Source organism: Haemophilus parainfluenzae (genome assembly GCF_014931375.1).
GTDB lineage: Bacteria > Pseudomonadota > Gammaproteobacteria > Enterobacterales > Pasteurellaceae > Haemophilus_D.
The window spans coordinates 1475514-1533184 of the sequence record NZ_CP063117.1; the positions used below are offsets into that span (position 1 = coordinate 1475514).

General features: G+C 38.9%; 50 protein-coding genes and 1 riboswitch (1 of these 51 only partly in view). Of the genes, 28 read left to right on the forward strand and 22 right to left on the reverse strand.

Annotated features, from left to right (window positions below; genetic code table 11):
- The 3 genes in view from pheT to INP95_RS07190 are tightly spaced (at most 47 nt apart) and all read left to right on the forward strand, a layout consistent with a single transcriptional unit that may run on beyond the window.
- Positions 1-2354, forward strand: the 3' portion of a protein-coding gene (gene pheT / locus INP95_RS07180; RefSeq protein WP_197560419.1) for a phenylalanine--tRNA ligase subunit beta. The gene continues 37 nt to the left of window position 1, outside the view; only the last 2354 of its 2391 coding nucleotides appear in the window; its start codon lies off the left edge, out of view; it ends in the stop codon at positions 2352-2354.
- A gap of 13 nt (positions 2355-2367) precedes the next feature.
- On the forward strand, positions 2368-2667 hold the full coding sequence (locus INP95_RS07185; protein WP_005697518.1) for an integration host factor subunit alpha: 300 nt from the start codon (positions 2368-2370) through the stop codon (positions 2665-2667).
- 47 nt (positions 2668-2714) lie between these two features.
- Entirely contained in the window at positions 2715-3200 is a 486-nt protein-coding gene (locus INP95_RS07190) for a C40 family peptidase (protein WP_049368724.1), read from the forward strand.
- A 43-nt stretch (positions 3201-3243) separates the two neighbouring features.
- Here the strand turns inward: INP95_RS07190 and metF are convergent, their stop codons facing one another.
- Entirely contained in the window at positions 3244-4134 is an 891-nt protein-coding gene (metF, locus tag INP95_RS07195; protein WP_005697527.1) for a methylenetetrahydrofolate reductase, read from the reverse strand.
- A gap of 325 nt (positions 4135-4459) precedes the next feature.
- Between metF and rplM the strand changes: the two genes are divergently transcribed.
- From rplM to INP95_RS07215, 4 genes are all read left to right on the forward strand, one after another.
- Positions 4460-4888 carry a 50S ribosomal protein L13 gene (rplM, locus tag INP95_RS07200; protein ID WP_005628896.1) on the forward strand — a complete coding sequence of 143 codons (429 nt, stop codon included), beginning with the start codon at positions 4460-4462 and terminating at the stop codon, positions 4886-4888.
- A gap of 16 nt (positions 4889-4904) precedes the next feature.
- Positions 4905-5297: a 30S ribosomal protein S9 gene (gene rpsI, locus INP95_RS07205; protein ID WP_005696173.1), complete on the forward strand. Its 393-nt coding sequence runs from the start codon at positions 4905-4907 to the stop codon at positions 5295-5297.
- A gap of 230 nt (positions 5298-5527) precedes the next feature.
- Entirely contained in the window at positions 5528-6166 is a 639-nt protein-coding gene (gene sspA / locus INP95_RS07210; RefSeq protein WP_005696172.1) for a stringent starvation protein SspA, read from the forward strand.
- On the forward strand, positions 6166-6612 hold the full coding sequence (locus INP95_RS07215) for a ClpXP protease specificity-enhancing factor (protein ID WP_049368725.1): 447 nt from the start codon (positions 6166-6168) through the stop codon (positions 6610-6612). Before sspA ends, INP95_RS07215 begins: the two co-directional genes overlap by 1 nt.
- A 50-nt stretch (positions 6613-6662) precedes the next feature.
- Here the strand turns inward: INP95_RS07215 and trpA are convergent, their stop codons facing one another.
- The 9 genes from trpA to INP95_RS07260 form a co-directional block, all read right to left on the reverse strand.
- Positions 6663-7469 (reverse strand): tryptophan synthase subunit alpha, encoded by an 807-nt coding sequence (gene trpA / locus INP95_RS07220; RefSeq protein ID WP_197560420.1) that lies wholly within the window; start codon positions 7467-7469, stop codon positions 6663-6665.
- Positions 7469-8665, reverse strand: coding sequence for a tryptophan synthase subunit beta (gene trpB / locus INP95_RS07225; protein WP_197545535.1), 1197 nt, complete (start codon positions 8663-8665; stop codon positions 7469-7471). The genes trpA and trpB overlap by 1 nt, the downstream gene beginning before the upstream one ends.
- A 12-nt stretch (positions 8666-8677) precedes the next feature.
- The gene (locus INP95_RS07230) at positions 8678-9436 is read right to left on the reverse strand and encodes an SDR family oxidoreductase (protein WP_197545536.1); all 759 of its coding nucleotides are present in this window, start codon (positions 9434-9436) and stop codon (positions 8678-8680) included.
- A 23-nt stretch (positions 9437-9459) separates the two neighbouring features.
- Entirely contained in the window at positions 9460-10896 is a 1437-nt protein-coding gene (gene trpCF / locus INP95_RS07235; RefSeq protein ID WP_197560421.1) for a bifunctional indole-3-glycerol-phosphate synthase TrpC/phosphoribosylanthranilate isomerase TrpF, read from the reverse strand.
- 41 nt (positions 10897-10937) lie between these two features.
- Positions 10938-11939, reverse strand: a complete 1002-nt coding sequence (gene trpD / locus INP95_RS07240; protein ID WP_197545538.1) for an anthranilate phosphoribosyltransferase — start codon at positions 11937-11939, stop codon at positions 10938-10940.
- 12 nt (positions 11940-11951) lie between these two features.
- On the reverse strand, positions 11952-12338 hold the full coding sequence (locus INP95_RS07245; RefSeq protein WP_049380813.1) for a tautomerase family protein: 387 nt from the start codon (positions 12336-12338) through the stop codon (positions 11952-11954).
- 10 nt (positions 12339-12348) lie between these two features.
- Positions 12349-12933: an aminodeoxychorismate/anthranilate synthase component II gene (locus INP95_RS07250; RefSeq protein ID WP_111327241.1), complete on the reverse strand. Its 585-nt coding sequence runs from the start codon at positions 12931-12933 to the stop codon at positions 12349-12351.
- 12 nt (positions 12934-12945) lie between these two features.
- Positions 12946-14496: an anthranilate synthase component I gene (trpE, locus tag INP95_RS07255; RefSeq protein ID WP_197560422.1), complete on the reverse strand. Its 1551-nt coding sequence runs from the start codon at positions 14494-14496 to the stop codon at positions 12946-12948.
- A 196-nt stretch (positions 14497-14692) separates the two neighbouring features.
- Positions 14693-15274, reverse strand: coding sequence for an FMN-dependent NADH-azoreductase (locus INP95_RS07260; protein ID WP_197560423.1), 582 nt, complete (start codon positions 15272-15274; stop codon positions 14693-14695).
- A 260-nt stretch (positions 15275-15534) separates the two neighbouring features.
- Between INP95_RS07260 and thrS the strand changes: the two genes are divergently transcribed.
- The 5 genes from thrS to rplT all read left to right on the forward strand — a co-directional run bounded on the left by thrS (position 15535) and on the right by rplT (position 19913).
- Positions 15535-17466 carry a threonine--tRNA ligase gene (thrS, locus tag INP95_RS07265; protein WP_197560424.1) on the forward strand — a complete coding sequence of 644 codons (1932 nt, stop codon included), beginning with the start codon at positions 15535-15537 and terminating at the stop codon, positions 17464-17466.
- 126 nt (positions 17467-17592) lie between these two features.
- Positions 17593-18411: a D-hexose-6-phosphate mutarotase gene (locus INP95_RS07270; protein ID WP_197560425.1), complete on the forward strand. Its 819-nt coding sequence runs from the start codon at positions 17593-17595 to the stop codon at positions 18409-18411.
- 144 nt (positions 18412-18555) lie between these two features.
- A complete protein-coding gene (gene infC / locus INP95_RS07275) occupies positions 18556-19098 on the forward strand; it encodes a translation initiation factor IF-3 (RefSeq protein ID WP_075875453.1) in 543 nt (180 codons plus the stop codon).
- A 197-nt stretch (positions 19099-19295) separates the two neighbouring features.
- The gene (gene rpmI / locus INP95_RS07280) at positions 19296-19493 is read left to right on the forward strand and encodes a 50S ribosomal protein L35 (RefSeq protein WP_005596065.1); all 198 of its coding nucleotides are present in this window, start codon (positions 19296-19298) and stop codon (positions 19491-19493) included.
- 66 nt (positions 19494-19559) lie between these two features.
- Entirely contained in the window at positions 19560-19913 is a 354-nt protein-coding gene (gene rplT, locus INP95_RS07285) for a 50S ribosomal protein L20 (RefSeq protein WP_005596075.1), read from the forward strand.
- A gap of 244 nt (positions 19914-20157) precedes the next feature.
- Here the strand turns inward: rplT and dxs are convergent, their stop codons facing one another.
- The 3 genes from dxs to xseB form a co-directional block, all read right to left on the reverse strand.
- Positions 20158-22011, reverse strand: coding sequence for a 1-deoxy-D-xylulose-5-phosphate synthase (dxs, locus tag INP95_RS07290; protein WP_197560426.1), 1854 nt, complete (start codon positions 22009-22011; stop codon positions 20158-20160).
- 69 nt (positions 22012-22080) lie between these two features.
- Positions 22081-22974, reverse strand: a complete 894-nt coding sequence (ispA, locus tag INP95_RS07295) for a (2E,6E)-farnesyl diphosphate synthase (protein ID WP_197560427.1) — start codon at positions 22972-22974, stop codon at positions 22081-22083.
- Between the two features lie 3 nt (positions 22975-22977).
- Positions 22978-23220, reverse strand: coding sequence for an exodeoxyribonuclease VII small subunit (gene xseB, locus INP95_RS07300; RefSeq protein ID WP_005696153.1), 243 nt, complete (start codon positions 23218-23220; stop codon positions 22978-22980).
- A 167-nt stretch (positions 23221-23387) separates the two neighbouring features.
- Here xseB and thiI point away from each other — a divergent pair, with 167 nt between their 5' ends.
- The gene (gene thiI / locus INP95_RS07305; RefSeq protein WP_197560428.1) at positions 23388-24839 is read left to right on the forward strand and encodes a tRNA uracil 4-sulfurtransferase ThiI; all 1452 of its coding nucleotides are present in this window, start codon (positions 23388-23390) and stop codon (positions 24837-24839) included.
- 34 nt (positions 24840-24873) lie between these two features.
- Here the strand turns inward: thiI and INP95_RS07310 are convergent, their stop codons facing one another.
- Positions 24874-25818 carry a gluconeogenesis factor YvcK family protein gene (locus INP95_RS07310; protein WP_197560429.1) on the reverse strand — a complete coding sequence of 315 codons (945 nt, stop codon included), beginning with the start codon at positions 25816-25818 and terminating at the stop codon, positions 24874-24876.
- A 157-nt stretch (positions 25819-25975) separates the two neighbouring features.
- Positions 25976-26117: riboswitch (molybdenum cofactor riboswitch) on the forward strand.
- Here INP95_RS07310 and moaA point away from each other — a divergent pair.
- The 5 genes from moaA to INP95_RS07335 all read left to right on the forward strand — a co-directional run bounded on the left by moaA (position 26106) and on the right by INP95_RS07335 (position 30934).
- Entirely contained in the window at positions 26106-27119 is a 1014-nt protein-coding gene (gene moaA / locus INP95_RS07315) for a GTP 3',8-cyclase MoaA (protein ID WP_049355725.1), read from the forward strand. (Overlaps the previous riboswitch by 12 nt.)
- An 88-nt stretch (positions 27120-27207) precedes the next feature.
- Positions 27208-27690 (forward strand): cyclic pyranopterin monophosphate synthase MoaC, encoded by a 483-nt coding sequence (gene moaC / locus INP95_RS07320; RefSeq protein WP_197561037.1) that lies wholly within the window; start codon positions 27208-27210, stop codon positions 27688-27690.
- A 1-nt stretch (position 27691) separates the two neighbouring features.
- Positions 27692-27937: a molybdopterin synthase sulfur carrier subunit gene (moaD, locus tag INP95_RS07325; RefSeq protein WP_197560430.1), complete on the forward strand. Its 246-nt coding sequence runs from the start codon at positions 27692-27694 to the stop codon at positions 27935-27937.
- Positions 27938-28390, forward strand: coding sequence for a molybdopterin synthase catalytic subunit MoaE (moaE, locus tag INP95_RS07330; RefSeq protein WP_197560431.1), 453 nt, complete (start codon positions 27938-27940; stop codon positions 28388-28390). It abuts the gene before it with no gap.
- Positions 28391-28642: 252 nt separating this feature from the next.
- Complete coding sequence (locus tag INP95_RS07335; protein WP_197560432.1) at positions 28643-30934, forward strand: YadA family autotransporter adhesin; 2292 nt, start codon at positions 28643-28645, stop codon at positions 30932-30934.
- Between the two features lie 99 nt (positions 30935-31033).
- Here the strand turns inward: INP95_RS07335 and INP95_RS07340 are convergent, their stop codons facing one another.
- From INP95_RS07340 to purE, 3 genes are all read right to left on the reverse strand, one after another.
- A complete protein-coding gene (locus tag INP95_RS07340; RefSeq protein WP_197560433.1) occupies positions 31034-32224 on the reverse strand; it encodes an amino acid aminotransferase in 1191 nt (396 codons plus the stop codon).
- Positions 32225-32362: 138 nt separating this feature from the next.
- Positions 32363-33451, reverse strand: a complete 1089-nt coding sequence (purK, locus tag INP95_RS07345) for a 5-(carboxyamino)imidazole ribonucleotide synthase (RefSeq protein ID WP_197560434.1) — start codon at positions 33449-33451, stop codon at positions 32363-32365.
- Positions 33452-33521: 70 nt separating this feature from the next.
- Positions 33522-34016, reverse strand: a complete 495-nt coding sequence (purE, locus tag INP95_RS07350; protein WP_197560435.1) for a 5-(carboxyamino)imidazole ribonucleotide mutase — start codon at positions 34014-34016, stop codon at positions 33522-33524.
- Positions 34017-34177: 161 nt separating this feature from the next.
- Between purE and pepN the strand changes: the two genes are divergently transcribed.
- The 3 genes from pepN (at position 34178) to rnm (ending at position 38704) form a co-directional block, all read left to right on the forward strand.
- Positions 34178-36787 carry an aminopeptidase N gene (gene pepN, locus INP95_RS07355; RefSeq protein WP_197560436.1) on the forward strand — a complete coding sequence of 870 codons (2610 nt, stop codon included), beginning with the start codon at positions 34178-34180 and terminating at the stop codon, positions 36785-36787.
- A 69-nt stretch (positions 36788-36856) separates the two neighbouring features.
- A complete protein-coding gene (gene pyrD / locus INP95_RS07360; RefSeq protein WP_197553756.1) occupies positions 36857-37876 on the forward strand; it encodes a quinone-dependent dihydroorotate dehydrogenase in 1020 nt (339 codons plus the stop codon).
- The gene (rnm, locus tag INP95_RS07365; protein ID WP_197560437.1) at positions 37877-38704 is read left to right on the forward strand and encodes an RNase RNM; all 828 of its coding nucleotides are present in this window, start codon (positions 37877-37879) and stop codon (positions 38702-38704) included.
- Between the two features lie 29 nt (positions 38705-38733).
- Here the strand turns inward: rnm and INP95_RS07370 are convergent, their stop codons facing one another.
- On the reverse strand, positions 38734-39633 hold the full coding sequence (locus INP95_RS07370; protein ID WP_197560438.1) for a LysR family transcriptional regulator: 900 nt from the start codon (positions 39631-39633) through the stop codon (positions 38734-38736).
- Between the two features lie 97 nt (positions 39634-39730).
- Here INP95_RS07370 and topA point away from each other — a divergent pair, with 97 nt between their 5' ends.
- Both topA and INP95_RS07380 read left to right on the forward strand, forming a co-directional pair.
- Positions 39731-42337, forward strand: coding sequence for a type I DNA topoisomerase (gene topA, locus INP95_RS07375; RefSeq protein ID WP_197560439.1), 2607 nt, complete (start codon positions 39731-39733; stop codon positions 42335-42337).
- 1 nt (position 42338) lies between these two features.
- Positions 42339-42899, forward strand: coding sequence for an LOG family protein (locus INP95_RS07380; RefSeq protein ID WP_178163292.1), 561 nt, complete (start codon positions 42339-42341; stop codon positions 42897-42899).
- A 37-nt stretch (positions 42900-42936) separates the two neighbouring features.
- On the opposite strand, the gene INP95_RS07385 is transcribed toward INP95_RS07380, so the two are convergent.
- The 4 genes from INP95_RS07385 to INP95_RS07400 form a co-directional block, all read right to left on the reverse strand.
- The gene (locus INP95_RS07385) at positions 42937-43773 is read right to left on the reverse strand and encodes a DUF4198 domain-containing protein (RefSeq protein ID WP_178163291.1); all 837 of its coding nucleotides are present in this window, start codon (positions 43771-43773) and stop codon (positions 42937-42939) included.
- A gap of 199 nt (positions 43774-43972) precedes the next feature.
- Positions 43973-44896: a universal stress protein UspE gene (gene uspE, locus INP95_RS07390; protein WP_111386090.1), complete on the reverse strand. Its 924-nt coding sequence runs from the start codon at positions 44894-44896 to the stop codon at positions 43973-43975.
- A 136-nt stretch (positions 44897-45032) separates the two neighbouring features.
- Entirely contained in the window at positions 45033-45806 is a 774-nt protein-coding gene (fnr, locus tag INP95_RS07395) for a fumarate/nitrate reduction transcriptional regulator Fnr (protein WP_049365484.1), read from the reverse strand.
- A 278-nt stretch (positions 45807-46084) separates the two neighbouring features.
- Complete coding sequence (locus INP95_RS07400) at positions 46085-47821, reverse strand: YadA-like family protein (protein ID WP_197544550.1); 1737 nt, start codon at positions 47819-47821, stop codon at positions 46085-46087.
- A gap of 426 nt (positions 47822-48247) precedes the next feature.
- On the opposite strand from INP95_RS07400, the gene mukF reads away from it, so the two are divergent.
- From mukF to sbcB, 5 genes are all read left to right on the forward strand, one after another.
- The gene (gene mukF / locus INP95_RS07405) at positions 48248-49582 is read left to right on the forward strand and encodes a chromosome partition protein MukF (RefSeq protein WP_197544551.1); all 1335 of its coding nucleotides are present in this window, start codon (positions 48248-48250) and stop codon (positions 49580-49582) included.
- A gap of 46 nt (positions 49583-49628) precedes the next feature.
- A complete protein-coding gene (gene mukE / locus INP95_RS07410) occupies positions 49629-50381 on the forward strand; it encodes a chromosome partition protein MukE (protein ID WP_049374517.1) in 753 nt (250 codons plus the stop codon).
- Positions 50381-54898, forward strand: a complete 4518-nt coding sequence (mukB, locus tag INP95_RS07415; protein ID WP_197560440.1) for a chromosome partition protein MukB — start codon at positions 50381-50383, stop codon at positions 54896-54898. The genes mukE and mukB overlap by 1 nt, the downstream gene beginning before the upstream one ends.
- A 68-nt stretch (positions 54899-54966) precedes the next feature.
- Complete coding sequence (locus INP95_RS07420) at positions 54967-55839, forward strand: DMT family transporter (RefSeq protein ID WP_007243099.1); 873 nt, start codon at positions 54967-54969, stop codon at positions 55837-55839.
- A gap of 2 nt (positions 55840-55841) precedes the next feature.
- Positions 55842-57263: an exodeoxyribonuclease I gene (gene sbcB, locus INP95_RS07425; RefSeq protein WP_197560441.1), complete on the forward strand. Its 1422-nt coding sequence runs from the start codon at positions 55842-55844 to the stop codon at positions 57261-57263.
- Positions 57264-57671 lie beyond the last annotated feature (408 nt).

A 57671-nucleotide genomic window follows, 5' to 3' on the forward strand; every position in this document is an offset into this window, starting at 1 on the left:
ATCCATCAATTTCAACAGAGCAGTTATGTGATCAAATCACGATGCTTGGTTTAGAAGTTGATGGCGTTGAAAAAGTAGCAGGCGACTTTACTGGAGTGGTTGTAGGTGAAGTTGTTGAATGTGCTCAACACCCAGATGCAGACAAATTACGTGTCACTAAAGTAAATGTTGGTGGCGACCGTTTATTGGATATCGTTTGTGGTGCACCAAATTGCCGTCAAGGTTTAAAAGTGGCATGTGCAACTGAAGGTGCGATATTACCTGGTGATTTTAAAATTAAGAAGACTAAATTACGTGGCCAACCTTCAGAAGGGATGCTTTGCTCATTCTCTGAATTAGGCATTGATGTAGATGCAGATGGTATTATTGAGCTACCGTTAGATGCACCAGTGGGTAAAAATCTACGTGAATATTTAGATTTAGATGATAAAGCAATTGAAATCAGCTTAACGCCAAACCGTGCAGATTGTTTAAGTATTGCAGGTGTTGCACGTGAAGTTGGTGTGGTGAATAAACAAGTTGTTAATCAACCACACTTTGATGCCGTACCTGCAACGATTTCAGATAAAGTTCAAATTGAATTAAAAGCGCCAGAAGCATGCCCTCGTTATTTATTGCGCGTGATGAAAAATGTGAATGTTAAAGCGCAATCACCAATTTGGTTACAAGAAAAATTACGTCGTTGTGGTATTCGTTCTATCGATCCTATTGTGGATATTACCAACTATGTTTTACTTGAATTAGGTCAACCAATGCATGCTTTTGATGCATCAAAAGTGTCTCAACCTGTTCAAGTACGTTTAGCCAATAACGGCGAAGAACTTGTTTTATTAGATGGTACAACTGCAAAATTACAGCCTAATACTTTAGTGATTGCAGACCAAACTGGTCCATTAGCAATGGCAGGTATCTTTGGTGGTCAAGCTAGCGGTGTTGATGCTGAAACAACAAAAGATGTAATTTTAGAAGCAGCATTCTTTGCACCATTAGCGATTGCGGGACGTGCAAGACAATACGGTTTACACACTGATTCTTCACATCGTTTTGAACGCGGTGTTGATTTTACGCTACAACGTCACGCAATGGAACGTGCAACAGCATTGTTACTTGAAATTTGTGGTGGTGAAGCAGGCGAAATTTGTGAAGTGGTGAGTGAGCAATATTTACCAAAAGTCAATGAAGTCACTTTACGTCGTGAAAAATTAGATAGCTTATTAGGTCATCATATCGAAACTGAAACCGTGACCGAGATTTTTGAGCGTTTAGGTTTTGCGGTGAAATATGCTAATGATGTTTGGACCGTGACTTCAGCAAGCTGGCGTTTTGATATTGAAATCGAAGAAGATCTCATTGAAGAAGTAGCACGTATTTATGGCTATAACAGCATTCCAAATAATGCACCATTAGCACATCTTCGTATGCGTGAGCATAAAGAGTCTGATTTAGATTTAAGCCGAATTAAGACCGCACTTGTTGACGCAGATTATCAAGAGGCGATTACTTATAGCTTCGTTGATCCAAAAGTACAAACTTTACTTCATCCAGAAATTGAAGCACTTGTATTACCAAATCCAATTTCAGTTGAAATGTCAGCAATGCGCGTTTCATTGTTAAGTGGATTACTCGGTGCAGTACTATACAACCAAAATCGTCAACAAAACCGCGTGCGTTTATTTGAAACGGGATTACGTTTTGTTCCTGATACCAATGCAGAATTAGGTATGCGCCAAGAATTTGTTCTTGCAGGTGTGATTACCGGTACACCAAAATCAGAATGTTGGACAGGTAAAGCAGAAACGGTTGATTTCTTTGATCTTAAAGGTGATTTAGAAAGTATTCTTTCTCTCACCGAAGTGGGTAATCGAGTTAAATTCGTGGCAAAAGCATACAGTGCATTACACCCAGGTCAATCTGCTGCAATTGAATTAGATGGAAAAGAAATTGGTTTTATTGGAACTATTCATCCACTTATTGCTCAAAAACTAGGATTAAATGGCAAAGCGGTTGTTTTTGAAATTTTATGGGATGCCATTGCAAATCGTCGAGTGGTTCAAGCCAAAGAGATTTCAAAATTCCCAGCGAACCGTCGTGACTTAGCTTTAGTTGTTGCAGATAATGTCCCTGCAGGCGATATTATCGAAGCATGTAAACAAGCCGGCGGAGAAAAATTAACACAAGTCAATTTATTCGACGTATATCAAGGCATTGGCGTTGCTAGCGGACATAAGAGCTTAGCAATCAGTTTAACCATTCAAGATAATGAAAAAACGCTTGAAGATGATGAGATTAATGCGGTAATCTCTGCTGTATTAAACGAAGTTAAACAACGCTTTAATTCGGAGCTTAGAGACTAAACAGGAGACTAACATGGCAACGATTACAAAAATTGATATTACTGAATACTTATTAGATAAGTATCAATTACAAAAAGCGGAAGCTAAAGCATTAGTGGAAGACTTTTTTGAGGAAATTCGTTTATCGTTAGAATCTGGTGGCGAAGTGAAATTATCAGGTTTTGGTAATTTTGAACTTCGTAATAAAGCTTCCCGTCCAGGGCGTAATCCAAAAACAGGTGAAAGTATTCCTGTTTCTGCGCGCCGTGTAGTGGCATTCAAGCCTGGGCAAAAATTACGTGCTCGCGTGGAAAATACCAAGCCAAAACAATAGTAAGAAAAGTGCGGTCGTTTTTGACCGCACTTTTGTCAGGGTAGAACATGAATAAGATTAAATGTGCTTTTTTAGTCGCAGGAAGTTTTTTGCTTTTTGCTTGTTCAAGTGGTGTTCGCGAAGAATATGCGATGAACTATAAAGGTCAGATTGGTGATCCGATTATAGCCATTGCCATGTTAAGCGAACAACAATATGAATGGGCGGGGACACCTTATATTTTAGGTGGGCAATCTCGAGATGGTATTGATTGTTCTGGTTTTGTGCAAAAGACCTTTATTGATCGTTTTAATATCAACCTTCCTCGAACTACGAAAGATCAAGCGGGTTACGGAAAACTTGTTCGTAAAGAAGATATCCAAACAGGCGATTTAATTTTCTTTAAAACAGGACGTGGACCAAATGGCTATCATGTTGGGATTTATGTGAAAGAAGATAAATTTTTACATGCTTCAACCAAAGGTGGCGTGATTTATTCTTCGATGAATAGCCCTTATTGGAAAAAAGCTTTTTGGCAAGTTAGACGAGTATAGTAGAAATAAAAAAAGTGCGGTTAATTTTAACCGCACTTTTTCTTTATGGATTTGTTGTAGGGCGAATGCCTAATGTGTGGCAAATCGCATAAGTGAGTTCACTACGATTTAATGTGTAGAAGTGGAAGTCATTCACGCCTTCACGAGAAAGGATTTTTACCATATCCATTGCCACACTCGCCGCGACGAGATTACGAGTAGTAGGATCATCATCTAATCCTTCATATGCTTTAGCCAACCATGCTGGAATTTTTACATTCGTAAATGATGCCATTTTTTGAAGTTGTTTGAAGTTAGTGACAGGTAGAATACCCGGAACAATTTCAGCCTCAATACCAATGGATGCACAGCGATCACGGAAGCGAAGATAACTGTCAATATCAAAGAAGAATTGAGTAATGACATGATTCGCACCTGCATCAATTTTACGTTTCAAATTGATTAAATCTGCTTGTGCTGATTTTGCTTCAGGATGAACTTCAGGGTATGCTGCAACGGAGATATCAAAGTCAGCTACGGAGCGGAGTAGTTCAACTAAATCAGCCGCATAGAAAGGTTTTTTTGCATAGCCTTTTGGCTCATCACCGCGTAATGCCACAATGCGACGAATACCGCTATCCCAATAATCTTTTGCAATTTCTTTTAATTCTTCAGGTGTTGCATCAATACCTGTTAAATGTGGTGCGGCTTCTATGCCTGTTTCTGCTTTAATGGCTTTCACGATGCTATGTGTACGATCACGTTCGCCAGAGTTTGCACCATAGGTGACGGAAACAAATTTAGGATTTAATACTTTTAAGCGATGGATGGAATCCCAAAGCATGCTTTCCATTTTTTCATTTTTAGGCGGAAAGAATTCAAAGGAGACATTAATTTTTTTGTTAGTATCAGCAAGATGTTGATTTAATGTGTTAATTTCGTTTGCGTAGCTCATAGCATGCCTTCTTACGTTTTTTATTAGAATGTACTTATCATAAGATAAGAACTAATATGCGTCAATTTCAATGATTTCATAAAAATAATGAATAAAATTAATGATTGTTTATTGTGCGTTGTATTTTAAAAGAAAATCAATTTATTTGCACAAAAAGTTAGCATTTTTTCTAAAAATAGGTATAATACGCCGACCCTGTAAATGCACGGATTCCCACCGTGCATTATTTTATCGAGATCACACTCGAAGGGGTGTAGATTAAGATCAATGGTTGTGTTTCGATATGAAACACTGGGTATCAAACTTATATTTTGGTAATTAATTAATGAAAACTTTTGTAGCAAAACCGGAAACAGTAAAACGTGACTGGTATGTGGTAGATGCGACAGGTAAAACTTTAGGTCGTTTAGCTACTGAATTAGCACGCCGTCTTCGTGGTAAACACAAGGCTGAGTACACTCCACACGTAGATACTGGTGATTACATCATCGTTATCAACGCAGACAAAGTGGCAGTAACTGGTCGTAAAGAAACAGATAAACTTTACTACTGGCACACTGGCTATGTAGGTGGTATTAAACAAGCGACTTTCAAAGAAATGATCGCTCGCCGTCCTGAAGCGGTGATTGAAATTGCGGTTAAAGGTATGTTGCCAAAAGGTCCATTAGGCCGTGCAATGTTCCGTAAATTAAAAGTGTATGCAGGTGCAGAACACCAACACGCAGCACAACAACCACAAGTATTAGACATTTAATCACGAGGTTTAGGAAATGGCAGAGAATCAAAACTACGGCACTGGTCGCCGCAAAAGCTCTTCAGCTCGTGTATTTATCAAACCGGGCAGTGGTAAAATCACTATCAACCAACGTGAATTAGACGTATATTTCGGTCGCGAAACAGCTCGTATGATCGTACGTCAACCGTTAGAATTAGTGGAATTAACTGATAAATTAGACCTATACATCACTGTTAAAGGTGGTGGTATTTCTGGTCAAGCGGGTGCAATCCGTCATGGTATCACTCGTGCATTAATGGAATATGATGAGACTTTACGTCCTGCTCTTCGTGCAGCTGGCTTCGTTACTCGTGACGCACGTCGCGTTGAACGTAAAAAAGTTGGTTTACACAAAGCACGTCGTCGTCCACAATACTCCAAACGTTAATTTTTTATTATCGTTTCAAGAAAGCAGAGAGCAATCTCTGCTTTTTTTGTGTCTGTAAAAAATAAATTAATTAAAAATTACCATTCTTTGATTTCTTGTTATGTATTTGTAATTGATTGATTTTAAAACAAAAACAAGAAAATATTGGCAATTTGGCTCTCGGTTATGTTAAAATAATCGCCCACTTTTAGTAGAAGTATATAGATTATTTTGGATCTTCGGAGGAATAAATGTCCAATGCATCAAGTAAACGTTCAGTAATGACTCTTTTTTCAAATAAAAATGACATTTACTGCCATCAGGTAAAAATTGTCTTAGCTGAAAAAGGTGTCGCTTACGAAAACGAAGAAGTTGATTTGCAAGCATTATCAGAAGATTTAATGGAATTAAATCCTTACGGCACATTACCAACATTGGTGGATCGTGATTTAGTATTATTTAGCTCACGCATTATTATGGAATATCTTGATGAGCGTTTTCCACATCCTCCACTTATGCCAGTTTATCCCGTTTCTCGTGCGAAAAGCCGTCTTTTAATGTTACGTATCGAACAAGATTGGTATCCAACATTAGAAATTGCTGAAAAAGGCACAGAAGTTGAACGTGAAGAAGCATTAAAACAGTTAAAAGAAGAATTGCTAGCGGTATCGGTTATCTTCCAACAAACTCCTTATTTTATGAGCGAAGAGTTTGGCTTGGTTGATTGCTATGTTGCACCATTATTATGGAAACTACGTAATATGGGCGTTGAATTTAGCGGTACAGGAAGCAAAGCAATCAAAGGCTATATGGATCGAGTATTTAGCCGTGATTCATTCTTACAATCTGTAGGTGAAGCTGCACCTAAAAATTTAATGGATGATAAATAATGACCCATACACCTTCTCCAAAACGCCCTTATTTACTAAGAGCCTATTATGATTGGTTAGTGGATAACGATTTCACCCCATATTTAGTGGTGGATGCTAATTATTATGGTACCAATGTGCCTGTGGAATACGTGAAAGATGGGCAAATCGTCTTAAATCTTTCTGCTGGGGCGACAGGGAATTTGCAATTAACGAATGATTTTATTCAGTTTAATGCGCGTTTTAAAGGTGTTGCTCGTGAGTTATATATTCCGATGGGCGCAGCTTTAGCTATTTATGCACGTGAAAATGGTGATGGCGTGATGTTTGAGCCAGAAGAAATTTACGATGAATTAAATCGTGAGCCAACATCAGAACAGCCATTAAGCTTTGCAGAAGCGGTAGATAAGCCTAAAACTGAAAAGAAACCACAGAAATCAGCATCTCATTTACGAATTGTGGATTAATGAAAGAAAAATAAAAGTGCGGTTAATTTTAACCGCACTTTTTTTATTTATTATTTGGTTGCAGCTTTCATATTGCGAACAAATTCGGCTAGTTCAGATAAGCACTGAGCCTGATTATCTAAGTTTCGCTCAATAATTTTTACAGTTGCAGAACCAGAAATCGCGCCTGCTGCACCTAGTTGAAGGGCTTCTTTCACTTGAGCAGGTTGAGCAATACCAAAACCTTGTAGAATTGGTGGAGCCTTGTGGGCTTTAAGTTGTTCTACAAGCGTATCTAAGTTTGCGGCATGAGCTTGATTCTCTGCGCTTGTTACACCCGCACGAGAAACTAAATAGGTATAGCCTTCGCTGTTTTCAGCAACGCCTTGTACCGTTTTAGCATCAGCATTTGGTGGGCAAATAAAGACAGGTTGAATGCCATGCTTTTTAGCTGCTTGAACATAGTCTTCTTTTGCCAATAGTGGAATATCTGCTACTAAAACCGCATCTACGCCTACCTCTGCACAACGTTGATAGAAATTATCTAATCCTTTCGCAAACATTAAATTCGCACAAAGAAGTAAGCTAATCGGAATCTCGGGATATTTTGACCGCACTTTAGCGAGTAATTTAAAGCTGTCTTCAGTGCTATGGCCCGCATTGAGCGCACGGTTATTAGCCGCCTGGATAACGGGACCGTCTAATAGTGGATCAGAAAATGGAAAGCCTAATTCCAACGCATCTGCGCCATTTTCGACTAACGTGCAAATGATCTCAAAAGAGCGATCAAATGTTGGATCGCATAATGTCACGAAAGGTACAAAAGCCCCTTCTTTTTTTGCTGCAAGTTCTGCAAATTTAGTTTCAAAACGGCTCATTATTGCATTCCTTTTTCTTTTAAAACTTTATCAACGGTGAAAATATCTTTATCTCCACGACCAGAGAGATTCACCACTAAAATTTGTTCTTTATTCGGTTCTTGATGAATCATTTTTAATGCGTGTGCTAATGCATGCGAACTTTCCAATGCAGGAATAATCCCTTCATGTTTTGCTAATTCTTGGAAAGCGTTTAACGCTTCATCATCTGTAATGCTTGGGTATTCTGCACGACCAATACTTTGCAAGTAAGCATGTTGAGGTCCTACAGAAGGGAAGTCTAATCCCGCAGAAATGGAGTAGGATTCTTCCACTTGGCCATCTTCAGTTTGCATTAAAGGTGATTTCATACCGAAATAAATACCTACTTTTGCATGACCTAATGGTGCACCATGTTCACCGCTTTCGATGCCATGACCTGCAGGTTCCACACCAATTAAGCGTACACTTTTTTCATCAATAAAATCGGCAAACATACCAATCGCATTCGAACCACCACCGACTGCCGCAATGACAGCATCCGGTAAGCGACCTTCTTTTTCTAAGATTTGACGTTTGGTTTCTTCCCCAATCATTTTTTGGAATTCACGTACAATCGTCGGGAATGGATGAGGACCTGCCGCTGTACCCAATAAATAATGGGTGTTTTCATAGTTGGCTGACCAATCACGCATGGCTTCACAGCATGCATCTTTCAATGAGCAAGAACCTTTTTGTACAGGAATCACTTCTGCGCCCATTAAACGCATACGGAATACGTTTGGTGATTGGCGTTCCACGTCTTTTGCCCCCATGTAAACACGACAAGGCATATCTAACATTGCACAAGCAAGGGCTGTTGCCACGCCATGTTGGCCCGCACCAGTTTCTGCGATAATACGTGTTTTACCCATGCGTTTTGCTAATAAAATTTGACCTAACACTTGGTTGGTTTTATGGGCACCACCGTGAAGTAAATCTTCACGTTTTAAATAAATTTTTGCTTTTGTGCCTTTGGTTAAATTACGGCAAAGGGTAAGTGCGGTTGGTCTGCCCGCATAATTTTTAAGTAAATCTTGAAATTCACGTTGGAATTCAGGATCGTCTTTTGCTTCAACAAAGGCTTTTTCTAGCTGTTGTAGTACCGGTACGAGAATTTCCGGTACATACATTCCGCCAAATTCACCGAAATAAGGATTTAAAAGGGTTGCTGACATAATATTTCCTTGTTATTTTTGAATTCTTGCGACATTAAGTGGTGCAAAGGTTTGTGCAGTAGGCATCACTTCAATGCGATTAATATTGACATGTTCAGGTTGTTGATTGAGCCATAACACAATATTAGCAATATCTTGTGGGCTGACATATTCTACATTTTCATAGAGTTTTTTAGCTCGGGCATCATCACCTTTAAAGCGGATATTAGAAAATTCAGTTCCACCACAAAGACCGGGTTCAACATTGGACACGCGAATTTGTGTACCAGCAAGATCGGCTCGAAGATTTAAACTAAATTGTTTTATAAAAGCTTTAGTGCCACCGTATACATTGCCACCTGGATAAGGATAAGTACCTGCAATTGAGCCTAAATTAATAATATGACCTGAATTGCGTTCAACCATTTGTGGTAACACAAGACGAGTGATGGTGACGAGACCTTTAATATTGGTATCAATCATTTGCATCCAATCGTCTAAACTCGCTTTATCTGCACTTTCTAAGCCTAATCCTAAACCTGCATTATTCACCAATAAATCAATGGATTGCCAATTAGAGGGAAGGGAATGGAACGCATCTTCTGTTGCTTGGCGATCTGAAATATCAAAGGCAAGAAAGTGGAAGTTTTCACCTAATTCTTGTTGTAATTGTTCTAAACGAGCTACGCGGCGCCCTGTGCCAATTACACGATAACCATTTTCAATAAGTGTGCGACAAATTGCCGCACCAAATCCGGCAGTTGCGCCGGTTACTAACGCTGTTCTTTGCATAATGCTTCCCCTTAGCAATCAGATTAATTTGATAAAATCTTATTAAAAACTGACCGCACTTTTTCGCTATCTTTCACGCCAGCGGCAGTTTCTACACCAGAATTGAGATCAACCCCTAAGCAACCTTGCTTAATGGCTTGTTCAATATTGTCAGGTGAAATTCCACCAGCCAAAATAATTTTGTGTTTCAAGTTTTCAGGAATGACGGACCAATTAAAGGTTTTTCCTGTGCCACCTTGTTGATTAGCAGATTGGCTATCGAAAATATAGCGAGTGATATTTAAATCATCAGTAAAATCAACCATACTTTGCGCTTCAGTATTCACCGAAATGGCTTTCCAAATTTGTATTTCTTCAGGCAGTTGGTGACGAAGTGCGGTAATAAATTCAGCGGTTTCTGAACCGTGTAGCTGAACGGCATAAAGCTGCAATTGTTTAGCGATTTTTACAATAAAATCAATTTCTTGATTCTGGAATACGCCCACAAAACGAAGTGGTGATGCTGTCACTAATTCTTGGGCTTGACGTAGGCTCACACAGCGTTTTGAATGTTCGACGAAAATTAAGCCGCCGTATAATGCTCCGTTTGCGTAAACCTCTTTGACATCTTGTGTGCGAGTTAAACCGCATACTTTATTTTCGCCAAAAATCACTTCACGCACAGCATTGTTTAAATCAGCACTGCCCATTAGGCTACTGCCGATTAAAAAACCATGTGCCACTTTTTGCAAATCACGAATTTGGCTGTGATTATAAATCCCTGATTCGCTGATAATACGTGCATCAGCAGGAATGCGATTGGCATATTTTTGTGTAAGTTCTACCACGCGGTTTAAATCAACAGTGAGATCGTGAAGATTACGATTGTTAACACCGATAATTTTCGCACCTAATGCAAGGGCACGCTCAAACTCTTCCTCGTTACTGGTTTCTGTCAATACGCCCATGCCGAGAGAATGTGCAAGATCAGACAATACGCGATAGGTTTCATCATTTACCACTGAAAGCATCAATAAAATAGCATCAGCTTGATAGTAGCGTGCAAGATAAACCTGGTATTCGCTGATCATAAAATCTTTGCACAATACAGGTTGTGAGACAACGTCACGTACTTGAGGCAAATAGTCAAATTTACCTTGGAAGTATTTCTCATCCGTTAGTACAGAAACAGCTGATGCATAATGTTTATACACATTGGCGATTTCATCTAAATTAAATTCACCACGAATTAATCCTTTAGAAGGTGAAGCTTTCTTGCATTCTAAAATATAAGCCGGTTTTTGATGGGTGCCTTTAGCCAACGCATCATAAAAAGAGCGGTCAGATTTTTGAATGTTTTCTTTAAATTGTGAAAGCGGAAATTCAGCTTCCTTTGCCTTAACCCATTGTGCTTTGTCTAAGACGATTTTTTGCAGCACCGTCGCAGAGTCAATTGGTTTAGTGAAATCTTGCGTGATCATAATCTTTCTTCTTATTGTGGCTTATCAAATCAGCCTTTATCTTAATATTTTGTTAAATGTTGTAGTGTCTCAAGCGCTTTGCCTGATGCAAGATGAGCCAATACATTTTGAACATTTTGTTTTAAGTCATCATGACCAAATAATTTCAGTAATAATGCCACATTTGCGGCTACCGCATTAGCATGTTCCGCTTTGCCTTTACCTTGTAAAAGTGCGGTCAGATATTGGGCATTTTCTTGCGGTTCGCCACCACGTAAACTTTCTAAAGATTGTGTTTTTAAACCAAAATCTTCAGGTGTTAAGGTGAAGTAGTCAATTTTGCCGTTTTTAATTTCTGCCACTTGCGTTTCACCATGTACGGCGACTTCATCTAGACCTGCACCATGAACCACAAAAGTATGTTGATGGCCTAATGCAACAGCGGTTTCAGCATAGGTTTTCACTAATTCAGGGGCATACACGCCAAGCAAATGATAAGTTGGGCGAGCAGGGTTAATTAATGGACCTAAAATATTAAAAAGTGTACGCGTTTTTAATGCCGCGCGAACAGGGGCAACATGTTTAAAACCACTGTGATATTGTTGAGCAAATAAGAAACATACCCCAATATCATCAAGCGCTTGACGAGCTTGTTCTGGCGCGACATTCACATTTACACCGAGAGCGGTTAATACATCACTGGCACCGGATTTACTTGATACGCTACGGTTACCGTGTTTTGCTACTTTTGCACCCATAGAGGCTGCAACAATGGCACTCGCAGTAGAAATATTAATTGTATTTTGACCATCGCCACCCGTTCCTACAATATCCGCAAAAGGGTAACCAGGTCGAGGGAATGATTTGGCATTTTGCAAGGATGCAGATACCGCACCACTTAATTCCTCAATAGTGGCACCACGTACTTTTAACGCAATCAGCATGGCAGCGATTTGTTCGTTATTCAGTTCGCCTTGCATAATGGCATTAAAAGTGACCGCACTTTCTTCTTTATTAAGTGTTTTTCCGTTGTAAAGTTGTTCTAATAATTGAGCCGTTTGCATAATCAATCTTCCTTATACGTTAAGATCATAGACTAAGTCTCGCGCTTCATCACCGGTCATACCACGGAAGCCCCAACAATGAGCAGGCTGTTCCTTAATGGTGATTTCTACATCATAGGATTTAATACCGATTTTGTATTCTAATTCGCTAAATAGCATTTTGATCAGACGTTTTTTAGTCCCTTCTAAACGTCCCTGCATAAGATTAATTTCGATTGCGATATAGTTTTCGCTACGATCTTCTGGATAGAAAAAATCTTCTTTATCCAAACACTCGAATCGAATGGTATGCTTGCCATGCGGAATATCCAAGCCTAAATTAAGACTGTCATAAATAGCCTTGGCAATAGCTTTACGACGTGGGGTAAGGGTTTCTTTTAATCCATATACGGTAATCATTTTTTCTTCCTTAATCTCTGTTTAATAACCATTCCACAGATTGTTGTAATAATTTGGAACCTTGCACAGTAAGGATGCTTTCTGGGTGGAATTGGAAAGCACAAATTGGCAAGGTTTTATGACGAATTGCCATCACGATACCATTGTAATCGGCATTGACAATAAATTCGTCAGGCAGATTTTTACCCATCAAAGAGTGATAACGAGCCACAGGCATTGGGTTGGCAATATCTTTAAACATGGCTTGGTTATCGTGTTGAATGCGCGATACTTTACCATGTAATACTTCGCCTGCATGTACAACCTCTCCACCAAAGGCTTGAATAAGCGCTTGATGGCCTAAGCAAATACCAATAATTGGCACATCATTTTTTAAACGTTCAATGAGCGGGAGTAAGATACCTGCTTCAGCCGGAGTACCTGGTCCCGGTGAGAGCGCAAGAATCGTATCCGGTGTATTTGATGCCTCTTGTACCACTTGTTCTAAATTAGTGTCATTGCGATAAATTTTTACGTTATGCCCAAGCACACGGAATTGATCCACTAAGTTATAAGTGAATGAATCAAAATTATCTAAAAAGAGAATATTAGCCATAATTTATCGTCCTTATTTTGCTTGGGTATTGATTTGTTTGATTGCTTTAAGCACTGCAGCCGCTTTATGGCGAGTTTCATCCGCTTCCATTTGAGGATCAGAATCCAACACTTCACCACAACCCGCTTGAATATGGGCAATGCCATTTTGTACAAAAGCAGAACGAATCACGATACAGGTATCAAAATGACCATCAGAGGTGAGATAGCCGACAGCACCACCGTAACTGTGACGTTTTTGCTGTTCAAATTGATAAATTAACTGCATCGCTTTGATTTTAGGCGCACCAGTTAACGTTCCCATATTCATGCAAGCTTGATAAGCATGTAAGGCATCAAGTTCAGGACGAAGTTTACCCACTACGCGAGAAACTAAATGCATAATATGAGAATAGCGATCCACTTGCATTAATTCGGCAACTTTACGTGTACCGCTTTGACACACGCGAGCAATGTCATTACGGGCTAAATCCACTAACATTAAATGTTCAGCTTGCTCTTTATGATCAAGACGTAATTCTAATTCCAAACGCGCATCCAATTCAGGGTCAATATTGCCATGCGCATCAAAACCACGCGGGCGAGAACCTGCAATTGGATAGATTTCTAATTGACGATTATCTGGCGCATATTTCAGCGCACTTTCTGGTGACGCACCGAATAAAATGAAATCTTCATCGTTCATGTAGAACATGTAAGGGCTTGGATTGTTATGTTTTAATTGCGCATAGCTCGCAAGGGTATTCGGGCATGCTAATGAAAAACGGCGAGATGGCACGATTTGGAACACATCACCAATATTAATATGATGTTTTAATGCTTTGACAATACCGATAAATTCAGGATCTTCAAAGTTGGTGCAGACCTCATCACTTGCTGCTTTAATGGAAAATACGCCATCAATATTTTTTAATTTTTGGGCAATAGAAAGTGCTGTTTTTGCGACTTCCACTTGTTCTTCTTGGCTAAAGCAAAAGCTTTTTAAGGTCGCTTGTTGGCTTTGGTGATCGATGGTAATTAAGTTTTCTGCGAGATAGAAGCTGTAATCTGGGCAGTGAATACCATCATCTTTTAATTCAACACCTTGCATTGGAATAAAATTTGCCACCAAATCATAAGCAAATAAACCACCTAAAAAGACTGGCGTGCTGCTATGTTGGTAATGGTTAGAGATTACACGAAGACCATCAAAGATTGTTGCAGCTTGTAATTTACTGTCTTCATCTAATTGATTATCGAGCGGTGCAAATTGAACAGAAAATTCATTATCAAAATTGACCGCACTTACAGTGCCGAGTTGGCTTAATACGGGATGAATTTCTTTTAACACTTGTTTACCGTTCGCATTTAGCGCTCTAAATGTCACTTGATTGCCGAAGCAAGTAATTTTAACGGCCGCATTAATTAGAATAAGACTTTGTAAGCTATTTTTACTACCAATTTCAGCAGAGTCGAGGAGGAGAGAATTTGAGTTCTGTTGGCATAATGTATTAAAAATTGCGGTGGTGTCGGCATGATAGGGGACCGGTTGAGAGGTCACCGCAATAAAAGGGGTATTTTTCATAATCAATCCTTTATTCTGAACTTTTGTACTATTAAACTAGTGCATAATGCATAAGTCAAGAGAATAATCAAAAAATTGGCGTAATTTTACAATATTTTTTTAATTTTTAACCAAAGATATAAAAATAGAGGAAGTTGATTAGAAAAAAGCCATTTCGAGGCATATCTCAAAATGGCTTATCTGGGGATTTTAGTGATTAGAGAGAGGCAACGATTTCATCAATTTTATTTCTTGCTGAACGTTGTGCTTTTTCAATCGCTTCAGCACCTAATCCGATACCTTTTGCATAAGCAAACTGAACATCGGTGATGCCAACAAAACCTAAAATCGCTTTTAAGTAATTCGTCACATTGTTGTTTTCATCATACATGCCACCAAAGCTTGCTAATACAATCGCTTTTTTATCTTTAAGTAAACCTTCAGGACCATTTGCAGTGTATTGGAATGTCACACGAGGGCGAGCGATAAAATCAAAGTAAGATTTAAGTTGTGTTGGGATGCCTAAGTTATACATTGGCGCACCAATTACAATAATATCCGCAGCCTTTAATTCAGTGACTAATTCATCTGATAGCGCTAAAAGTGCATTTTCTTCCGCTGTTTTAGGTTCGCCACGTACCGCAGTTGCCGCCGTTGCATCAAAATGGGGTAGTTGTTGCGCCGCTAAATCACGTACCACAATGTGGTGGCCATTTAATTTTTCAATAGTGTAATCGGCTAATTTATTGCTTTGAGAGTTACCAGCAAGGATGCTTGATTTTAATACTAATACGTTCATAGAGTTTCCTTTAATTTGTGTTTATCAAAAGTGCGGTCATTTTATCGGAAATTTTGAATAGATAAAGTAGCTATCAGGAAAATCATTGTTTACTAATTGGAAATAATTCAGCGAGATATTAACAAGTGTGGTGGAAAGTGCTAAAATTCTCCGCCGCACTTGGTTTGCTCGATAGTGGGAGTGAATGAAAGTGCGGTTTGTTTTTAATCATTATTTGCATGTTGCCTTTCGTATGGGCGACCACTGTATAAGGAAAAATTATGCCTATTATTACTTTACCGGACGGTTCTAAACGTGAATTTGATCGTCCAGTTTCTGTGTTAGAAGTGGCTCAAGATATCGGAGCCGGTCTTGCCAAAGCAACCATCGCTGGCCGTGTAAACGGTGAACGTCGTGATGCCTGTGACATCATCAATGAAGATGCTAACCTTGAAATTATTACAGCAAAAGATGAAGACGGTTTAGAAATTATTCGTCACTCTTGCGCACACTTGCTCGGTCACGCAATCAAACAATTATTCCCAGATGTCAAAATGGCAATCGGTCCAACGATTGAAAACGGCTTCTATTATGACGTGGATTTAGACCGTTCTTTAACGCAAGAAGACATTGATGCGATTGAAAAACGTATGCTTGAATTAGCGAAAACCAATTATGACGTCATCAAAACTCCGGTAAGCTGGCAAGAAGCAAGAGATACTTTTGAAAAACGCGGCGAGCCATACAAAATGGCTATTTTAGATGAAAACATCGAACGTACCGCAACGCCTGCGCTTTATCATCATGAAGAATACATTGATATGTGTCGTGGGCCACATGTACCGAATATGCGTTTCTGCCACAATTTCAAATTAATGAAGGTTGCAGGTGCGTACTGGCGTGGTGATAGCAAAAATAAAATGTTACAACGTATCTACGGTACGGCTTGGGCAGATAAAAAACAATTAGCAGAATACTTAACTCGCTTAGAAGAAGCGGCAAAACGTGACCACCGTAAAATCGGTAAAGCGTTAGATTTATATCATATGCAAGAAGAAGCACCAGGTATGGTCTTCTGGCATAACGATGGTTGGACAATTTTCCGTGAATTGGAAACCTTCGTACGTACAAAATTAAAAGAATACGATTATCAAGAAGTGAAAGGTCCGTTCATGATGGACCGTGTGTTATGGGAAAAAACAGGTCACTGGCAAAACTACGGCGATTTGATGTTTACTACACAATCAGAAAACCGTGAATATGCGATTAAACCAATGAACTGTCCAGGACACGTTCAAATCTTTAACCAAGGTTTAAAATCTTACCGTGATTTACCAATCCGTATGGCGGAATTTGGTTCTTGCCATCGTAACGAACCATCTGGTTCTTTACACGGTTTAATGCGTGTACGTGGCTTCACTCAAGATGATGCCCACATTTTCTGTACTGAAGACCAAATTGAAAGTGAAGTAACCAGCTGTATTAAAATGGTTTACGACATTTACAGCACGTTCGGTTTCCAAAATATTCAGGTGAAATTATCTACTCGTCCTGAAAAACGTATTGGTGCAGATGATATGTGGGATCGTGCAGAAGCGGGTCTTGCGGCAGCATTAGCGCATAACGGTCTTGAATATGAAATTCAAGAAGGCGAAGGTGCATTCTACGGCCCGAAAATTGAGTTTGCATTACGTGACTGTTTAGATCGTGAATGGCAATGCGGTACTATCCAATTAGACTTTGCATTACCTGGTCGTTTAAATGCGTCTTATGTGGCAGAAGACAATGACCGTCGTACACCGGTTATGATTCACCGTGCGATTTTAGGTTCGATTGAACGCTTCATCGGTATCATTACTGAAGAGTATGCAGGTTTCTTCCCTGCATGGTTAGCACCAGTTCAAGCGGTTGTGATGAATATTACTGATAGTCAAGCTGATTACGTGCAAAAAGTCGTGAAACAACTATCTGATGCTGGATTACGTGTTAAAGCAGATTTACGTAATGAGAAAGTCGGCTTTAAGATCCGTGAACACACCTTACGTCGCGTACCTTATATGCTCGTTTGCGGTGATAAAGAAATCGCTGAAGGCAAAGTGGCTGTACGTACCCGTAAAGGTGCAGATTTAGGCACTTTCACGATTGAAGAGTTTGCTGAAATCTTAAAATCCCAAGTAAGACAACGTGAGTTGAAATTGTTGGGTGAAGAGTAATTAATTCTTTAAAATCTTAATTAAAAATGACCGCACTTTGATGTGCGGTTTTTTATATTCACGGTATAAAAATAAACTCAAGTATCTCTTTCTTCTATATAATAGCCTTATCACAAGGAGGCGAATATGACAGCTCAAACTCAACAATTAATACCAGAATTAACGTTAGAACATATCAATGAAATTCCTGTTTTAATTTTAAATCACCCAGTAGGATTGGCTCGAATTGCACTACAAGGGGCACAGCTATTAAATTGGCAGCCTAAAGGGGCAGAGCAGGATATCTTTTGGTTAAGTGAGATTGAATCTTTTACACAAGGTGTCGCGATTCGTGGTGGTGTACCGATTTGTTACCCTTGGTTTGGAGGTGTTAAACAACCTTCACACGGTACAGCGCGTTTACGTTTGTGGCAATTGAGTGATTATGATCTCCAAGCGAATAAAGTGCGGTTAGAATTTTCACTGTTTTCTGGATATGGTGTGATTGAAGCCAAAATGAAAATGGAATTTACCGATAAATGCACAATGACTTTAACGCATTTAGGGCAAGAACCTGCTCAAGCCGCATTGCACAGCTATTTTAATATCGGTGATATTTCACAAATTGAAGTCCAAAATTTACCAAACCGTTGTTATGACTCATTACAAGGTAAATATACAGAAGTACCTGCAACTCGCAGAATTGAACAGGGCGTAGATTGTATTTATTCATTAGAAGAAAATAAAACATTGTTGGTGGATAAAACATTTAATCGACGTATTCAAATTACCCATCATCATGCAGATTCAATTGTTCTATGGAATCCTTGGGAGAAAACACCAAGTGCGATGCAACCAGAAGGATATAGAACAATGGTATGTATTGAAACCGCAAGATTAGAAAAATTGCTTCAATTTGGAGAGAGCATTTCAGCTGAAATAAGTGCTTTAACCACTGATATTTAAAGGAATAGAAATCCTTGTTGCATAAACGTAGCAAATACTATAAAATTTTGCCCGTTTTTTGTTTGTTTTTATAGCAAATGATTTAATAAATCTTCTGTTTGAAGACAGTAGGTTTTTTCTTAAATAAATAGAAGGAATAACATTATCAAAACCGTAAAAAAAGCTCCGGCAGCTAACCGCCCGAATCGCATTAACGATGAAATTCGAGTAAAAGAAGTTCGTTTGATTGACCAAGATGGTGAACAAGCGGGGATTGTATCAATTCAACAGGCCTTAGAGATGGCAGAACAAGCAGCGCTTGATTTAGTTGAGATCAGTCCGAATGCCGAACCACCGGTTTGTCGTATTATGAACTACGGCAAGTTCCTCTATGAAAAGAGTAAAACTGCAAAAGAACAGAAGAAAAAACAAAAAGTCGTACAAGTGAAGGAAATTAAATTCCGTCCAGGTACAGACGAAGGTGACTACCAAGTTAAATTACGTAGCTTAATTCGTTTCTTAGAAGATGGTGATAAAGCGAAAATTACCGTACGTTTCCGCGGTCGTGAAATGGCTCACCAAGATATCGGTTTAGACGTATTAGAACGCGTTAAAAACGATTTGGCTGACATTTCAGTAGTGGAATCTGCACCGGGTAAATTAGAAGGTCGCCAAGCGGTAATGGTGTTAGCACCTAAGAAAAAATAATTTTTTATTTAGATTTGATCTAGATAATAGAATTTTCACTTCGGTGAGAATACAACTGCACATTGGGCAAACTACGCAGCCTAATTGCTTTTGGAGAAGGGCAATTCAATTTGCCATATTGGAATAATTAGTGCCTACAAGTAATCTTCGGATTCGCCTAATTATGTGTTTAACTTAAAATGCGGAGTTTTTTAACAATGCCTAAAATTAAAACAGTACGTGGTGCTGCTAAGCGTTTCAAAAAAACAGCTTCTGGCGGTTTCAAACGTAAACAATCTCACTTACGTCATATTTTGACTAAAAAGACAACTAAACGTAAACGTCATTTACGTCATAAATCAATGGTTGCGAAAGCAGACCAAGTTTTAGTAGTAGCTTGCTTACCATACGCATAAGCCGTTATTTAAGCAAAACGTACGATTAGTTAAATTAGTTAAAAATATTACATAGGAGATTAAATAATGGCTCGTGTAAAACGTGGTGTTATTGCAAGAGCACGCCATAAGAAAGTTCTTAAGGCTGCTAAAGGTTATTATGGTGCACGTTCACGCGTGTATCGCGTTGCTTTCCAAGCGGTGATCAAAGCTGGTCAATACGCATATCGTGACCGTCGTCAACGTAAACGTCAATTCCGTCAATTATGGATTGCTCGTATCAACGCTGCGGCTCGTCAAAATGGTTTATCTTACAGTAAATTTATCAACGGCTTGAAAAAAGCGTCAGTTGAAATCGACCGTAAGATCCTTGCTGATATCGCTGTATTCGACAAAGTAGCGTTCGCTGCATTAGTTGAAAAAGCAAAATCTGCACTTTAATTTTTTTAAAGTTTAGATTCAAAAATTAGGACGCTGAAAAGCGTCCTTTTTTATTACTTCTAAAAAAGAAAAAACCGCTACTCAAAACTTGAATAGCGGGGAGGTCTTAATTTATAAGAAACTTCAAAAAGATAACTGCAATATGCAGTGCACTAGCAATGTATCAGACTGTGTGTTTTTGAAATAGTTCGATATTTTTGAAAAAATTTTTAAAAATATCAAAATTAAACCAAAATGAACGAATTTAGCCCTTTATAAAGGCAATAATTTGCTCTTCAATCCCTTTTTCATCTAATTTAATTTCAGCAAGGGCTTCTTGTTGTGTTCCTTGCGGAATAAAGATATCAGGTAAACCAAGTTGTAAAAGTGCGGTTGTTTTTCCATGAGAATTTAGCACTTCTGAAACAGCAGAGCCTGCACCACCTTGAATCGCATTTTCTTCCAATGTCACAATGACGTCATGAGTATTCGCCACTTCTAGAATACGAGCTTCATCAATTGGTTTCACAAAGCGCATATCGACAACAGTCGCATTGAGTTTTTCTGCTACAGATAAAGCAGCAGGTAAGAGTGTGCCAAAATTCAGAATCGCGATTTTTTCACCCTGGCGAACCATTTTGGAACGGCCAATTTCTAATTCAGCAAGTGGGGTTAATTCTACGCCGATTGCATTTCCACGTGGATAACGTACCGCAGCAGGTTTACCACATTTATAACCGGTGTAAAGCATTTGACGACATTCGTTTTCATCACTTGGTGTCATGATGATCATATTCGGAATGCAACGCATAAAACTTAAATCAAACGCACCTTGGTGAGTTTGACCATCAGCACCTACAATACCAGCTCGGTCAATGGCAAAAAGAACTGGTAAGTTTTGAATGGCGACATCGTGAATAAGCTGATCATAAGCACGTTGTAAGAAGGTAGAATAAATTGCCACGACCGGTTTATAACCGCCAATTGCAAGGCCTGCCGCAAAGGTGACAGCATGTTGTTCGGCGATGGCCACATCAAAATATTGTTGCGGGAATCGTTCTGAAAACTCTACCATGCCAGAACCTTCACGCATTGCAGGTGTAATACCGACTAATTTATCGTCTTGTTCCGCCATTTCACATAACCAATCACCAAAGATTTTTGAATAGGTTGGTTTGGTATTTGATTTAGGAAGTTGGCCGCTTGTTGGGTCAAATTTTGGTACGCCATGGAAACCAATTGGGTCTTTTTCTGCAGGCTCGTAACCTTTTCCTTTTTTAGTTTTGATGTGTAAGAATTGCGGTCCTTTGAGATCGCGCATATTGCTTAAAGTAGCAATTAATTCATCAATATTATGCCCGTCAATTGGCCCGATATAGTTAAAACCGAGTTCTTCAAAAAGCGTACTTTCTGGCGAGAACATTACACCTTTCATGTGCTCTTCGGTTTTCTTCATAAAGTTTTTAACAGTTGGTACTTTATCTAAGATTTTTTTACTGCCGTCACGGACCGTTGAATATAAGGAACCAGAGAAAATACGTGCAAGGTGATTATTTAATGCACCGACATTTTCAGAAATCGACATTTCATTATCATTTAAAATGACCAACATATCAGTATGCAAAGAACCCGCATGGTTTAAGGCTTCAAATGCCATACCTGCAGTGATTGCACCATCACCAATCACACAAACAGTTTTGCGACCTGCATTTTCACGTTCTGCCGCAACAGCAATACCCAGTCCTGCACTGATTGAAGTGGAAGAGTGACCAACACTTAATACATCGAATTCACTTTCTTCACGCCAAGGGAAGGGGTGAATACCGCCTTTTTGACGAATAGTGGACATTTGATCACGACGACCCGTCAAAATTTTGTGTGGATAAGCTTGATGGCCCACATCCCAAATTAATTGATCAAAAGGGGTTTTAAAAATGTAGTGTAGCGCAACGGTTAATTCAACGGTGCCAAGACCCGATGCTAAATGACCGCTGGTTTGACTAACAGACTCCAACAGATAACTCCGTAACTCCTGACAAAGCTGCGGAAGCTGATCTTTATTTAAAAGACGCAAATCTTCCGGCGAATTAATTAAGGATAAAAGAGGATAGTTGTTCATATATTCGTTAGTCCTAAAATGTGAAAAAAGTGACCGCACTTTGAAAAATCAAAGTCAGTGCTGTCACCATTAACTTTTACGATTGACAATAAATTCAGCTAATGCACGCAATGCAGTGGTATCAAAAGGTAAATTGTCTAATTCATGTAAGGCGGTTTGATAGAGTTCTTGGGCTTTTTGTTTCGCGCCCTCTAACCCTAGCAGCTTTGGATAAGTACTTTTATCTAAATCTAAATCAGATCCCACCGGTTTACCGATTTCCGCACTGTCGCCTTCAATATCTAAAATGTCATCTTGCACTTGGAAAGCTAAACCAATAGCTTGTGAATAACGTTCTAGTTGTTGCTCTAATTCTTTGTTTTCAAAGTGAGGAGAGCAGATAAAACCCAGTTTTAATGCAGCTGTTAGCAACGCACCAGTTTTATTGCGATGAATAAGTTCTAATTCGGCTAAATTAACTTGTTTATGCTCAGAAATTAAATCTAAACTTTGCCCTAAACACATGCCTTGTACGCCAGATGCTTGAGCTAAGACTTTCACTAATTGCAATTTTTGTTCTGCAGAAAGAGAAGGGGCTTCAGTAAGAATTTCAAAGGCAAAAGTTTGTAACGCATCGCCAGCTAAAATGGCAGTAGCTTCATCAAAAGCAATATGACAAGTTGGTTGACCACGACGAAGTTCATCGTTGTCCATGGCAGGCAAATCATCATGGATTAAAGAATAAGCATGAATAGCTTCAATGGCTGCTGCCGCGTAATCTAAAGCTGTTGTTTCTGCCCCCAGCATTTTACCCGTTGCATAGACAAGGAAAGGACGAACGCGTTTGCCGCCTAGCAATAAGCCATATTTCATGGCATCACGCAAAGGGGCATTATAAGAGTCAATTTCTTCAAATTGATTGGCTAAAAACTGATTAATGCGATCTTGAACTTGTTTAAGTTCAGTGCCGAATTGATAACTCATGGATTACTCGTCCCCTTGATAATCACTTAATGGGGCGGTTTCGCTTTTTTGTAACAAAATTTGAATACGTTGTTCAGCTTGTTGTAAGCGTTCTTGACCAAGTTGAGCCAATTTAATGCCGTTTTCAAATTCTTTCAGCGCATCTTCCAATGGTAATTCACCACTTTCAAGTTTTGTCACAATGGTTTCTAATTGTGCAAGTGTTGTTTCAAAATCAGGTTCAGCATTTGCTGGTTTACGCGCCATTAAATTATCCTTTTCAGATGAATAAATTGCTCCGTATTGTACTTGATTTTTATAGGGATGTTAAAAACTTATTTCAAAGTGCGGTCAGTTTTTCGTGAGAATTTGAACTTTGTGGGAGCTGGAATTTAGCGTACAATACGACCATTTTTTATTATTTACAGATTATTATGAAATTTATCGTTAAACTTTTTCCTGAAATTATGATTAAAAGCGAAACCGTGCGTAAGCGTTTCGCGAAAATTTTGACCTCTAATATCCGCAATATTTTACAGAAATATGATGAAGAAACGGCTGTTGTTCGTCATTGGGATTACATTGAAGTTCGCTCAAAAAATGAAGCCAATCGTGAAGAGTTGATTGCGCTTTTACAACGAATTCCAGGGATTCATCATTTTTTAGAAGTAGAAGAAAAACCGTTTACCGATTTACATCATATCTTTGAGTTGACCTTAGCGGATGTTGCCTCTAAACTTGAAAACAAAACCTTTTGCGTGCGTGTAAAACGCAAAGGGAAACATGATTTCAGTTCCATTGAAGCAGAACGTTATATCGGTGGTGGGTTAAATCAGCATATTGAAAGTGCAAAAGTACGTTTAAAAAATCCTGATGTAACTGTTCGCATTGATATTGAAGATGACAAAATGATGCTAGTGAGAGCTCGTCATGTTGGTCTTGGTGGTTATCCAATTGGGACGCAAGAAGACGTGCTTTCATTGATTTCTGGTGGCTTTGACTCAGGCGTATCCAGTTATATGCTTATTCGTCGTGGTTCTCGTGTGCATTATTGTTTCTTCAATTTAGGTGGGGCTGCTCACGAAATTGGTGTGAAACAAATGGCTTACCATATTTGGAATCGTTATAGTTCATCACATAAAGTCCGTTTTATTGCCATTCCTTTTGAAGGTGTAGTGGGCGAGATTTTAGAGAAAGTCGATAACGGCCAAATGGGCGTCGTGTTAAAACGAATGATGGTGCGTGCTGCAAGTAAAGTTGCACAACGTTTTGATATTCAAGCTATCGTTACCGGCGAAGCACTCGGACAGGTTTCAAGCCAAACTTTAACCAATTTACGTTTAATTGATGAAGCATCTGATGCGTTAGTATTACGTCCACTCATTACCCATGATAAAGAACAAATTATCGCGATGGCGAAAGAGATCGGCACAGATGATATTGCTAAATCAATGCCGGAATTCTGCGGGGTGATTTCTAAAAATCCAACGATTAAAGCGGTACGTGAAAAAATTCTTGAAGAAGAAAATCACTTTGATTTTGGCGTGTTGGAAAGTGCGGTTGAAAATGCACAATATTTAGATATTCGCCAAATTGCAGAAGAAACAGAGAAAGAAGTGGTGGAAGTGGATACCATTTCGGTGCTTGGTGAAAATGATATTATTTTAGATATTCGCAGCCCAGAAGAGACAGATGAAAATCCATTTGAATCAGACGAGCATCAAGTGATGCAATTGCCGTTTTACAAATTATCTTCACAATTCGGCTCATTAGATCAAAGTAAAAACTATGTGCTTTATTGTGAACGAGGCGTGATGAGTAAACTGCAAGCGCTTTATTTAAAAGAAAAAGGTTTCACGAATGTGAGAGTTTTCGGGAAAAAATAAGCAAAAAATGACCGCACTTTAACGTGCGGTTTTTTTATTCGTAATCTAATTCACCCACTAATTCATCGATAGCTTTGGCAAGTAACGTTCGGTCATGACGATAGCTGATATCATCTGCATTCAAGCGTTTAGCCAAGATTTTAACAGGAGAAATCGCAGACAAATCGACCGCACTTTTTTCGCGATAAGGGGTAATGGCGCCATTAATGACAGGGGCTCCGACGATTTCATTTATTTTTTGAATACGATCAGCCAACGATAGATGAGAGGCGGCGCCAATTTCTACTCCTAAATTATCAATAAAAATTACTTTCGCTTTGCTATTACGCAGGGCAGTCGCTAATTCAGGTAATAATAATGGTGGCATAATACTCGTCATGAAACTTCCTGGACCGAGTAAAATGACTTCCGCTTGCTCCAATGCTTGGATGGCTTCTTGTGCGGCTTTAACCATAGGCACTAAGAAAAGTGATTGGGGTAATTCTGTTAAATTATCAATGCTCACTTCACCGACAATGCTGGAGCCTGAACCTAAACTCGCGGCAAGATGAACAGATTCTTCTGACATGGGAATAATGTGAGATTTTACTTTGAGTAATTCACGAATTAAGTTAATGGCTTCAATAGGGCGAATATGCATATCTTCTAAGGCTTTGAGCATTAAATTGCCTAAATTATGCCCAGAAAGTTCACCTTCGCCAGTAAAGCGGTATTCAAATAATGCGGAGGCTGTACTTGGCTCAATGACGATTTGGTTTAAGCAATTACGTAGATCGCCCCACGCAATACCACCTTGTTCTTGGCGAATTCGGCCAGTAGAACCGCCGTTATCTGTGGTGGTGACAATACCAGTTAAACGCTCTTTCATAAAACTCAGCGCTGATAATACACGCCCTAATCCATGACCACCACCAATGGCAACAATATGTTTGATTTCGTCTAAATGTTCATGACGGCTGTGACGAGATAAATCAGACATTTTTCTTCCTTTTTTACCTATAAATTATTATAAAAAATAATGTTATATATTTTTTTATATAAGGTAATACTGTTATTTTTATCAATATAGTCGGGTTATTCTACCAAATTATTGCTATTAACCGCTTGCTTTTATTACAATACCAACACAATTTATTTTTAACGCATAACTCCGAGCTTGTTTAGCCTAAGTTTCACAAGAAATACGGTGGCAAGCCAATAACGCGGTACGTTATTCAGGGATACGCTGGAAACGGTTTATCCTCTCCATATTTAGAAAGGTGTAAAATGCAATCCATTCCTATCAAGAACGTAGGAGAGTCTCGCTTAGTCGATCCTTTCCAACGACAATATTACTATCTACGACTGTCGATTACCGATCAGTGTAATTTTCGTTGTACCTATTGTTTACCTGATGGTTATCAACCCGAAGCTAACAAACCAAGTTTCTTAACCTTAAAAGAAATCACCCATCTTGCTCAAGCGTTTGCTGAAATGGGCACAGAGAAAATCCGTTTAACGGGTGGCGAACCGACTTTACGCAAAGATTTTATTTCTATTGCTGAAAGCATTGCTAACATTGATGGCATTCGTCAATTAGCCGTTACGACAAACGGCTATCGCATGGCAAAAGATGTGGCTGATTGGAAGAAAGCAGGGATTACGTCTATTAATGTCAGTGTTGATAGCTTAGATCCGAAAATGTTCCATCAAATTACAGGCATCAATAAATTTGATGACGTGATGCGTGGTATCGATCGTGCATTTGAAGTGGGCTACAACAAAGTTAAAGTCAATTCAGTTTTGATGAAAAATTTGAATGACAAAGAGTTTGAGCAATTCCTTGTTTGGGTGAAAGATCGCCCAATTCAAATGCGCTTTATCGAACTCATGCAAACGGGCGAAATGGATAGTTTCTTTGATAAATTCCATCTTTCAGGGCAAGTATTAGCGGATAAATTGCTGCAAAACGGTTGGCAATTACAACACAAATCCCATACTGATGGTCCTGCAAAAGTATTCACACATCCTGATTATGCAGGCGAAATTGGCTTAATTATGCCTTATGAGAAGAATTTCTGTGCAAGCTGTAATCGTCTCAGAGTATCAGCGAAGGGCAAACTTCATCTCTGTTTATTCGGCGAAGAAGGCATTGAATTACGTGATTTATTGCAATCCCATGAACAGCAAGATATTTTGCAAGCACGTATTTTTTCTGCATTGCAAGGCAAACGTGAACATCATTATTTGCATATCGGTGATAGTGGCGTAAGAAATCATTTAGCTTCTATCGGTGGCTAAAAGAAAATAGGTGACTTTTATTATTCACTTATTTTGCTTTCATCACACATGTAAAACATTCAATATTTTAACTGCACTTTATTTTATTATGACTACATTTACGCATATCAATTCTCAAGGCGAAGCCAATATGGTGGATGTTTCTGCAAAAGCAGAGACCGTTCGTGAAGCTCGTGCTGAAGCCATCGTTACTATGTCGAAAGAAACTCTTTCCATGATCGTGGAAGGTAAACATCACAAAGGCGATGTATTTGCTACAGCACGTATTGCAGGTATTCAAGCTGCAAAACGTACTTGGGAACTTATCCCGCTTTGCCACCCCTTATTACTTTCTAAAGTAGAAGTGAATTTAGAACCGTTACTTGAAACCAATCAAGTTCGTATTCAATCTCTTTGCAAATTAACCGGAAAAACCGGCGTAGAAATGGAAGCATTAACCGCTGCAAGTGTTGCCGCATTAACCATTTATGACATGTGTAAAGCCGTACAAAAAGACATATTAATTGAGCACGTTCGCCTGTTAGAAAAGAGCGGTGGAAAATCCGGTCATTTTATTGCGGAGGAAAAATAAGATGTTAAATGTTTTATTTTTTGCTCAAACTCGTGAATTAATTGGGGAAGATTCTATTCAGCTTGAAGGCGATTTTGAGACAGCGGAAGCTGTGCGTGAACATCTTGCTCAAAAAGGTGATAGATGGGCGCTAGCGTTAGAAAAAGGGAAACTTTTAGTGGCTATTAATCAAACCTTGATGTCATTAGAAAGTGCGGTCAAAAATGGGGATGAAATTGCGTTTTTCCCACCGGTAACTGGAGGCTAAATGGCTGATATTCAAATTTCAGTACAAGAACAACCTTTTGATCAAAATGCCGTTTACCAATGGCTTTCTGAGCAACATTCGGTTGGCGCAACAGTTATTTTTGTGGGTAAAGTACGCGATCTTAATTTAGGCGATGAGGTATCCAGTTTATACTTAGAGCATTATCCCGCCATGACAGAAAAAGCCTTACGTGAAATTGTAGAACTGGCGGAAGCGCGTTGGGATATTCAACGAGTGTCTGTGATACATCGAGTAGGACTTTTGCATACTGGCGATGAAATTGTTTTAGTCGGCATCAGTTCTGCTCACCGAGGTGACGCCTACCACGCTAATGAATTTATTATGGACTTCTTAAAATCCAAAGCCCCGTTCTGGAAAAAAGAACAAACCAATCAAGGCGAACGTTGGATTGAAGCAAGAGAGAGCGATAAAGAAGCGTTAGAGAAGTGGTAATTCAATATAAAAAACATGGTCATTTTTATGGCCATTTTTTATTCCTGTAAAAAAAAGTGTAACTGCATTTTGGTATATTATGTGATGATTTGTAAATTTCTTTATTTTTCAATGAGAAATACTGTTTTATTGAATGATATGTAAAATAATGTAAATTTAGTATTCATTGTAATAAATATTGTATTATACTTGTGCGGTATTGTTCAGGGTTATTTGTACTTGAATATAACCATATACAATAGGAAATTAATTATGAATCATGTTTTTAAAATTATCTGGAATACAGTAAACCAATGCTGGATTGCTGTTTCAGAACTAAGCAAATCTGTGGGTAAATCATCTCAAATAGACAAACGTAAAGCATTAAATGTAATTATTGGAGCTGCAGTTTTAGCGGGTGTAAGCACAACCGCAATGGCTGAAACCAATGTGGTATCAAATGATCAGGGAAATATCGTTGGTGGTATTGGTGCGAGCGCTCTTGGTGGAACTGGTACAACAGGAAATTCTGTTGTTTTAGGTAATAAAGCTAAATCTGAAATAACTGAAAGCGTAGTAATTGGTGGTAATACTACAAATACAGGACGTTGGTCAGTAACTTTAGGTGATAAAGCTGATGGTAATTCTCAATATGGCGTGACGATTGGTAATAGAGCCTATAGTGGTAAAGGTGCAAACGCAATTGCTATTGGCTTAATGGCTAAAACTTCTAATGAGAAAGCGGGTGGAAATAGCCAAACTGCTGTAGGGGTGGCATCTTATGCTGATGGTGAAGGGGCTTCAGCCTTTGGTGCAACAGCAAATGCAACAGGTGCTCTAGCAACCGCTGTTGGTCGAAACTCGAAAGCTCTTGCAAAAAGTGCATCCGCATTGGGAGATAGTGCATCAGCTTCAGCATGGGGCGCAACAGCATTAGGTGTAGGCGCATCGGCTAGAGCAGATAATTCTATTGCTGTGGGTTCAGCTGCAGTCACTGAAGGACGAGAATCAACAGCATTAGGACGTCGTTCTTATGCTGGTGCTCAAAGTGCGACGGCTCTAGGTACCTTAGCTAATGCAAGTGCAATCGTTTCGACCGCTGTAGGTAACGATGCGAAAGCAAGTGCTATTCAGGCTTCAGCATTAGGTAATGGATCAAACGCAAGCGGAAGTGGTGCATTAGCTTTGGGAGCAAAATCTAACGCTTCAGCTGCAGATGCATTAGCAACTGGTTCTAACTCTGTAGCTTCATCAACGAATGCAGTAGCAGTTGGTAAAGATAGTAATTCTTCTGCTGTTAATGCTATTGCTCTTGGTACATCTAGTAACGTCTCTGGGGTTAGTGCGGTAGTGATTGGTACTCAAGCAAAAGGTACTCATGAAAACTCTGTGACATTAGGTTCTTATTCAAGCAGTGCAGCTAATGATTTTGATCCGACAGCAAAAACTTTATCTTCTTTTGACGATAATGCGGCAGGCACAACAGTTAACTACAATGGTACTTCTTCAACTCAAAAAGGCGCAGTATCTGTCGGTGATGGAACACTTGTTCGTCAGATCCAAAATGTAGGTGCGGGTCGAATTACGGCTACTTCAAATGATGCGGTAAATGGTAGTCAGTTATATCAAGCATATTACAATGCAGGCTTTAACATTCAAAACAATGGTACAGAAACATCACGTATTAATACCCATGGCAAAGTAAATTTTGTGAATGGTGAAAATACCGAAGTTGTTGTAAAAGATGGTGAGAATGCAGCAGAAATTAAAGTGAATGCAAAAGACACTTCAGCATCAGTTGAAGCAGGCTCAGATGCAATTACTGTAACAGTGGGCGAACCAACCAAAGTTACTGGAAAAGACGGTGTAACTGTAACTACAGTGACCAATTATAAAGTGGATCTTTCACAAAAAACTAAAGATGAAATTAAAAATGCGGCGGGTCGTGGATTTAACGTGACTGCAAGTGCATCTGAAGGTACTGTTGTAAATGAAGTAACAGAAGAAACGGTTCAATCTACAGCAACAAAAATGGATAAGTTAACACTTGATGCGGGTAAAAACATTAAATTAACCCACAAAAAAGGCAAAGTGTTAAGTGTTGCGGTATCTGATACGCCAACATTTACCAATGTCACAACAACCGGTGATATCAACGTTGGTGGTACAGTCCATGCACACGGTGGCTTGGATGTTCACAATAATCGTATTGTGAATGTGGCTGATCCTAAAGACCCAACTGATGCAGTAAATAAACGTTATGTTGATAATGCCGTGAAAAACATTAATAACAACATCAATCGTTTAGACAATAAAATTGATCACGTTGATCGTCGTTTACGTGCAGGTATTGCAGGTGCGACAGCGATTTCTTTCTTACAACGTCCAAATGAAGCAGGTAAAAGCTTAGTTTCTGTTGGTGTTGGTGGTTATCGCAATGAAAATGCATTAGCGGTTGGTTATGGTCGAAATTCTGATAACAACAAAATTTCGATTAAAGTTGGTGCAAGTATCAATACCCGCAGTGATGTAAACTGGGGTGGAAGCATCGGTTACCAATGGTAATTATTTGATAAAAAGGCAGAGTAAAATCTGCCTTTTATTTTGTTATGTTGAGATGAAAAAAGTGCGGTCAAATTTAACCGCACTTTTTATTTTTATTGATTAAAGCACTTTAACGATGCTTTCACATAAATAACGAATATTGTCTTCAGTGATACCTGCTACGTTGATACGACCAGAGCGAACAGCGTAAATCGCAAATTCATCTTTTAAGCGATCAACTTGTTCAGGTGATAAGCCGCTGAAAGAGAACATACCGTTTTGTTCCATGATAAAGCTGAAATCTTGTTCTGCACCATATTCTTTTAATAACTGAACGAATAAATGACGCATTTTTTTGATGCGATCACGCATTTCAGCTAATTCATTTTCCCATTCTTGACGAAGTTGTGCATCATTTAACACCGTTGCTACGGTCGCACCACCGTGAGATGCTGGGTTAGAGTAGAGGGTACGAATAATTGATTTCACTTGTGTTAATGCTGTTGAAGCAATTTCTGCATTTTCAGCCACAAGGGTAAAGGCTCCGACACGCTCATTGTATAAACCAAAGTTTTTAGAGAATGAGCTCGCCACTAATAATTCTTTATGATTTGCCGCAAAAGCACGTAAACCATAAGCATCTTGGTCTAAGCCATTGGCTAAACCTTGATAAGCAAAGTCAAAGAGTGGTAACCAGCCGTTTTTCGCTGAAAGCGCGGCTAATTCTTGCCATTGTTCAGGGGTTGGATCAATACCGGTTGGATTGTGGCAGCAACCGTGTAAAAGCACCACATCACCTTCGCTTGCTTGGCTTAAATCTTCAAGTAAATGTTCCCAGTCAAGAGCTTTGCGTTCAGCATCATAATAACGATATTCACGAATCGTCATGCCCACTGCATTGAAAATGGCATTGTGGTTTGGCCATGTCGGCGTACTAATCCACACATTTTGAGCTTTAGTTTGGCGTTTGATGAACTCCGCAGCAATACGTAATGCACCTGTACCACCTAAACTTTGCGCAGTTCTTACACGGTTTGCTTTAATTACATCAGAATCTTTACCGAAAAGGAGTTCTTTTGTGCGTTCGTTATAATCGGCAATACCATCGATAGTCAGATAGTTTTTGGTTTTTTCGTTATCAAATAAGCGTTTTTCGGCTTCTTTTACTGCACGCATAATCGGCGTTGTACCTTGTGCATCTTTATAAACGCCAATACCTAAATTAATTTTATTTTCACGGGTTTCAGATTTGAATGCTTCGCCTAAGCCTAAGATAGGATCGGCCGGAGCCGCTTTGATATGTTCAAACATAGCTTTTCCTTATGTATGTGTTGTGAGATGAGTAATTTTATACTTCAGCCAATAGATTTTATCAAGAAGAACCTGATAAAAATCAACCGCACTTTGATGTTTTTAGATATTCATCAAAAAGTGCGGTGGTTTTTTCGATTATTTTAATTTCTCAATCGCCCAATTTAAACCAGATTGATAGTCTTCAGGGAGTTCGTGACGAAGTTTTTCAAGCTGTTGAATAATGATTGTTTTATCAGGATGCGTAATATTGATATGACCTAATTTTCTACCAGGACGAACTTCCTTGCCATACCAATGTAATTGGGAGAAAGGGGTGTTCAACCATTGTGGATTATGTTCTGTACCAATTAAATTAACCATGACACTTGGTGCAATGGGCTGCAATGATGGAGTGGGTAAATTTAATAAAGCACGTAGGTGTAATTCAAATTGACTGATTGCACAACCTAATTGTGTCCAATGTCCACTGTTATGCACACGAGGAGCAAGTTCATTAATTAATAATTTATCACCCACCACAAAGCATTCCATCGCCATTACACCCACATATTCAAGCTTATCCATGATTTTTCCGAGCATAGACTCCGCCTGAATTTGTTGGCTTTGTTGCTGAGGGAATGAAATATCTGTCACACTGTAACGTAAAATGCCATTTTGCTGTAGGTTATGCGTCACAGGATAGAAACGTTTTTCACCATTTTTAAATCTTGCGCCTACAATAGACACTTCATAATCAAAAGGAATGAATTTTTCTGCGATAACTTCACCGAATAAATCGTCCGTAATATCACGTTGATTATTTTCAGAGATAATCCATTGACCACGACCGTCATAACCACCGGTGCGACGTTTCACTACGACTTTTTCGCCCACGTTTTTAAATACGTCAGGCCATTGCGTTTTATCTTTTAATAAACACCATGGCGAGGTAGAGAGATTGAGTTCATCCAGTAAAGATTTTTGGGTAAAGCGATCAGCCAATAAGCCAAAAACATTCTGATTAGCGAAATTCTTATGATGGCCTAATAACTCGGTTAAAGGTGTTTTTTCCCAACGTTCAATTTCTGCGGTGATGATGGCATCTTTAGGTAAATCAAATACGGGGGCATTAAACTCAAGCGGTTGAACCTGAATATCTAAAGGTGCGCCTGCATAACGTAACATTCTGCCGAGTTGACCATTACCAAGCACATAAACAGTAGGATATAGGGTAGAGTTTTGCATAAAATTTCTCATCAAATCTAGCTAAAAAAACAACCGCACTTTAAAAAGTGCGGTCAAATTGCAAGGCGTTTTATGTACGTGGATCAGGATTATCCAATACCATATTGGTTTGATTTTCACGGAATACTTGTAGGCGAGCGAATAACGCCTCATCCCAACCTGCAAGAATTTGTGCAGCGAGTAATCCTGCATTAGCAGCACCAGCAGGGCCAATCGCTAACGTACCGACAGGAATGCCTTTCGGCATTTGCACGATAGAATAGAGACTATCAACACCGCTTAACATAGAACTTTTAACAGGGACACCCAATACAGGCACAAGTGTTTTAGCCGCAATCATACCGGGTAGGTGTGCTGCACCACCTGCACCCGCAATGATCACTTTGTAACCATTCTTTTGTGCATTTTCGGCAAATTCAAACAGTTTGTCGGGGGTTCGATGTGCGGAAACGACTTCAACATGATATGCCACATTGAGTTCATCTAAAATTTGAGTGGCTTCTTGCATGGTTGCCCAATCGCTTTTTGAGCCCATAACAATGGCAATTTGTGCGGTATTTGACATATTTTTAAAAATTTATCTGATAAAAAACGATGCGTAGAATAGCATATTTGCCTACTTTTAAGCAATCGTTTGCTATGCGGTAAAGACTGAAAATTACATTGCAAGTTTTGTCATAAAATTTTATCCTAATAGGAGTTTTTTTCTTAGAAATAGAGCAGATTATGTTAGCTAAAGCGAAATATAGAAAAGATTACAAACAACCTGATTTTACAGTTACGGATATTTTCCTTGATTTTCAATTAGATCCTAATCATACCGTTGTCACTGCAAAAACAACCTTCCAACGTTTAAACGACGAAGCAACACACCTACGATTAGATGGTCATGGTTTCCAATTTGCTTCCATCAAATTTAATGGCGAAGATTTCAAACATTATCATCAAGACCACGAAAGTTTAACGTTAGATTTAACCAATCAAAGTGCGGCCAATTTTGAACTTGAAATTGTGACGAATCTAGAGCCTGCACAAAACACCTCTTTACAAGGGCTTTATCAATCAGGTGAAGGCATTTGTACTCAATGCGAAGCAGAAGGTTTCCGTCAAATTACCTATATGCTTGATCGTCCTGATGTATTAGCTCGCTATACAACCAAAATTACTGCAGATAAAACTAAATATCCTTACTTGCTTTCTAATGGTAACCGCATTGCAAGTGGCGAGTTAGAGGATGGTCGTCATTGGGTTGAATGGAATGACCCATTCCCGAAACCAAGCTATTTATTCGCTTTAGTGGCGGGCGATTTTGATTTATTGCAAGATACCTTTACAACAAAAAGTGGTCGAGAAGTGGCTTTAGAGCTTTATGTTGACCGAGGTAATCTTGATCGTGCTTCTTGGGCAATGGAAAGTCTGAAAAAAGCGATGAAATGGGATGAAGACCGTTTCAATTTAGAATATGACTTAGATATTTACATGATCGTTGCCGTGGATTTCTTCAATATGGGCGCCATGGAAAATAAAGGGTTGAATATCTTTAACTCTAAATTTGTGTTGGCAAATCCACAAACGGCAACCGATGATGATTACCTTGCCATTGAAAGTGTGATTGCACATGAATATTTCCATAACTGGACAGGAAACCGTGTAACTTGCCGAGATTGGTTCCAATTAAGCTTGAAAGAAGGTTTAACGGTTTTCCGTGATCAAGAATTTTCATCTGATACGGGCTCCCGTGCTGTTAATCGTATTAATAACGTGAAATTCTTACGTACGGTGCAATTTGCCGAAGATGCAAGCCCTATGTCACACCCAATTCGCCCTGAAAAAGTCATTGAAATGAATAACTTCTATACCGTGACTGTATATGAAAAAGGGGCAGAAGTGATTCGTATGTTGCACACCTTGTTAGGTGAACAAGGTTTCCAAAAAGGGATGCAACTTTATATTGCAGAAAACGATGGTAAAGCGGCAACCTGTGAAGATTTTGTTTCCGCAATGGAACGTGCGAATGATGTTAATTTAGCACAATTCCGTCGTTGGTATAGCCAATCAGGTACGCCAGAATTATTGATTAGCGATGCCTATGATGAACAAACTCATACTTATCGTTTAACGGTTTCGCAATCTACGCCGCCAACAGCGGACCAAATGGAAAAAGTAAACTTACATATTCCATTGAAAATTGCACTTTATGATGCCAAAGGCACGAAACAAATGTTACAGCATAACGGTGAATTGTTAAGTGATGTATTAAATGTAACAGAAAAAGACCAAGTGTTTGAGTTCCATGGCATTTATGGTCGCCCAATTCCTGCGTTATTATGTGATTTCTCTGCACCAGTGAAACTGGATTATGATTACACCACAGAGCAGTTATTAGGTTTGCTTAAATTCGCTGATAACGAATTTGCTCGTTGGGATGCAGCACAAATGCTGTTTACCCAAGAATTGCGTCGTAATGTGGCGCATTTCCAACAAGGTGAAGCCTTTGACATTTCATCTGATGTTTTGACTGCACTTGCGCATGTATTGGAAAATTATGAACAAGATATTGAATTAGCCACATTAATTCTAACCTTGCCAAAAGACATTGAGTTTGCAGAAAGCTTTAAAACGATTGATCCAGATGGCATTGCAGCCGCAAGAGAATTTATGTTGGTGCAAATTGCAGAATACTTGAAAGAAGATTTATTGCGTATTTACACCCATATTCGTCTTGAAGATTATCGAGTAACACAAGAAGATATCGCCTTACGAGCAATGCGTAATCTTTGTTTAAGTTATTTGGCTTACACCAATCTTGGTAATAATGTAGTCCAAAAACATTATAATAATGCCAATAATATGACAGATACGTTGGCGGCATTAAATATGGCAACCAAAGCAGCATTACCTTGTCGTGATACCTTGTTAGCGGATTTCGAACAAAAATGGCAACATGATGGCTTAGTCATGGATAAATGGTTTGCTTTACAAGCAACTCGTCCTGATGAAAACGTATTGGAAATTGTACAAGCATTAATGGATCACCCAAGCTTTAACTTCAACAATCCAAACCGTTTACGTTCATTAGTGGGTAGCTTTGCAAATCACAACTTAAAAGCTTTCCATCATATTAGTGGCTCAGGCTATCGTTTCTTAACAGATGTTTTAATTCGTTTAAATGAAACAAATCCACAAGTGGCTGCGCGTTTAATTGAGCCATTAATTCGTTTCTCACGTTTTGATGCGCAACGTCAAACGTTAATGAAACGCGCCTTAGAACGATTAAGTGCTGTTGAAGATCTCTCAAAAGATTTATTTGAGAAGATTGAAAAAGCCTTGCAATAAAACAAAAAGTGCGGTTAATTTTGACCGCACTTTCCATTTACAGTGAACTATCCTGAGAGATAAACGAGTATGTATTCTTTGATCCGTAAAGCCATCTTTTCCCTTGACCCTGAAACCGCCCATGATTTAGTGATTAAATCATTGCACTTAGCGGGTAAATCGCCTTGCCAATTTTTATTAAAGCAGCTTTTGGCTTGTCCACAAGGCACACCTAAGCAAGTAATGGGCATTACCTTTAAAAATCCTATTGGGTTAGCAGCGGGCGCAGATAAAAATGCCGAAGCCATTGATGGATTTGGTGCGATGGGATTTGGTTTTATTGAAGTAGGAACGGTTACGCCTTTAGCGCAAGAGGGAAATGCGAAACCTCGTCAATTCCGTTTAGTGGAAGCGGAAGGGATTATTAACCGTAATGGATTCAATAATTACGGCATTGATTATGCGATTGAGAATGTTAAAAAGGCAAAATTTGATGGCGTAATTGGGATTAATATTGGCAAAAATAAAGTCACACCGCTTGAAAAGGGGAAAGATGATTACTTATTTTGCTTAAACAAAGCTTATAACTATGCAGATTATATTACAGTAAATATTTCATCACCGAACACTCCGGATTTACGCCAATTACAGTATGGTGATTACTTTGATAATTTATTGCAAAGTATAAAACAGCGTCAAAAAGTATTAGCTGAGCAATATAACAAATATGTACCGATTGCAGTAAAAATCGCACCTGATTTATCCGAGAGCGAGCTCGTTCAAATTGCAGATACCTTACTTCGTCATCAAATGGATGGGGTAATTGCGACTAATACGACGATTTCTCGCGACAACGTCACAGGTTTAAAAAATGCGGAACAACAAGGCGGCTTAAGTGGAAAACCATTACAGCACAAAAGTACAGAAATTATTCGAAGATTGCATCAAGAGCTGAAAGGGCAAATTCCGATTATTGGGAGTGGTGGCATTGATGGTGTACAAAATGCACAAGAGAAGATTGAAACAGGTGCTGAATTGTTACAAGTTTATTCTGGTTTGATTTATCACGGTCCAAGATTAGTTAAAGAATTAGTAAAAGCGATCAAATAAATGATAAAAAAATATGATTTACATTGCCATAGTACGGCTTCAGATGGTGTTTTAACGCCTACAGAGCTTGTGCAACGCGCTCATGAACAAGGTGTTAATGTGCTTGCTTTATGTGATCACGACACCGTGATGGGCATTGATGAAGCTAAACTTGAAGCAAATAAATTAGGTATTGAGCTAATTAATGGCGTAGAAATTTCAACAAATTGGGAAGGTCGTGGCATCCATATTGTTGGATTAAATTTTGATAAAACACATCCTAAAATGACCGCACTTTTAGCCGAACAAAAATCATTGAGAGAAAAAAGAGCGGTTGAAATTGGCCATAAATTAGAAAAAGCAGGCGTTCCCAATGCCTATGAAGGCGCAAAAGCGTTAGCCAATGGGGAAGTGACTCGTGCCCATTATGCGCGTTATTTGGTACAAATCGGAAAGGTTTCAAATGATGGGCAAGCCTTTAAGCGTTATCTAGGCGGTGGCAAATCGTGTTTTGTCAAAGCTGAATGGGTGGATATTCCAACGGCGATTGATACGATTCATGCGGCAGGTGGTGTTGCTATCATTGCTCATCCTATGCGTTATAACATGACAGGAAAATGGATTCGTCGATTAATTGTTGATTTTAAACAATGGGGCGGTGATGGCATGGAAGTCGCAGATAGTGGACAGACCAAAGATCAACGTCAATATCTTGCGCGTTTAGCCAATGAATATGACTTAGCTGCCTCATTAGGGTCAGACTTTCATTTTCCTTGCGGGTGGATTGAATTAGGAAAAAATTTATTTTTACCTGAAGAGGTAAAACCGATTTGGACATTATTTGAATAATAAAGGGCGGTTAAATCCGCCCTTGTTTTTTATATTTGACTGTTCTCACATAAACCGAGGCTCGCGAGAAATTCAATAAATGCGCGAACTTTTGCCGGTAAATGACGACGATTTGGGTAAACCACATAAATATCTAAAGGTTTTTGTTTATATTCAGATAAAATTTCAACTAATTCACCTGAAGCAAGCGCATCTTTGACAAAGAAGCTCGGTGCATTACTGATGCCCAATCCCGCTTTTGTCATTTCTAACAATGCCATACCATTATTGGAAACCACTTTAGATTGAATTTTATACCGTTGAATTTGATTGGCTTTTGTTGATTGCCAATGCACTTGATTTAACGATGATTTATAAAGTAAACCTTGGTGATATTCTAAATCGTCAGGTGTAAGTGGTGTGCCTCGTGCTTCTAAATAACTTGGAGAGGCAACAAAATGCATAAGGGAGCTACTAATTTTACGTGCAACAAGTGAGCTATCTTGCATATAGCCAATCCGTAATGCTAAGTCATAGCCCTCAGCAACAAGATCGACACGTTTGTCTTCAAATTCAATTTCTACGTGTAAATTGGGATGAAGCTCAATAAATTTAGGTAAGTTAGGTGAGATATAAAGCAAGCCAAAATCACGCGGCACAGAGATTAATAAATTACCTTGTAAGCTTGTCGCCATATTACTAATGCTAGAATCAGCCTCGCTTAAATCTAATAAAATAGCTTGGCAACGTTGATAATAAAGCATACCCGCTTCAGTTGGTACAATTTTTCGTGTTGTACGTTGTAATAATCGTGTTTTTAAATGTTCTTCTAATTGTGAAACTAGTTTACTCGCCATCGCCACAGAAATATTCTGTTGGTTTGCGGCTTGTGTAAAACTTTGCATTTCGATTACTTTACAGAAAACCGAAATTGCATTGAGTTTATCCATTTATAAATCCTTTTTGAAAAAAAGCTTGATTTTATCGGCGTAAGTTTGCAGTATATCGCCAATTTTACAGAATTCTAGTTATATTTTAGGTAAGCAAATGAGCAAATCTTTAGTGATTGTGGAGTCGCCAGCCAAAGCGAAAACCATCAATAAATATTTAGGTAGCCAGTATGTGGTGAAATCCAGCGTAGGGCATATTTGTGATTTGCCTACTGCAGGGAGTAGCACAGGCGAGAAGGCTAAACCCGTTTCCACTAAAGGATTAAGTGCGGAAGAAAAAAACAAAATTAAAGCAGAAAAAGACCGTGCGGCCTTAGTGAAACGTATGGGGATTGACCCCTATAACGATTGGAAAGCCAATTACCAAATTCTTCCTGGCAAAGAAAAAGTGGTAGCTGAATTAAAATCCCTTGCTAAAAAATCTGATCATATTTATCTCGCAACCGACTTGGATAGAGAAGGAGAGGCTATCGCGTGGCATTTACGTGAAGTCATTGGTGGCGATGATAGTCGTTTTAGCCGTGTTGTATTTAATGAAATTACGAAGAAAGCGATTGAAAAAGCATTCCAGCATCCTGCTCACATTAATATGGACCAGGTTAATGCTCAACAAACTCGTCGTTTCTTAGACCGCGTGGTAGGCTTTATGGTGTCGCCATTATTATGGAAAAAAGTGGCGAGAGGTCTATCTGCTGGGCGTGTGCAATCTGTTGCCGTGAAATTGGTGGTAGAGCGTGAACGTGAAATCAAAGCATTCCAACCAGAAGAGTTCTGGGAAATTGAAGCACTAACCCAAACGAGCAAGAAAGAAGACTTACGTTTGGATGTGGTGCAATATAAAGGCAAGAAATTTGAGCCGAAAAATGAAAAAGAAGCTCAAAGTGCGGTTGATTTTTTAAATAAATCACATTACGTTGTCACAGATTTAGAAACAAAACCAACAGGTTCTAAACCAAGAGCCCCATTTATTACTTCAACCTTACAACAAACTGCAAGCACGCGTTTGGGTTTTGGGGTAAAGAAAACCATGATGTTGGCACAACGTTTATATGAAGCCGGTTACATTACTTATATGCGTACTGACTCTACTAACTTGAGCCAAGATGCGTTAAATATGGCACGCTCTTATATCGAAAGCCATTTCGGTAAAGATTATTTACCCGCTAAACCGAATTTCTATTCGAGTAAAGAAAACGCACAAGAAGCGCACGAAGCGATTCGTCCTTCAGATGTCAAACTGCTTGCGGATCATTTAAGTGGCATGGATAAAGATGCCGTGCGCTTGTATGATTTAATCTGGCGTCAATTTGTGGCCTGCCAAATGCCAGCTGCACAATATGACAGCACAACCGTCACTGTAATGGCTGGTGATTATGAATTGAAAGCCAAAGGCCGTATTTTACGCTTTGATGGTTGGACAAAAGTCTTGCCACAATTAGGTAAAAATCCAGAAGACCAAATTTTACCGGCTGTGAGTTTAAACGAAACATTAGCACTAAAAACAGTTTCGCCAAGCCAACACTTCACCAAACCACCCGCTCGTTTTACTGAAGCTGCATTGGTTAAAGAATTGGAGAAACGTGGTATTGGTCGTCCTTCGACTTATGCGGCAATTATTTCGACTATTCAAGAACGTGGTTATGTACGCATTGAAAATCGCCGTTTCTACGCAGAAAAAATGGGTGAAATCGTTACTGATCGCTTAAATCAATCTTTTACTGATTTGATGAGCTACGATTTCACTGCCAACATGGAAAACGTGCTAGACCAAATTGCATCCGGTGAGAAAAATTGGAAGGCTGAGTTAAATCAATTCTTCAAAGATTTTTCTACCCAACTTTCTACGGCTGAATTAGATGAGTTAGAAGGTGGAATGAAGCCGAATAGCCTTGTGCTCACCGATATTGATTGCCCAACTTGTGGCCGAAAAATGGCGATTCGCACAGCAAGTACAGGTGTCTTCCTTGGTTGTTCTGGTTATGCTTTACCACCGAAAGAGCGTTGTAAAACAACGATTAATCTTATTCCAGAAGCAGAGTTACTAAACGTATTGGATGAGGCTTCTGAGACCAAAGCCTTAATGGATCGTAAACGTTGTCCGAAATGTGGCACGGCAATGGATAGCTATATCATCGACCCACATCGTAAATTACATATTTGTGGTAACAATCCAAATTGTGATGGTTATTTGGTTGAACAAGGCCAATTTAAAATTAAAGGCTATGACGGTCCGATTGTAGAATGTGACAAGTGTGGTTCGGATATGCACTTGAAACTCGGTCGTTTTGGTAAATATATGGGCTGTACCAACTGTGATAACACCCGTAAGATTTTGAAAAACGGCGAGGTTGCACCGCCAAAAGAAGAGCCGGTACATTTCCCTGAATTGAAATGTGAAAAATCTGACGCGTATTTTGTATTACGTGATGGTGCAAGTGGGGTGTTTATGTCTGCACATAACTTCCCGAAATCACGTGAAACACGACCGGCAAAAGTGGCGGAATTAGCGCTTTATCGTGATCGTTTACCAGAAAAATTACGTTATTTAGCCGATGCGCCACAAAAAGACCCAGAGGGTAATGAAGCGATTATCCGTTTCAGCCGTAAAGAAAAACATCAATATGTGACATCTGAAAAGAATGGCAAAGCCACAAAATGGATTGTGGATTATATTGATGGAAAATGGGTAGAACGGAAAAAGTAGGATGAACGTCACGGTTTATTGCGGTGCAAGTTTAGGCAATGATTCTGCCTATCAGGCTGCCGCAGAAAAATTAGGAAAATGGATTGCTGATGGCCAACGTACTTTAGTTTATGGTGGTGGAAAATTGGGATTAATGGGCGTGGTTGCAGATACTGTGCTCGCTCATCAAGGCAAAGTAATTGGCATTATCCCTCAATTTTTACAAGACAGAGAAGTTTCACATCCTAATTTAACCAAGACCGTGGTGGTTGAAAGCATGTCTGAGCGAAAAAATAAAATGGTTGAGCTTGGCGATGCTTATGTTGCCTTGCCTGGCGGACCTGGCACTTTAGAAGAAATTGCTGAAGTGATTTCTTGGGCTAGAATTGGAAAAAATAACAATCCTTGTATTCTATTTAATGAAAAGGGTTATTTCGATTCATTAAAGTCCTTTTTTAGCCATATGGTGAAAGAAGGCTTTTTTACTCAAGGTGATTTTGAGAAAATTTTATTCTCGAATGATCTTCAAGAAATCGAAAGCTTTATTGAACACTATCAACCTCCAGCATTAAGAACATATTAAAAAAGTGCGGTTAAATTTGTCCGCACTTTTTTTGTGATTAATGGTGATGATGTTCTGGTTTTGGTGGCAGTTTAGCACGCGCTTTACCAACAGGTAAAATTAACGTTGCGTAATTTGCTGATTGTTGACACACTTTTTGATCTTCAAATGGTTCTTTATGAATCACTTTAAGTTTCCAAATACCTTCAATTAATGGGATAAAGTTAACTTTACCTTCACTATCTGTTTTACCTGAAAACGCTTGTGGTTCACGGTGAGATGTCGCTGCTTCCATATCTTTTACGACAAAGGTATCAGACGTTGCAATAATCGTTTCGCCCGAAAGTGGTTTGTCTTTATAGAAAATTTGCAGAGGGAAAGCTTCGCCCGCTTTAATTGTTTTTGGATCTTTGAGTGGCACAATTTCAAGTGGTAAACCGATGCGTGTCATTGCCATCTCTGCATTCAATGGTTTCTTACCAACCACAGTAAAGGCTTTACCAAACATTTGAGTTTGTTCGCAATAGAATGCATTTGGTGTACCTTGTAAGTTATCCATTTTCCAACCTTCATTATTTTGTGACCAGAAAGTGGGTTTATAAGTTGCCGTTACCCAATATGAACCGTCTTTTAACGGTTTTTCTGATTGATATTGGTAGTTTTCACCTTTTTGTACTAAGGTTTGCATTTCACCATCTTGATTGATGAGTTCCATCGGTGGAAAAATAGCAAGACGTTTTTCAGGAATTCTTTCAACGTAAGGGTAGTCACCATAAGCTAAATCAGCTTTTAAAACGGAATTGGAAGCAAGTTGTGCCGGTGTTGCAACCCAAACTTCATGAGCTTGCGCGAGCGCAGAGAAACCAAGTAGTGTTGCAATTAATGTTTTTTTCATTGTCTTTCCTTTTTAATTAATAAATCAATTTATAGAAAGTCTTCGATAGGGCGGATGAGTATAGCGAAAAAGAAATAATGAGACGAATAGAAAAAGTTGATTTTGTGAGAAACTTCACATTTTTTTAACAAAAAAGTGCGGTCATTAAAACGATTGTTTTTTTGACCGCACTTAATTTTAAATTAAAGGCTAAATTGGCTTATTTTTTAGAAGGTTTAATAGCTAATAGGTTACAGCTTAATTTACTAATCACATGTTCCGCTGTATTACCTAATAACGCTGCAGATAGACCCGTTCTTCCCACTGTACCTAAAATCACTAATTCAGCTTCAATTTCTTTCGCCACTTCAGGAATCACTTCTTCAGGGAAACCTTCGCGTACGTGGGTATGATCTTCATCAATACCAAATTTTTGACGTAAGGCTTTCATATTGATGAGGTGTTGCCCACGAATGCCATTTTCATAACCTGAAGTATTAAATTCAGGTAAATCAATCGCCATATTAATTGGCGCAACAGGGTAGGCCGCCACTAAATGTACGTTACCACGGTTTAAGTTTTCCGCTAAATTCATACCCGTTGAAACTAATTCTTGGTTGAATTCATCTTGATATTCTTGTTCACCCGATACATTCACTGCGATTAAAATGCGGCGTTGATGTTTCCAGTCACCATCACGCACCATTAATACTGGAATTGGACATTTACGTAATAATTGCCAATCTACTGGTGTGAAAATCAGTGAAGTGAAGCTTTCTTCATCTTTGGTGTATTTTACAACGAGGTCATATTGATTTTTTTCAACTTCTTCACGAATTGCATCCGCTTCATTGCTGCTCCATACAATGTGAGATTCAAACTCAATTTCTGGATCTGCATATTTATCTAAATAAAATTGTACGGCTTGACGTTGTTGCTCAATGGCTGTTTCATGCATTTGACTACGTTCTTCTGAAGAAAGAAGTGCAGACATTTCATAAGATAAGTCATAGACACTCAACAAGGTGGTGATTTTTACTTTTGTTTCATTTTGTTGTTCTTTAACAAGACGAACGGCACGAGCGAGCGCATATTGTTTTTCGTTATCAGGGTTAAGTACAACAAGAATATTATTAAATTTCATAAAGCCTCCAAGACATGAGATATCAATAGGATAGAAAAGATTTTAAGTGATGACAAGAACCTATTATAAAAAAAGTGATTTTGTACAAGTTTTTTGTCTCAAATACTAAAAAAGCGTGAAAACTCACGCTTTTTATCTATTCCACTAACTGGATTTTGGTTTTATGTACACCTGTTAAATCAATCAAGGCATTAATATCATTAATGGTAATGTATTTACCTTGAACAGAGAGTACACCTAATTTTTGGAAACGACCGAGCAAACGACTGATCGTCTCAACAGTTAGGCCGAGGTAATTACCAATATCGCTGCGAGTCATGGTTAAACGGAATTCTTTCGCTGAGAAACCTCGAGCAGAATAGCGTTTAGATAGGTTATGGATGAATGCGGCTAAACGTTCTTCAGCATTCATTTTAGACAGTAATAAAATCATTTCTTGATCGCTTTTGATTTCACTACTCATTAAACGCATAATTTGCTGACGAAGCTTAGGCATTTTGCCGGATAGGTCATCTAAGATATCAAAGGGAATTTCACATACCATAGCGGTTTCCAATGCTTGTGCAAAACTTGGATGTTGCATATTCGTGATAGCATCAAAGCCCACTAAATCGCCTGGTAAGTGAAAAGAGGTAATTTGTTCTTCGCCCGCTTCACTAATGGTATAAGTTTTAATGGTACCGGAACGAATCGCATAAATAGAATTAAGCGTGTCGCCCGCTTTAAAAAGGACTTGAGATTTTTGTATAGGCTTTTTACGCTCGATAATATTATCAAGCTGATCAAGCTCATGTTCGTTCAATGTGAAAGGAATACAAAGTTGACTAATGCTGCAATCCTGGCAATGAATCGCACAACCACCAGATTGAACTCTGCGCCCTGATTTGGTTTCTGAAACGAAATTCTTCATTAGTTCCTCAAATCGATAAATATAGTGTAAAATTGATCTAACGCAATTATTCTACCACTAAATAGTCAATTTAAGAAGTTATCTACGAGTAAATAGGTATGGCAGCAGAAAAATTAACCAAAAAACGTTTAATACAAATTATTATCATGTTGATTATTTTGGTCAGTGCATTTGTTTGGCGATATATATTGCAATAAGTGCGGTCAAATTTTTGATTGTTTTGAGAAGAAAAAAAGAGCCACGATTTTGTGGCTCTTTGTTTTAACATGTAAGTCAGATTACCATTCGTAACCGACACCCGCACCCACAGTAAATTGACCGCGAGTATCTGCAGCACCATTTACGTTGGTTGACCAGTGACCGTTATCAGAGTTACGAGATGCTTTAATTGCGATCGCGCTTTCACCACGGTGATGAGCGACCCCAGTTGACACCATGCTCTTTCCATCTTTACGTGCAGATGGAGCAGAAGCGATTGCAGCAACACCAGCAATACCAGCACGAGTTTTGCGATCAACTTTGTTCACTTTATTATCAACATAACGTTTGTTTGCTGCATCAGTTGGGGCTTTTGGATCCGCAACATTAGTGATGTTTTTATCACCTGCATTAATGCCATTCTGATTGATTTGAACGCTTGAATTATTGACAGTGTAAGAATCCGCCTTGATGTCTTTTGCTGTACTAACAGTATAAGTTTTCACTTGGTTAGCATCATCATAAGCTTCTTCTACATTAATATTATCGCCCGCTTTTACTTTTACGTCAGACGTACGCACGCGAATATTATCAATACGCGTTTTGTTTTTGCCTACTTGGTCTGCAACCATATAAAGTTGAGAACCGTTAATTGCATCGGTAGAAGTGGCAGAAATTTCACCTGCACTTACGTTAATAATTTGACGTGTATGTGGCGTAATAGTTACTGTACGACCTGGAGTTGAGTGATCTGGTGGAGTGTAAGTTTCAGTTTTGTCTGAACCAACAGAAACAACGGCTATATTATTACTGTTACCAGCAAAACCACTATATGTAATACCGTTGACGGTTGCCGTGGTTACGTTTGTTGCTGAACGAGTAATAGTGCCAGAGCCTAAGGCAACAGAGTTATCATCTTTTGCATAAGAGTCTTTCGATAAGGCTACGCTTTTTTCGCCTTTAGCATTAGCTGAATCGCCTAGTGCAGTAGACCATTTACCTGTAGATGTTGCTGATGCACCAATAGCAACAGCAGAGCCGCCTGTAACAGTTGAATCGTTACCAATCGCTACAGCTGAATCGCCAGAGGCTACAGAACCAGTACCTACAGCCAATGAGCTTGTACCACTAGCATTGGCTTGTGAACCATAAGCATTACTATTTTGACCACTTGCTTTTGCCGCTTGACCAATTGCAATAGTTTCGTTTGCTAATGCACTAGCAGCAGTACCAATTGCAGTAGCATTAGCTGAACTTGCAGTAGCATTGAAGCCAATTACAGTTGCATTTGTGGTTGTATCATCAGTAACTTTATTGTCTTTACCTACAGCAAGAATATTTTTACCTACAACGTTATTGTTTAAACCAAATATGGCAACTGATTCTGTATTGGCATCTGCTGTTCTCGTTTCTTTAGGAGTTTCGTTATTATATTTTCCTGCGATATTATTGGCACCAAACCCCACTGAGCTGTCAGCATAAATTTTATTCGCATCACCAAAACTTTGTGTTTGTTTACCATATGCATCATTGCCATCACCAAATGCATTTGCATGTTGACCTTTTACAAGATTTTGGTTACCAAAAGCTGAACTAGAACCTTGATCCTGTGGTGCAGCAATAGAATAAACGTGGTTATCCTGACCGATAGTGGTATGGCTTGGGCTCTCAACATTAGTATCGTCAGCTGAATTTGTAAAAGCAGATGAGCCAGAGTAGTCCACATTTGGATTTGGCGTAGTTGTTACAGCATTCGCTACAGCAACATTCACCCCAATAATTAATGCCGTGATAGCATTAAATTTAAAATTTTTCATAATGTCCTCGCTTGAGTTTCTTCTTTAATTACATAAATGTGATAAAAGAATTTCATTAGAGCAGTGTAAATATACATAAATACTATAATAGGACGCATTGAAGAATGGATTAACTATATGATTTGTAATGTCTTATTAGAGATTGCAAATGTCATTTTTCTCTATTCAGTAAACGATTGCGTACCCAGGCAACGATTATAGATAGGTTTTTTTGCATAGAAAAGTAAATGAGTATGGTTATTTTGTAAAGAATTGTAAATTTTGTCTGAATATTGTTCGATTATTAGAAAATATATTTCCTTATTTTAGTTAAGGATATTTTAAATTTAAAAAGAGCGGTCAATTTGCAAGAAGATTTTCAAGATTGAGAAAAAATCCTGTATAATCTCAGAAATTTTTTGTTCAATTTTAAGCTTTTGTAACCGAATGATCGAAACCTCACAAACTATTCCTGAACTCGTCTCATGGGCGAAAGAGCGGGAATTTTCGTTAAATCTGCCGACAGAGCGCTTAGTGTTTTTGCTGGCAATCGCCATCTATAACAACGAACGTTTGGACGGTGAGATGCTAGAAGCAGATTTAGTGGATATTTTCCGCCATACAGCCAATGCCTTTGACCAATCAACGGATGCGATTGCCACCCGTGCCAATAATGCTATCAATGAATTGGTAAAACAGCGTTTTCTTAATCGTTTCAGTAGTGAATTTACCGAAGGACTTTCCATTTATCGTCTCACCCCACTAGGTGTTGGCGTATCAGATTATTATATTCGTCAGCGTGAATTTTCTGCGTTGCGTCTTTCTGTGCAGCTTTCTATTGTAGCTGATGAAATTCAGCGTGCATCCGATGCTGCAGAAGAAGGTGCTGCAAAAGGGGAGAATGAGCACTTTTGGCGCCGTAATGTTTTCGCTCCGTTAAAATATTCTGTGGCAGAGATTTTCGATAGTATTGATTTATCACAACGTGTGATGGATGAAAATCAGCAAAGCATTAAAGAAGAAATTGCGAATTTACTTACCAAAGATTGGCAGGCAGCAATTTCTAGTTGTGAACGTTTATTAGATGAAACTTCAGGCAATTTACGTGAGTTACAAGACACCTTAAATGCAGCAGGTGATAAGTTACAGGCACAATTATTACGTATTCAAGATTGTGTGATAGGCCATGATGAGCTGTATTTTATTGAACAATTAATTACTGATTTGCAATCCAAGCTAGACCGCATTATTAGCTGGGGACAACAAGCCATTGATTTATGGATTGGTTATGACCGTCACGTGCATAAATTTATCCGTACCGCCATTGATATGGATAAAAACCGCGTATTCTCACAACGCTTACGTAATTCTATCCATAGTTACTTCGATCATCCTTGGTTCTTGTGGACAGCTCAAGCGGAACGTTTGGTCGATCTGCGTGATGAAGAAATGGTATTACGTGAAGATGATGCATTGGGCGAATTACCTGAAGAGTTGCAATATGAATCTTTGGCGGATTTACATGATCAAATCGTCGAACATATGCAAAGCTTATTAATTCAATACCGTGAAAATAATCGTCCAATTGATTTGAGCTTAGTCTTAAAAGAACAATTAGAAGCTTATCCGCTTTCCCGTCATTTTGATGTAGCACGTATTATTGTGGATCAAGCAGTGCGTTTAGGTATGGCAAATGATGATTTAGCCGGTATTTATCCGCAATGGCAGGAAATTAACGATTACGGCGCAGAAGTGCAAGCGCATGTAATTGATAAATATTAATTTCGTGGCTTACCCAAAAACGAATTCATAAAATGAGAAATTAACCATGACAGATATTCAAGATGTAATTTCCCCGAAATTGGCAAATGCCATTGCAAATCCTATTTTCCCGACAGTGGACAGCTTGTTGCGTTCAGGTCGTCATATCAGCACAGATCAATTAGATAACCATGCTTTTTTAATGGATTTCCAAAATGAGTTGGATGGTTTTTATCGTCGTTACAATGTGGAATTGATTCGTGCTCCAGAAGGCTTTTTCTATTTACGTCCGAAAGCGACGACGTTAATTGCCCGTTCAGTGCTTTCCGAATTAGAAATGTTGGTAGGAAAAGTGCTTTGCTATCTATATTTAAGTCCAGAGCGTTTGGCACAGCAAGGTATCTTCAGTACGCAAGAAGTCTATGATGAATTACTGAATTTAGCAGACGAAGGCAAATTGTTGAAAGCCGTCAATCAACGTTCCAGCGGATCGGATTTGGATAAACAAAAATTAGCTGAAAAAGTGCGTGCGGCGATCGGTCGTTTACGCCGTTTAGGTATGATTCATACAGTGGGTGAACAACACAGCGGTAAATTTACTATTTCAGAATCAGTTTTCCGTTTTGGGGCTGAAGTGCGTTCCGGTGATGATCCGTTAGAAGCGCAAGCTCGCTTAATTCGTGATGGGGAAGCCGCAACACCGCAATCTCTCGAATTGGAAAAACAAGCAAAAGCGGCAAGCAATGCTGATGACCTTGATGATGAAGAAAGTGCGGTCGAAATTGATGAAGAATTTGATGATGCAGGAGAACAAGAATAATGTCTGATGTATTAGAACTTGAAAACGAAATCTATCAAGACGAACCTGAGCAATCAACCGAACAGGTTGAAGAAGAATTTATTGCTCCTGTATTAAACCAACATAATGGGGTTGAACGAGGTAAATTCCGTTCACTGACCTTAATTAACTGGAATGGTTTCTTTGCCCGTACCTTTGATTTGGATGAATTAGTGACCACACTTTCAGGTGGTAACGGTGCCGGTAAATCAACAACCATGGCGGGTTTTGTGACAGCGTTGATTCCAGACTTAACCTTATTACATTTCCGTAATACCACAGAAGCCGGCTCGACAGGCGGCTCTCGTGATAAAGGTTTGCACGGTAAATTGCGTCCAGGTGTGTGTTATGCGGTATTAGATACCATCAATTCTCGTCACCAACGAATTCTCGTGGGTGTACGTCTGCAACAAATTGCGGGTCGAGATAAGAAAGTGGATTTAAAAACGTTCTCGATTCAAGGTGTGGAATTATCCTTAAATCCGACCGCACTTTTCACTGAAACAGTCGGTGAACGTCAAGCGCGTGTACTCAATTTAAATGAATTAAAAGACAAAATTGAAAATCTTGGTGTGCAATTCAAGCAATATCATTCCATCACCGATTATCACGGCATGATGTTTGATTTAGGTATTATTCCAAAACGCTTACGTAGTGCTTCAGACCGTAGCAAATTCTATAAATTAATCGAAGCTTCTTTATACGGTGGTATTTCTAGCGCTATTACCCGTTCTTTACGTGATTACCTATTGCCAGAAAACCTTGGTGTGCGTAAAGCCTTCCAAGATATGGAAAGTGCGTTACGTGAAAACCGCATGACCCTTGAAGCAATTAAAGTTACGCAATCTGACCGTGATTTATTCAAACATTTAATCACTGAAACCACGAATTATGTGGCATCAGATTATATGCGTAATGCCAATGAACGCCGCGGCAATATCGAAGCGGCTTTAGGTTTTCGCCGTGATTGGTATAAAGCAAAAGCTGAGCAAGAGTTATCACAACATCGCTTAATTGACTTAAGCCGTGAAGCAGCTGAATTAGCAGAAAATGAACGCACTTTAGAGGTTGATCATCAAAGTGCGGCTGATCATCTGAACTTGGTATTAAATGCGTTACGTCATCAAGAAAAAGTATCTCGTTATCAAGAAGATGTGGCTGAGCTTACAGAAAAATTAGAAGAACAAAAAATGGTTGTGGAAACCGCAACCGAACAGCTTGAAGAAAGCCAAGCACAATTTGAGCAAACTGAACTTGAAATTGACCAAGTACGTGCACAACTTGCGGATTATCAACAAGCATTAGATGCTCAACAAACCCGTGCATTGCAATATCAACAAGCGATTGCCGCGCTTGAAAAAGCGAAAACCTTATGTGGTTTAGCGGATTTAAGCGTGAAAAATGCGGAAGATTACCATGCGGAATTTGCGGCCCATGCAGAAAGTCTTACTGAGCAAGTGCTTGAGTTAGAGCATAAGATGTCAATTTCTGAAGCGGCTAAATCACAATTTGATAAAGCCTATCAGTTGGTATGCAAAATTGCTGGCGATATGCCACGTTCCAGTGCTTGGGAAAGTGCTAAAGAATTATTACGTGAATATCCAACACAAAAAATTCAAGCACAACAAACCCCGCAATTACGCTCGAAATTACATGAGTTAGAGCAGCGCTATGCTCAACAACAAAATGCGGTTAAATTATTGGCTGATTTTAATCAACGTGCTGATTTATCTTTAGAAACCGCTGATGAACTTGAAGCATACCACGCTGAACAAGAAGAACTCATTGAAAGTTTAAATGAAGAACTTGCTGAGCAAGTAGAAAACCGTTCAACCTTGCGTCAAAAACGTGAAAGTTTGACCGCACTTTACGAAGAAAATGCTCGTAAAGCACCTGCTTGGTTAACTGCTCAAGCCGCTTTAGAACGCTTACAAGAGCAAAGTGGTGAAACCTTCGAGTATAGCCAAGATGTAATGCATTTTATGCAATCACAATTGGTAAAAGAACGTGAACTGACTATTCAACGTGACAATTTAGAAAAACAACGTCAACAATTAGACGAGCAAATCTCTCGTTTAAGCCAACCAGATGGTTCTGAAGATGCTCGTCTGAACGTGCTTGCAGAACGTTTTGGTGGGGTATTGCTTTCTGAATTATATGATGATGTACCAATTGAAGATGCACCTTATTTCTCGGCACTTTATGGTCCTGCCCGTCATGCTATTGTTGTGCGTGATCTCAACACGGTACGCGAACAATTAGCTAATTTAGAAGATTGTCCAGATGATTTATATTTAATCGAAGGTGACCCAAATGCCTTTGATGACAGCGTACTTTCAGCCCAAGAACTTGAAATGGGCGTTGTGGTGCAAGTGTCTGATCGTGAATTGCGTTATTCAAAATTCCCGCAAATTCCATTATTCGGCCGTGCTGCACGTGAAAAACATTTAGAAGAATTACAAGCTAAACGTGATGAAATTGCGGAAGAATACGCACAAATCGCCTTTGATGTTCAAAAATGTCAACGTTTACACGAACACTTTAGTCAATTTGTTGGCTTACATCTAGCCCTTGCGTTCCAACCAAATCCTGAAGAGATGATGGCGGAAATCAATCAAGAGCGTAATGAAATTGATCGTGAGCTCAATCAATTCTCAAGCACAGAACAACAAATTCGCATTAAATTGGATAATGCCAAAGAAAAAATGCAATTGTTGAACAAGTTAATGCCACAGCTTAACTTGCTTGCTGATGAAGAATTACTTGATCGCATTGAAGAGTGCCGCGAACAATTAGACATCGCAGAGCAAGATGAAAGCTTTATTCGTCAACATGGCGTTGCGTTGTCACAATTAGAGCCGATTGCCAATACCTTACAAAGTGACCCAGAAAACTATGAGCGCTTAAAAGCTGATTTAACCCAAGCCATTGAACGCCAAAAACAAGTACAACAACGTGTATTTGCTTTAGCGGATGTGGTGCAACGTAAAAATCACTTCAGTTATGAAGATGCTGGACAAGCAGAAACATCAGAGCTTAATGAGCAACTTCGTCAACGTTTGGAGCAATTACAGGCTCAACGCGATGCTCAACGTGAACAATTACGTCAAAAACAAAGTCAATTTGCACAATACAACCAAGTATTTATTCAATTGCAAAGCTCTTACGACAGTAAAAATCAATTGTTGAAAGAATTAATTGCTGAGATTGGTGAATTGGGTGTGCGTGCTGATGAAGGAGCAGAGGAACGTGCAAGAAATCGTCGTGATGAGTTGTATCAACAACTTTCAACTAGCCGTCAACGTCGTTCTTATGTCGAAAAACAACTAACGCTCATTGAAAGCGAAGCGGATAACTTAAATAAACGCATTCGCAAAGCAGAACGTGATTACAAAACTCAACGTGAATTAGTTGTGGCAGCGAAAGTCAGCTGGTGTGTGGTTCTGCGTTTATCTCGTAATTCCGATGTGGAAAAACGACTCAATCGTCGTGAGTTAGCTTACTTATCTGCTGATGAGTTACGTTCAATGTCGGATAAAGCCTTAGGTGCGTTACGCACTGCGGTGGCTGATAATGAATATCTCCGCGATGCATTGCGTATTTCTGAAGACAGTCGTAAACCGGAAAATAAAGTTCGCTTCTTTATTGCCGTGTATCAACATCTTCGTGAACGTATCCGTCAGGATATTATTAAAACGGATGATCCGATTGATGCAATTGAGCAAATGGAAATTGAGCTTAATCGCTTAACAGAAGAATTGACTGGCCGTGAGAAAAAATTGGCGATAAGTTCTGAAAGTGTGGCGAATATTATGCGTAAAACCATTCAACGTGAACAAAATCGTATTCGCATGTTGAACCAAGGTTTACAAAATATTGCCTTCGGTCAAGTGAAATCTGTACGTTTAGTAGTCAATATTCGCGATACACATGCGATGTTGCTTGATGCGCTATCAGGTAAACAGGAAGAATATCAAGATTTATTCAGCGATAATCGTATTACTTTCTCTGAAGCCATTGCGAAACTTTATCAACGCATTAACCCGCATATTGATATGGGGCAACGCACAGCACAAACTATCGGTGAAGAATTATTGGATTACCGTAATTACCTCGAACTAGAGGTTGAAGTTTTCCGTGGGGCTGATGGTTGGTTACGTGCTGAAAGTGGTGCATTATCGACAGGTGAAGCGATCGGTACTGGTATGTCCATATTATTAATGGTTGTACAAAGTTGGGAAGAGGAAAGCCGCCGAATTCGCGGTAAAGACATCGTACCGTGCCGCTTACTATTCTTGGATGAGGCTGCGCGTTTGGATGGTAAATCCATTTCCACCTTGTTCGAACTTTGCGAACGTTTAGATATGCAATTACTCATTGCTGCGCCAGAGAATATCAGCCCTGAAAAAGGGACAACCTATAAACTGGTGCGTAAAATTGCCGGCAACCAAGAACAAGTTCATGTGGTTGGTTTGCGTGGCTTTGGCGCAACAGAGTAGTTTTTTAAAGCGGTCAAAGCAATTGGCCGCTTTTTTCATGGTATTTTTATGAGAGTTTAGGACGAATTATGCACAACCTTATTTTTGCCATTCTATGTAGTGTTGCCGTATCAGTATTACTCAAAGTTGCTCGCAAGAAAAATATTATTATTGAACAAGCAATTGCGTTTAACTATATTGTCGCCATTTCATTAAGCTATTTCTTGCTCAAACCTGATTTTAAAGGATTAGAATTTACCGAATATTTAGCACAAAGTGATAGCACACCTATTTTCCTGGCATTAGGTATTTTATTACCAACCGTATTTATTATTATGTCTAAAGCGGTTGAATTCGCTGGCATCGTACGTTCAGATGCAGCACAACGCTTATCGCTATTTCTACCGATTGTTGCGTCTTTTATTATCTTCCATGAAACATTAAGTCAGCCCAAAATCGTTGGCATTATTTTAGCATTCATTGGTTTATTCTGTATTTTGAATAAATCAAATGAACAAAGTGCGGTCACTTTTAAAGGCATTTTAGGCCTGATCGGTGTTTGGTTTGGCTATGGCACTATTGATATCTTATTCAAACAAGTGGCAAAAAGCGGGGGAGCATTCCCAACCACATTATTCATTGCTTTCTCATTAGCCGCTTGTGTCATGTTTCTGTATTTATTCCTAAAACGCACTCAGTGGACAGTGCCAAGCTTTATTGGTGGAATCATTTTAGGTGTATTGAATTTCTTCAACATCCTGTTTTACATTAAAGCGCACCAAAGTTTCGGGCAAAATCCAACCTTAGTTTTTGCAGGAATGAATATTGGTGTTATTTGTTTAGGCACCATCACAGGCGCATTTTTCTTTAAAGAAAAAATCAGCAAAATAAACTGGTTTGGCGTACTTATCAGTCTTTCAGCAATTTTCTGTTTATATTATTTAGATAAAATTTTGGCTTAATTATGGCAAACGATTTTAGTTTTTTTATCTACGATTATGAAAGTTTTGGTATCAATCCGGCAAGTGATCGTCCAGCTCAATTTGCCGGTATTCGTACCGATGCAGATTTTAATATTATTGGCGAGCCTGTTATGTTGTATTGCAAGCAAACCAATGATTATTTGCCCGCACCGGAAGCCGTAATGGTCACAGGAATCACGCCACAAGAATGTAATGAAAAGGGGATTTCAGAACCTGAATTTGCCGCAAAAATTCTAGCTGAGTTTTCACAACCTAATACTTGTGTGATGGGTTACAACAACATTCGTTATGACGATGAAATGACTCGTTATACCTTTTACCGTAACTTCATCGATCCCTATGAATATAGCTGGAAAAATGGCAATTCTCGTTGGGATTTACTGGATTTGGTCCGGGCTTGCTATGCATTGCGTCCAGAGGGAATTAATTGGGCTTATGACGATGATGGTATGCCAAGCTTTCGCTTAGAAAAACTAACCAAAGCAAATGGTATTGAGCATGAAAATGCCCATGATGCGATGGCGGATGTGTATGCAACCATCGCCATGGCTAAATTGATCAAAGAAAAACAGCCTAAATTATTTCAATTCTTCTTTGAGCATAGAGGTAAAAAGGAAATTGAGAAACTGGTCGACACTGCGGAAATGACACCATTAGTGCACGTTTCGGGCATGCTAGGCAATTATCGCGGCAATTGTGCTTGGGTGGCACCATTAGCATGGCATCCAACTAATCAAAATGCCGTAATCGTCTGTGATTTATCAGGTGATATTGATAATTTACTCAGTAAAAGTGCGGTTGATTTGCGACAAGATTTATATACCAAGAAAAGTGAGCTAGAAGAAAGGGGAGTTTCATCAGTTCCATTAAAATTGGTTCATATTAATAAATGCCCAATTTTGGCGCCTGCAAAAACATTACTGCCAGAAAATGCAGCTCGTTTAGGGATAGACAGACAACAATGCTTAGATAATTTAGCAAAATTGCGCCAATCCTTAGATATACGCGAGAAAGTTATTGAAATCTTCTCAGAAGAACGAGAATTTGAGCCGAGTGATAATGTAGAAACGGAACTTTATAACGGTTTCTTTAGCAATGCGGATAAAAACAATATGGCTATTTTACGGGATTTACCGGCCGAGAAATTAGCTGAACATGGTTTAGCATTTGAAGATAAACGAATTCCTGAATTGTTATTCCATTATCGTGCCAGACATTTCTATAAAACTCTAAATCGTGCAGAGCAAATCAAATGGCAAAAATATCGCCAACGTAAATTAGAACAAAGTGCGGTTAAATTTGAAGAAAGTTTACAACAGTTAGCAGAGGAATATTCGGATAATCCAACCAAGTTAAATTTACTACAACAGGTTTATGAATACGGTGTAAAACTGTTATCTTAACCTTATACATATCGTGACATAGTCACACTAATGCCATTCATCAAAAACGTAAATCTTAATCCCCGAGATTTACGTTTTTCTTTTTTAAATCTGATGATATTCACCTCATAAAATAACGCAGAATTCACGTAGCGTTGTCATCATTTTATGCACACAAACATCTTTATTTTTTCCTTACATTACATTTTTAGAGTGTATAAATCATTATTTTATATCGTTACAAGGCTTTGTTTGGCTAGATTTTACATTGCTTGAGTAGTATTTGTGACCTGTGCATAACTCTGTGATCTTATTAATACGTAGCTTCTACTAACCTTGTAATTGATTTCGCATAATGTATATTATGTTAAATTGAATATATAAATATGTCACAAATCAATATAAGTGACTATCCTATTTCATGCATTA

Coding starts and splice junctions, on each gene's coding strand:
- INP95_RS07185 (WP_005697518.1), top strand. CDS start 2,368: ATGGCAACGATTACAAAAATTGATATTACTGAATACTTATTAGATAAG.
- INP95_RS07190 (WP_049368724.1), top strand. CDS start 2,715: ATGAATAAGATTAAATGTGCTTTTTTAGTCGCAGGAAGTTTTTTGCTT.
- metF (WP_005697527.1), bottom strand. CDS start 4,134: ATGAGCTACGCAAACGAAATTAACACATTAAATCAACATCTTGCTGAT.
- rplM (WP_005628896.1), top strand. CDS start 4,460: ATGAAAACTTTTGTAGCAAAACCGGAAACAGTAAAACGTGACTGGTAT.
- rpsI (WP_005696173.1), top strand. CDS start 4,905: ATGGCAGAGAATCAAAACTACGGCACTGGTCGCCGCAAAAGCTCTTCA.
- sspA (WP_005696172.1), top strand. CDS start 5,528: ATGTCCAATGCATCAAGTAAACGTTCAGTAATGACTCTTTTTTCAAAT.
- INP95_RS07215 (WP_049368725.1), top strand. CDS start 6,166: ATGACCCATACACCTTCTCCAAAACGCCCTTATTTACTAAGAGCCTAT.
- trpA (WP_197560420.1), bottom strand. CDS start 7,469: ATGAGCCGTTTTGAAACTAAATTTGCAGAACTTGCAGCAAAAAAAGAA.
- trpB (WP_197545535.1), bottom strand. CDS start 8,665: ATGTCAGCAACCCTTTTAAATCCTTATTTCGGTGAATTTGGCGGAATG.
- INP95_RS07230 (WP_197545536.1), bottom strand. CDS start 9,436: ATGCAAAGAACAGCGTTAGTAACCGGCGCAACTGCCGGATTTGGTGCG.
- trpCF (WP_197560421.1), bottom strand. CDS start 10,896: ATGATCACGCAAGATTTCACTAAACCAATTGACTCTGCGACGGTGCTG.
- trpD (WP_197545538.1), bottom strand. CDS start 11,939: ATGCAAACGGCTCAATTATTAGAACAACTTTACAACGGAAAAACACTT.
- INP95_RS07245 (WP_049380813.1), bottom strand. CDS start 12,338: ATGATTACCGTATATGGATTAAAAGAAACCCTTACCCCACGTCGTAAA.
- INP95_RS07250 (WP_111327241.1), bottom strand. CDS start 12,933: ATGGCTAATATTCTCTTTTTAGATAATTTTGATTCATTCACTTATAAC.
- trpE (WP_197560422.1), bottom strand. CDS start 14,496: ATGAAAAATACCCCTTTTATTGCGGTGACCTCTCAACCGGTCCCCTAT.
- INP95_RS07260 (WP_197560423.1), bottom strand. CDS start 15,274: ATGAACGTATTAGTATTAAAATCAAGCATCCTTGCTGGTAACTCTCAA.
- thrS (WP_197560424.1), top strand. CDS start 15,535: ATGCCTATTATTACTTTACCGGACGGTTCTAAACGTGAATTTGATCGT.
- INP95_RS07270 (WP_197560425.1), top strand. CDS start 17,593: ATGACAGCTCAAACTCAACAATTAATACCAGAATTAACGTTAGAACAT.
- rpmI (WP_005596065.1), top strand. CDS start 19,296: ATGCCTAAAATTAAAACAGTACGTGGTGCTGCTAAGCGTTTCAAAAAA.
- rplT (WP_005596075.1), top strand. CDS start 19,560: ATGGCTCGTGTAAAACGTGGTGTTATTGCAAGAGCACGCCATAAGAAA.
- dxs (WP_197560426.1), bottom strand. CDS start 22,011: ATGAACAACTATCCTCTTTTATCCTTAATTAATTCGCCGGAAGATTTG.
- ispA (WP_197560427.1), bottom strand. CDS start 22,974: ATGAGTTATCAATTCGGCACTGAACTTAAACAAGTTCAAGATCGCATT.
- xseB (WP_005696153.1), bottom strand. CDS start 23,220: ATGGCGCGTAAACCAGCAAATGCTGAACCTGATTTTGAAACAACACTT.
- thiI (WP_197560428.1), top strand. CDS start 23,388: ATGAAATTTATCGTTAAACTTTTTCCTGAAATTATGATTAAAAGCGAA.
- INP95_RS07310 (WP_197560429.1), bottom strand. CDS start 25,818: ATGTCTGATTTATCTCGTCACAGCCGTCATGAACATTTAGACGAAATC.
- moaA (WP_049355725.1), top strand. CDS start 26,106: ATGCAATCCATTCCTATCAAGAACGTAGGAGAGTCTCGCTTAGTCGAT.
- moaC (WP_197561037.1), top strand. CDS start 27,208: ATGACTACATTTACGCATATCAATTCTCAAGGCGAAGCCAATATGGTG.
- moaD (WP_197560430.1), top strand. CDS start 27,692: ATGTTAAATGTTTTATTTTTTGCTCAAACTCGTGAATTAATTGGGGAA.
- moaE (WP_197560431.1), top strand. CDS start 27,938: ATGGCTGATATTCAAATTTCAGTACAAGAACAACCTTTTGATCAAAAT.
- INP95_RS07335 (WP_197560432.1), top strand. CDS start 28,643: ATGAATCATGTTTTTAAAATTATCTGGAATACAGTAAACCAATGCTGG.
- INP95_RS07340 (WP_197560433.1), bottom strand. CDS start 32,224: ATGTTTGAACATATCAAAGCGGCTCCGGCCGATCCTATCTTAGGCTTA.
- purK (WP_197560434.1), bottom strand. CDS start 33,451: ATGCAAAACTCTACCCTATATCCTACTGTTTATGTGCTTGGTAATGGT.
- purE (WP_197560435.1), bottom strand. CDS start 34,016: ATGTCAAATACCGCACAAATTGCCATTGTTATGGGCTCAAAAAGCGAT.
- pepN (WP_197560436.1), top strand. CDS start 34,178: ATGTTAGCTAAAGCGAAATATAGAAAAGATTACAAACAACCTGATTTT.
- pyrD (WP_197553756.1), top strand. CDS start 36,857: ATGTATTCTTTGATCCGTAAAGCCATCTTTTCCCTTGACCCTGAAACC.
- rnm (WP_197560437.1), top strand. CDS start 37,877: ATGATAAAAAAATATGATTTACATTGCCATAGTACGGCTTCAGATGGT.
- INP95_RS07370 (WP_197560438.1), bottom strand. CDS start 39,633: ATGGATAAACTCAATGCAATTTCGGTTTTCTGTAAAGTAATCGAAATG.
- topA (WP_197560439.1), top strand. CDS start 39,731: ATGAGCAAATCTTTAGTGATTGTGGAGTCGCCAGCCAAAGCGAAAACC.
- INP95_RS07380 (WP_178163292.1), top strand. CDS start 42,339: ATGAACGTCACGGTTTATTGCGGTGCAAGTTTAGGCAATGATTCTGCC.
- INP95_RS07385 (WP_178163291.1), bottom strand. CDS start 43,773: ATGAAAAAAACATTAATTGCAACACTACTTGGTTTCTCTGCGCTCGCG.
- uspE (WP_111386090.1), bottom strand. CDS start 44,896: ATGAAATTTAATAATATTCTTGTTGTACTTAACCCTGATAACGAAAAA.
- fnr (WP_049365484.1), bottom strand. CDS start 45,806: ATGAAGAATTTCGTTTCAGAAACCAAATCAGGGCGCAGAGTTCAATCT.
- INP95_RS07400 (WP_197544550.1), bottom strand. CDS start 47,821: ATGAAAAATTTTAAATTTAATGCTATCACGGCATTAATTATTGGGGTG.
- mukF (WP_197544551.1), top strand. CDS start 48,248: ATGATCGAAACCTCACAAACTATTCCTGAACTCGTCTCATGGGCGAAA.
- mukE (WP_049374517.1), top strand. CDS start 49,629: ATGACAGATATTCAAGATGTAATTTCCCCGAAATTGGCAAATGCCATT.
- mukB (WP_197560440.1), top strand. CDS start 50,381: ATGTCTGATGTATTAGAACTTGAAAACGAAATCTATCAAGACGAACCT.
- INP95_RS07420 (WP_007243099.1), top strand. CDS start 54,967: ATGCACAACCTTATTTTTGCCATTCTATGTAGTGTTGCCGTATCAGTA.
- sbcB (WP_197560441.1), top strand. CDS start 55,842: ATGGCAAACGATTTTAGTTTTTTTATCTACGATTATGAAAGTTTTGGT.